Origin of the sequence: Maribacter spongiicola, from assembly GCF_052119685.1 — a bacterium.
GTDB classification, from domain to species: Bacteria; Bacteroidota; Bacteroidia; order Flavobacteriales; family Flavobacteriaceae; genus Maribacter; species Maribacter spongiicola_A.
Map to the genome: position 1 here is coordinate 288,358 of NZ_JBGQOO010000001.1, position 57,671 is coordinate 346,028.

At 36.2% G+C, this 57,671-nt stretch carries 45 protein-coding genes (2 of these 45 only partly in view); 20 read left to right on the forward strand and 25 right to left on the reverse strand.

Annotated elements, in window-relative coordinates:
• Positions 1–747, reverse strand: the beginning of a protein-coding gene (locus ACEN2N_RS01155; RefSeq protein ID WP_441822616.1) for a T9SS type B sorting domain-containing protein. Its footprint begins 1,056 nt before the window's first position; the window shows 747 of its 1,803 coding nt (coding positions 1–747); its start codon is at positions 745–747; the stop codon falls past the left edge of the window.
• Positions 748–881: 134 nt separating this feature from the next.
• Here ACEN2N_RS01155 and folE point away from each other — a divergent pair, with 134 nt between their 5' ends.
• Both folE and cysS read left to right on the forward strand, forming a co-directional pair.
• Entirely contained in the window at positions 882–1,562 is a 681-nt protein-coding gene (gene folE / locus ACEN2N_RS01160) for a GTP cyclohydrolase I FolE (protein WP_441822617.1), read from the forward strand.
• 14 nt (positions 1,563–1,576) lie between these two features.
• Positions 1,577–3,055: a cysteine--tRNA ligase gene (gene cysS, locus ACEN2N_RS01165; protein ID WP_441822618.1), complete on the forward strand. Its 1,479-nt coding sequence runs from the start codon at positions 1,577–1,579 to the stop codon at positions 3,053–3,055.
• Between the two features lie 2 nt (positions 3,056–3,057).
• Here cysS and ACEN2N_RS01170 read toward each other — a convergent pair whose 3' ends face one another.
• On the reverse strand, positions 3,058–3,981 hold the full coding sequence (locus ACEN2N_RS01170) for an AraC family transcriptional regulator (RefSeq protein WP_441822619.1): 924 nt from the start codon (positions 3,979–3,981) through the stop codon (positions 3,058–3,060).
• 193 nt (positions 3,982–4,174) lie between these two features.
• Between ACEN2N_RS01170 and exaC the strand changes: the two genes are divergently transcribed.
• The 7 genes from exaC (at position 4,175) to ACEN2N_RS01205 (ending at position 10,024) form a co-directional block, all read left to right on the forward strand.
• Positions 4,175–5,698, forward strand: coding sequence for an acetaldehyde dehydrogenase ExaC (gene exaC, locus ACEN2N_RS01175; protein WP_441822620.1), 1,524 nt, complete (start codon positions 4,175–4,177; stop codon positions 5,696–5,698).
• Positions 5,699–5,712: 14 nt separating this feature from the next.
• A complete protein-coding gene (locus ACEN2N_RS01180) occupies positions 5,713–6,087 on the forward strand; it encodes a DUF779 domain-containing protein (protein WP_441822621.1) in 375 nt (124 codons plus the stop codon).
• Between the two features lie 115 nt (positions 6,088–6,202).
• The gene (gene yidD / locus ACEN2N_RS01185) at positions 6,203–6,424 is read left to right on the forward strand and encodes a membrane protein insertion efficiency factor YidD (protein WP_299799031.1); all 222 of its coding nucleotides are present in this window, start codon (positions 6,203–6,205) and stop codon (positions 6,422–6,424) included.
• A gap of 363 nt (positions 6,425–6,787) precedes the next feature.
• Positions 6,788–7,750 (forward strand): prolipoprotein diacylglyceryl transferase, encoded by a 963-nt coding sequence (gene lgt, locus ACEN2N_RS01190; RefSeq protein WP_441822622.1) that lies wholly within the window; start codon positions 6,788–6,790, stop codon positions 7,748–7,750.
• Positions 7,751–7,752: 2 nt separating this feature from the next.
• A complete protein-coding gene (locus ACEN2N_RS01195) occupies positions 7,753–8,244 on the forward strand; it encodes a DUF192 domain-containing protein (protein WP_441822623.1) in 492 nt (163 codons plus the stop codon).
• Between the two features lie 32 nt (positions 8,245–8,276).
• Positions 8,277–8,801, forward strand: coding sequence for a GNAT family N-acetyltransferase (locus tag ACEN2N_RS01200; RefSeq protein ID WP_441822624.1), 525 nt, complete (start codon positions 8,277–8,279; stop codon positions 8,799–8,801).
• Complete coding sequence (locus tag ACEN2N_RS01205; protein WP_441822625.1) at positions 8,798–10,024, forward strand: ATP-binding cassette domain-containing protein; 1,227 nt, start codon at positions 8,798–8,800, stop codon at positions 10,022–10,024. The genes ACEN2N_RS01200 and ACEN2N_RS01205 overlap by 4 nt, the downstream gene beginning before the upstream one ends.
• Before the next feature lie 72 nt (positions 10,025–10,096).
• Here the strand turns inward: ACEN2N_RS01205 and secDF are convergent, their stop codons facing one another.
• From secDF to ACEN2N_RS01220, 3 genes are all read right to left on the reverse strand, one after another.
• Positions 10,097–13,075, reverse strand: a complete 2,979-nt coding sequence (secDF, locus tag ACEN2N_RS01210) for a protein translocase subunit SecDF (protein ID WP_441822626.1) — start codon at positions 13,073–13,075, stop codon at positions 10,097–10,099.
• 109 nt (positions 13,076–13,184) lie between these two features.
• Positions 13,185–13,802, reverse strand: a complete 618-nt coding sequence (locus ACEN2N_RS01215) for a hypothetical protein (RefSeq protein ID WP_441822627.1) — start codon at positions 13,800–13,802, stop codon at positions 13,185–13,187.
• 137 nt (positions 13,803–13,939) lie between these two features.
• Complete coding sequence (locus tag ACEN2N_RS01220) at positions 13,940–14,866, reverse strand: malate dehydrogenase (protein ID WP_441822628.1); 927 nt, start codon at positions 14,864–14,866, stop codon at positions 13,940–13,942.
• Positions 14,867–15,156: 290 nt separating this feature from the next.
• Here ACEN2N_RS01220 and ACEN2N_RS01225 point away from each other — a divergent pair, with 290 nt between their 5' ends.
• Entirely contained in the window at positions 15,157–15,534 is a 378-nt protein-coding gene (locus tag ACEN2N_RS01225; RefSeq protein WP_423998243.1) for a hypothetical protein, read from the forward strand.
• A 189-nt stretch (positions 15,535–15,723) separates the two neighbouring features.
• Here ACEN2N_RS01225 and ACEN2N_RS01230 read toward each other — a convergent pair whose 3' ends face one another.
• Both ACEN2N_RS01230 and gyrB read right to left on the reverse strand, forming a co-directional pair.
• Positions 15,724–16,740, reverse strand: coding sequence for a DUF6588 family protein (locus ACEN2N_RS01230; RefSeq protein WP_441822629.1), 1,017 nt, complete (start codon positions 16,738–16,740; stop codon positions 15,724–15,726).
• A 71-nt stretch (positions 16,741–16,811) separates the two neighbouring features.
• Positions 16,812–18,752: a DNA topoisomerase (ATP-hydrolyzing) subunit B gene (gene gyrB, locus ACEN2N_RS01235; RefSeq protein WP_441822630.1), complete on the reverse strand. Its 1,941-nt coding sequence runs from the start codon at positions 18,750–18,752 to the stop codon at positions 16,812–16,814.
• Between the two features lie 417 nt (positions 18,753–19,169).
• On the opposite strand from gyrB, the gene ACEN2N_RS01240 reads away from it, so the two are divergent.
• A complete protein-coding gene (locus ACEN2N_RS01240) occupies positions 19,170–19,355 on the forward strand; it encodes a CsbD family protein (RefSeq protein ID WP_299796683.1) in 186 nt (61 codons plus the stop codon).
• 79 nt (positions 19,356–19,434) lie between these two features.
• Here ACEN2N_RS01240 and asnB read toward each other — a convergent pair whose 3' ends face one another.
• Positions 19,435–21,108, reverse strand: a complete 1,674-nt coding sequence (gene asnB / locus ACEN2N_RS01245; RefSeq protein ID WP_441822631.1) for an asparagine synthase B — start codon at positions 21,106–21,108, stop codon at positions 19,435–19,437.
• A gap of 245 nt (positions 21,109–21,353) precedes the next feature.
• On the opposite strand from asnB, the gene ACEN2N_RS01250 reads away from it, so the two are divergent.
• Entirely contained in the window at positions 21,354–21,893 is a 540-nt protein-coding gene (locus tag ACEN2N_RS01250) for a DUF2911 domain-containing protein (RefSeq protein ID WP_441822632.1), read from the forward strand.
• 66 nt (positions 21,894–21,959) lie between these two features.
• Here ACEN2N_RS01250 and ACEN2N_RS01255 read toward each other — a convergent pair whose 3' ends face one another.
• The 4 genes from ACEN2N_RS01255 to ACEN2N_RS01270 all read right to left on the reverse strand — a co-directional run bounded on the left by ACEN2N_RS01255 (position 21,960) and on the right by ACEN2N_RS01270 (position 26,849).
• The gene (locus tag ACEN2N_RS01255) at positions 21,960–23,585 is read right to left on the reverse strand and encodes an amidohydrolase (RefSeq protein WP_441822633.1); all 1,626 of its coding nucleotides are present in this window, start codon (positions 23,583–23,585) and stop codon (positions 21,960–21,962) included.
• A gap of 100 nt (positions 23,586–23,685) precedes the next feature.
• Positions 23,686–24,114 carry a hypothetical protein gene (locus ACEN2N_RS01260; RefSeq protein ID WP_441822634.1) on the reverse strand — a complete coding sequence of 143 codons (429 nt, stop codon included), beginning with the start codon at positions 24,112–24,114 and terminating at the stop codon, positions 23,686–23,688.
• A gap of 81 nt (positions 24,115–24,195) precedes the next feature.
• Positions 24,196–26,010: a DUF885 domain-containing protein gene (locus ACEN2N_RS01265; protein WP_441822635.1), complete on the reverse strand. Its 1,815-nt coding sequence runs from the start codon at positions 26,008–26,010 to the stop codon at positions 24,196–24,198.
• Between the two features lie 77 nt (positions 26,011–26,087).
• The gene (locus ACEN2N_RS01270; protein ID WP_441822636.1) at positions 26,088–26,849 is read right to left on the reverse strand and encodes an NYN domain-containing protein; all 762 of its coding nucleotides are present in this window, start codon (positions 26,847–26,849) and stop codon (positions 26,088–26,090) included.
• Positions 26,850–27,159: 310 nt separating this feature from the next.
• On the opposite strand from ACEN2N_RS01270, the gene ACEN2N_RS01275 reads away from it, so the two are divergent.
• A complete protein-coding gene (locus ACEN2N_RS01275) occupies positions 27,160–27,942 on the forward strand; it encodes an NIPSNAP family protein (protein WP_441822637.1) in 783 nt (260 codons plus the stop codon).
• Here ACEN2N_RS01275 and ACEN2N_RS01280 read toward each other — a convergent pair.
• From ACEN2N_RS01280 to ACEN2N_RS01295, 4 genes are all read right to left on the reverse strand, one after another.
• Positions 27,939–29,045 (reverse strand): OmpA family protein, encoded by a 1,107-nt coding sequence (locus tag ACEN2N_RS01280; RefSeq protein ID WP_441822638.1) that lies wholly within the window; start codon positions 29,043–29,045, stop codon positions 27,939–27,941. The genes ACEN2N_RS01275 and ACEN2N_RS01280 overlap by 4 nt on opposite strands.
• 130 nt (positions 29,046–29,175) lie before the next feature.
• Positions 29,176–31,188 carry a hypothetical protein gene (locus tag ACEN2N_RS01285; RefSeq protein ID WP_441822639.1) on the reverse strand — a complete coding sequence of 671 codons (2,013 nt, stop codon included), beginning with the start codon at positions 31,186–31,188 and terminating at the stop codon, positions 29,176–29,178.
• 147 nt (positions 31,189–31,335) lie between these two features.
• Entirely contained in the window at positions 31,336–33,087 is a 1,752-nt protein-coding gene (locus tag ACEN2N_RS01290) for a TonB-dependent receptor (protein ID WP_441822640.1), read from the reverse strand.
• Positions 33,088–33,118: 31 nt separating this feature from the next.
• Positions 33,119–36,136, reverse strand: a complete 3,018-nt coding sequence (locus ACEN2N_RS01295) for a tetratricopeptide repeat protein (protein ID WP_441822641.1) — start codon at positions 36,134–36,136, stop codon at positions 33,119–33,121.
• Positions 36,137–36,291: 155 nt separating this feature from the next.
• Here ACEN2N_RS01295 and ACEN2N_RS01300 point away from each other — a divergent pair, with 155 nt between their 5' ends.
• The 4 genes from ACEN2N_RS01300 to ACEN2N_RS01315 all read left to right on the forward strand — a co-directional run bounded on the left by ACEN2N_RS01300 (position 36,292) and on the right by ACEN2N_RS01315 (position 41,094).
• Entirely contained in the window at positions 36,292–36,975 is a 684-nt protein-coding gene (locus tag ACEN2N_RS01300; protein ID WP_441822642.1) for a cell division ATP-binding protein FtsE, read from the forward strand.
• A gap of 11 nt (positions 36,976–36,986) precedes the next feature.
• Positions 36,987–37,463, forward strand: coding sequence for an SRPBCC family protein (locus ACEN2N_RS01305; RefSeq protein ID WP_441822643.1), 477 nt, complete (start codon positions 36,987–36,989; stop codon positions 37,461–37,463).
• Between the two features lie 54 nt (positions 37,464–37,517).
• The gene (locus ACEN2N_RS01310) at positions 37,518–38,330 is read left to right on the forward strand and encodes an amidohydrolase family protein (RefSeq protein WP_441822644.1); all 813 of its coding nucleotides are present in this window, start codon (positions 37,518–37,520) and stop codon (positions 38,328–38,330) included.
• A 133-nt stretch (positions 38,331–38,463) separates the two neighbouring features.
• Entirely contained in the window at positions 38,464–41,094 is a 2,631-nt protein-coding gene (locus ACEN2N_RS01315) for an MGH1-like glycoside hydrolase domain-containing protein (protein ID WP_441822645.1), read from the forward strand.
• Positions 41,095–41,096: 2 nt separating this feature from the next.
• On the opposite strand, the gene nhaD is transcribed toward ACEN2N_RS01315, so the two are convergent.
• From nhaD to ACEN2N_RS01335, 4 genes are read right to left on the reverse strand one after another with little or no spacing between them, the layout of a single operon-like run.
• A complete protein-coding gene (gene nhaD, locus ACEN2N_RS01320) occupies positions 41,097–42,401 on the reverse strand; it encodes a sodium:proton antiporter NhaD (protein ID WP_441822646.1) in 1,305 nt (434 codons plus the stop codon).
• A gap of 9 nt (positions 42,402–42,410) precedes the next feature.
• Positions 42,411–43,478 (reverse strand): mandelate racemase/muconate lactonizing enzyme family protein, encoded by a 1,068-nt coding sequence (locus ACEN2N_RS01325; RefSeq protein ID WP_441822647.1) that lies wholly within the window; start codon positions 43,476–43,478, stop codon positions 42,411–42,413.
• Positions 43,475–44,548, reverse strand: coding sequence for a DUF1611 domain-containing protein (locus ACEN2N_RS01330; protein WP_441822648.1), 1,074 nt, complete (start codon positions 44,546–44,548; stop codon positions 43,475–43,477). The genes ACEN2N_RS01325 and ACEN2N_RS01330 overlap by 4 nt, the downstream gene beginning before the upstream one ends.
• Positions 44,549–44,556: 8 nt before the next feature.
• The gene (locus ACEN2N_RS01335) at positions 44,557–45,618 is read right to left on the reverse strand and encodes a pyridoxal-phosphate dependent enzyme (RefSeq protein ID WP_441822649.1); all 1,062 of its coding nucleotides are present in this window, start codon (positions 45,616–45,618) and stop codon (positions 44,557–44,559) included.
• Between the two features lie 265 nt (positions 45,619–45,883).
• Here ACEN2N_RS01335 and ACEN2N_RS01340 point away from each other — a divergent pair, with 265 nt between their 5' ends.
• Entirely contained in the window at positions 45,884–46,789 is a 906-nt protein-coding gene (locus tag ACEN2N_RS01340) for a serine hydrolase (protein WP_441822650.1), read from the forward strand.
• A gap of 25 nt (positions 46,790–46,814) precedes the next feature.
• Positions 46,815–49,637 carry an Npt1/Npt2 family nucleotide transporter gene (locus tag ACEN2N_RS01345; RefSeq protein ID WP_441822651.1) on the forward strand — a complete coding sequence of 941 codons (2,823 nt, stop codon included), beginning with the start codon at positions 46,815–46,817 and terminating at the stop codon, positions 49,635–49,637.
• A 70-nt stretch (positions 49,638–49,707) separates the two neighbouring features.
• Here the strand turns inward: ACEN2N_RS01345 and ACEN2N_RS01350 are convergent, their stop codons facing one another.
• The 4 genes from ACEN2N_RS01350 to ACEN2N_RS01365 form a co-directional block, all read right to left on the reverse strand.
• On the reverse strand, positions 49,708–52,335 hold the full coding sequence (locus ACEN2N_RS01350) for an MGH1-like glycoside hydrolase domain-containing protein (protein ID WP_441822652.1): 2,628 nt from the start codon (positions 52,333–52,335) through the stop codon (positions 49,708–49,710).
• A 378-nt stretch (positions 52,336–52,713) separates the two neighbouring features.
• Entirely contained in the window at positions 52,714–53,262 is a 549-nt protein-coding gene (locus ACEN2N_RS01355; protein ID WP_441822653.1) for a GNAT family N-acetyltransferase, read from the reverse strand.
• Between the two features lie 59 nt (positions 53,263–53,321).
• On the reverse strand, positions 53,322–55,592 hold the full coding sequence (locus ACEN2N_RS01360; RefSeq protein WP_441822654.1) for an ATP-binding protein: 2,271 nt from the start codon (positions 55,590–55,592) through the stop codon (positions 53,322–53,324).
• A 253-nt stretch (positions 55,593–55,845) separates the two neighbouring features.
• Positions 55,846–56,988: a histidine decarboxylase gene (locus ACEN2N_RS01365; protein ID WP_441822655.1), complete on the reverse strand. Its 1,143-nt coding sequence runs from the start codon at positions 56,986–56,988 to the stop codon at positions 55,846–55,848.
• Between the two features lie 168 nt (positions 56,989–57,156).
• On the opposite strand from ACEN2N_RS01365, the gene ACEN2N_RS01370 reads away from it, so the two are divergent.
• Positions 57,157–57,609, forward strand: coding sequence for an Lrp/AsnC family transcriptional regulator (locus ACEN2N_RS01370; RefSeq protein ID WP_441822656.1), 453 nt, complete (start codon positions 57,157–57,159; stop codon positions 57,607–57,609).
• A gap of 54 nt (positions 57,610–57,663) precedes the next feature.
• Here the strand turns inward: ACEN2N_RS01370 and ACEN2N_RS01375 are convergent, their stop codons facing one another.
• Positions 57,664–57,671, reverse strand: partial view of a hypothetical protein gene (locus ACEN2N_RS01375; RefSeq protein ID WP_441822657.1) — the final stretch only. 637 nt of this gene lie beyond the right edge of the window; only the last 8 of its 645 coding nucleotides appear in the window; its start codon lies off the right edge, out of view; it ends in the stop codon at positions 57,664–57,666.

A 57,671-nucleotide genomic window follows, 5' to 3' on the forward strand; every position in this document is an offset into this window, starting at 1 on the left:
TAAAACACGATACATACCAGAAACCGCAATAGAAAGTTCTACGTCACTTTCTCCCGGAATAACCTGATAACCTGTACCAGCATCTAAGTACCATTCATAATCTAAAGCATCTACGGTAGTTGCATTTAAAACCACAGTATCGTTATCACATGCTATTATTGGCGGACCTAATAAATTATCTATAATATCACAATCTAGCGCAGAGTTTGGGAACTCCACAAATATATTACCTGAAAATTGAATAGAAAATCCTGTATTGTTGTTACTGAAATTATTAATCATGATAAGATATTCTTCTCCCGGCTCAACATTTAACCAATCATCATACTGTATATTATCTATACCTGTAGGGTCCTCTCCTACTCCAATAAAACTACTATCATCAGAATTATCAAAGTAATTACACCGCACAGGGTCACCTAAAGCACTGCAGTCGTTTGTTTTGTATAAGGCAAAATCCCAATCTTCGTTAGTATCAAATCCGATATTAAAACCTAATTGACCTTTTTCACCAGTCTTAAATTTGTACCAGGCAGAATTGCTCTCAATAGTTCCACTACCCTGTGTAATACAACCAGAAATAGAAGCGCCGTTGAAATCGTCAGTACCATAGCCATTAGTACCACCGTTTACAGGAGTATTATAGCAAATAGGAACCGCATTGGCGCAATCTGCCGACACCTGTGCAAAACAGGTGAAGATGCTAAAAAAGCTAAATACTAAAATAGATATACCATACTTGGTCATAAAGGCCTTCTGATTTGGAAAACTAAAATTAACTAGACCTTAACGTTATGGCTAATTTATGTTGTGTAATGCCCGCATTTAGTTATAAAGTGGCACATATTGTATATCTTTGCAGCTTCTAAAAGATAGATAAAATGAAAATTGAGGATACACTGGAAAATCAATTTGATGAATTAGGAAATGATCACATTTCTACATCAGAAGATACTCCTTTACGTTCAGATGCCTTTGATTTGGATGATGCCGAAAAGATTGAACGCATTCGCGAAAACGTACGCGAAATTATGCTAACCTTAGGTTTAGATTTAACCGACGATAGCCTAAAAGGCACTCCGAACCGAGTTGCTAAAATGTATGTAAACGAAATATTCGGTGGCTTGAGCCCTGCAAGAAAACCTAAGGCTTCTACTTTTGACAATAAGTACAAGTATGGTGAAATGTTGGTTGAAAAGAATATTACTCTTTACTCCACTTGCGAACATCATTTACTACCCATTGTAGGTCGCGCACATGTTGCCTATATTTCTAATGGTACCGTTGTTGGTCTTTCTAAGATGAACCGTATTGTTGATTATTACGCTAAACGTCCGCAAGTTCAAGAGCGCTTAAATATTCAAATAGTAAGAGAATTACAAAAAGCTTTAGGTACTGAAGATGTTGCTTGTGTTATTGATGCAAAACACCTTTGTGTAAATTCTAGAGGAATTCGCGATATTGAAAGCAGCACAGTAACAGCTGAATATGGCGGTAAATTTAAAGAAGAATTGGTACGCCGCGAATTCTTAAATTATCTTAATCTAGATACCCATTTTTAATAGCATATAGCTTCATGCAATTGTACGAAAATCAGGAAATTAAAGTATACAATTCCTTATCAGGAAAAAAAGAAGTTTTCAAACCCATAAATGAAGGCCACATAGGCATGTATGTTTGTGGACCAACAGTCTATAGCAATGTACACTTAGGAAACTGTAGAACTTTCATGTCTTTTGATATGATTTTCAGATACTTTAGACACCTAGGTTACAAAGTACGTTATGTTCGTAATATTACTGATGCAGGTCATTTAGTCGATGATGCAGAAGATGGCGAAGATAAAATTGCAAAAAAAGCAAGATTAGAAAAGTTAGAACCGATGGAAGTCGTTCAGCGATACACTGTTGACTTTCATAATATATTAGAGAAATTTAATTTTCTACCTCCTAGTATCGAGCCGACTGCTACAGGACATATTATAGAACAAATTGAAATTATTAAGGATATTCTTGAAAAAGGATTTGCCTATGAAACCAATGGCTCTGTTTATTTCGATGTCGCTAAGTTCAACGAAGAGCATGAGTATGGTAAATTAAGTGGTCGTAAGCTTGAAGACATGATTGCTAACACCCGTGATCTTGCTGCTCAAGACGACAAGCACAATCCACAAGATTTTGCTCTTTGGAAAAAAGCTGAACCACAACATATTATGAGATGGCCTTCGCCATGGGGCGACGGATTCCCAGGGTGGCATTTAGAATGTACTGCCATGAGTACAAAATACTTAGGTGAAACATTCGACATTCACGGAGGCGGAATGGATTTAAAATTCCCGCACCACGAATGTGAAATTGCACAGGCAGAAGCTTGTAATGGCAAAAGCCCGGTAAACTACTGGCTACATGCCAATATGTTGACCTTGAACGGAAGAAAAATGGCTAAATCTACCGGAAATAGTATTTTACCTGGTGAGATATTTTCTGGTGAAAACGAGATTCTGAGCAAGCCCTTTTCCCCTTCAATGGTGCGTTTCTTTATGATGCAGGCACATTATACCAGCATTTTAGACATGAGTAATGATGCTCTATTAGCATCTGAAAAAGGTTTTAACAAATTGATGGAAGCTATCAATTCATTAAAATCTTTAGAAACTGGGAAAACGACCGATTTTGATGTTGCAACTTGGAAAGCATCATGCTACGCAGCCATGAACGATGATTTTAATTCGCCCATCTTAATTGCGAAGCTATTTGATGCCGTTAAGCACATCAACCTTATTAAAGAAGGTACTGAATCTATTACCGAAGAAGATAAACTTGAATTAGAAAACACCATACACAGCTTTGTCTTTGATGTTTTAGGTTTGGAAAACAAAAGTAGTTCTATTGCCGATACCGAAAAATTAGGTGGTGTAGTTGAGTTATTAATCGAATTACGTAAATCAGCAAGGGAAAATAAAGATTTTGCCACATCTGATCAAATACGTGACCAATTGGCAGCATTAGGTATTCAATTAAAAGACGGCAAAGAAGGTACCACTTACAGCCTTTAAGTTTAATCTAAAAATCTAGATTTTTGAATTTTAGACTGGTATTCGCCAGGAGCTATTTGTTGCCTTGTTTTAAAAACTCTATTAAAGTAAGATCTACTTTCAAATCCGCAATCGAGATATACATCTTTAATACTTCGCTTAGGATCTTGCAGTAAACCAACAGCTAATTTTATACGCTCATTATTTATAAACTCAACAGGGGAGATACCCAACTCTAGTTTAAAAGTTCTATAAAAATGTGACGGACTCATACAGGCTATTTTACTAAGTGCGTCTACAGTTAATGCCTTATGCACATTATCTCTAATGTAACGTATAACTTCTGTCAGCCTACTTTCTTTTTTAATGGATAAAGTAGCGTTACTGTAAATTTTTCGTTCGTTTGTCTGTAGAATTCTAATAATCAGTTCACGTAACATATTATCTACAAATAAATCTTTAGAAGGGTGCTCTTCAGAAAACAAGAATAAAAGTCGTTGTATAATTTGATATATACCCCTGTCATTTACAAAATGAAAATTGTAGTCCATTAATCCCCATGCATCCTTATTACTTTTAGGCATGTTTTCATTCATGAATTGCAATACTTTATTTATTTTATCCTCAGAGATAGCCATTGCCAAACATCTAGTTGGGTTCTTTGCCATTGCTTCAGGGAAATCTATACACATACCTTCATTTGCCGGTAAAACCAAAGACTCACCTGGTAAAAAATCAAATGATTCATAATCACGTAAATGCATAATCTTCTTTCCTTGAATCATACTGGCCAAAACTGGTTGTTCAAATTTTAAAAGAACACTAGCTGCTTGTTCATGCGTTTCAAAAACATGCATGGCCGCATTATTCATTGTATAAGAGGTTTGGTTTTCAACCATGGTCTCTAAACGTCTCCCTTTTAAGAAATTATCAGCTAAATGAATCACAATGTTTTTAATTTTATATTATGGAATTTACAAAAAATTATACTTAAAAAAATCATAATATCATTAAATGATAGAATAGTTCACACTATTCGTAGAATGCGTCAGGCATAATCAAAAACTGATCGGTACATTTAGAATATCATATTGACTACTTCAATATGCCTTCTTCTAATATTAACTTAAATCAGATACTATGAGCACAACAGCAACTGTAGAAAAAGACGTACTTCAAAAACCCAAATTTAAAAACCAATATGAAAATTTTATTGGTGGAAAATGGGTTGCACCAAGCAAAGGAGAATATTTTGACAACATCTCACCAGTAGATGGTAAATCATTTACCAAAATACCTCGATCGACAGCAGAAGATATAGATATGGCAATTGATGCCGCTTGGGTGGCCGCAAAATCTTGGAACGCCTCTTCTGCAACGGAAAGAAGTAATATGCTTTTAAAAATCGCCGATAAAATAGAGCAAAATTTAGAAGTATTGGCAAGAGCTGAAACATGGGATAATGGTAAAGCAATTCGCGAAACCAGAGCTGCAGATTTACCTTTGGCCATAGATCACTTTAGATATTTTGCGGGAGTCATAAGAGCGGAAGAAGGTTCGGTCAGCGAATTAGATTCTAATACAGTTGCCTTAAATATAACAGAACCCTTAGGTGTCGTTGGTCAAATTATACCATGGAATTTCCCCTTATTAATGGCTACTTGGAAATTGGCACCAGCATTGGCAGCCGGTAACTGCGTAGTTCTTAAACCAGCAGAACAAACCCCTGTAGCAATTTTAATATTAATGGAAATCATTGAAGGTATTTTACCAGATGGTGTTCTAAACGTGGTTAACGGTTTTGGTGCAGAAGCAGGCAAACCATTGGCATCTAGCCCAAGAATTGACAAAATTGCATTTACGGGTGAAACTACCACCGGGCAATTAATTATGCAGTATGCATCTAAAAATATTACTCCCGTTACATTAGAACTTGGCGGTAAATCTCCGAATGTATTCTTTGAAAGCATTATGGATGCCGATGATGATTTCTTCGACAAGTGTTTAGAGGGTGCGAATATGTTTGCATTAAACCAAGGCGAAGTTTGTACTTGTCCGTCACGTATGTTAGTTCAAGAAAGTATTTATGACATGTTTATAGAAAGAGTAATCGAACGTACCAAGGCAATTAAGATGGGGCATCCTTTAGACCCTAACACTATGATGGGAGCTCAAGCTTCTAACGACCAATTTGAAAAAATTCTTAACTATATACAAATAGGTAAAGAAGAAGGTTGTGAAGTACTAACTGGTGGCGAGCAAGCATATAACGAAGGTTTAGAAGGTGGCTACTATGTTCAGCCTACGATTTTAAAAGGACATAATAAGATGCGTGTTTTTCAAGAGGAGATTTTTGGTCCCGTGCTTTGTGTTACAACTTTCAAAGATGAAGCAGAAGCGATAGAAATTGCTAATGACACTTTGTATGGACTAGGTGCTGGCGTGTGGACACGTGATACACACCAAGCATATCAAATTTCTAGAGCTATAAAAGCAGGTAGAGTTTGGGTAAACTGTTATCATTTATACCCTGCACACGCTCCTTTCGGCGGATACAAAAAATCAGGGATCGGTAGAGAAAATCACAAAATGATGTTGGCTCACTATCGTCAAACCAAAAACATGCTAATCTCTTACGATAAGAAAAAAATGGGATTCTTTTAAACAACAAAATTTATATGAAAACTAAACGAGTATTAGTAACCGAAAAAGCAACTGCTGTAATCTCAGAGCTCAAAAAGAAGCATGGCGAACTTATGTTTCACCAAAGTGGTGGTTGCTGCGATGGCTCTGCGCCAATGTGCTTTGAGAAAGGTGAATTAATGCTCGATGATAACGATGTATGCCTAGGCAGAATTGAGGGTTGTGACTTTCATATGTCGCGAGATCAATTTGAATATTGGAAACACACTCAACTCACCATTGATGTTACGCCAGGTATAGGTTCAAGTTTTTCATTAGAAATACCCATGGGTATTCGATTCTTGATCAAATCTAGATTGTATTCTGAAGAAGAAGCTGAACATTTAGAACCGATAAGAATTGGTGCTTAGAAATAATGATAATTAGATACAAGTCCTGATGATTTTCATCAGGACTTCTTCTATTAACTAAGTTGACACATTTGTAGTAAATTTGTAATCTCAATTTATATCTGTGAACATCTCAATAAAAAAAATACTTATTGCCCCTTTTGTATTTCTAGTCCGTTTTTACCAAGTGGCAATATCCCCATATACTCCCGCTACATGTAGATACTCACCAACGTGTTCTCAGTACACTTTGGAAGCATTAAAAAAGCACGGTTTATTTAAAGGTGGATGGATGGCGACCAAACGTATTTTCAGCTGCAACCCCTGGGGTGGAAAAGGGTATGACCCCGTTCCCTAAGTAAGTTTCAAATACGATATTTCAAGTTCAAGTTCAAAATTCAAATTCAAAAATCAAGTTCAAGTTCAAGTTCAAGTTCAAAGTTCAAGTCAAAACACAAATACGAAGATGTCTTGAATAAAAATTTATGATATAGTAACTCAAGACCCTTGTTATTTTAAACTACACATTTCTTTTCCCATTCATTTTTTTATTCTCTCATTTCTATTCTCTTTTTTCTATTCTTTTTTTTCTATTTTTTTTTCTATTCTCTAATTTCTATTCTCTCAACTCTCTCTTTTAACTAAATGCAAAACCGATTTTCCAATTCTAAAGCCTAGGGAGATTTCTATTTTATTATCTTAGCCTTTCAAAATTCAACACATGCATTTCTTAGGAATTACTTGGAATCCGAACGAGACACTTTTCAACATCGGATTCATACAAATAAAGTACTACAATCTTCTTTGGATTACCGCCTTTGCTTTAGGTTGGTTTATAATGAAAAAGATATTCCTCAACGAGAAAAAATCTGTCGAGCAATTAGACTCCCTTTTTATATACACAGTTTTAAGCACCATGTTAGGTGCCAGATTAGGTCATGTTTTCTTTTATGATTGGGCTTACTACTCTAACCATCTTGTAGAAATCTTAATTCCTGTTCGCGAAAGTGATTCAGGTAGTTTATTATTCGGATTGATAGATGGATATGAATTTACCGGTTTCACAGGCTTAGCTAGTCACGGTGCCACAATCGGTATTATTATCGGCACGTATTTGTACACCAGAAAATACCCTGAATTTAAAATGCTTTGGATATTTGATCGAATGGTAATACCTGTCGCCATCGGATGTTTTTGTGTACGTTTAGGTAACTTTTTTAATTCTGAAATTAACGGTAAAATCGTAGATGAAAATTTCATATTCGCTACTAAATTCATTCGCGATTCAGACGACTTACATCCATCAAAAGCATTAGGCATTACACAAGAAAAAACTTTAAATGCCGCATATGCCGCGATTGAGAACAATCCGCAATTTTCTCAGTATTTAGCTGAAATTCCATACCGTCACCCGGCACAATTATACGAAGGTGTAGGCTATATTTTAATATTTGTTCTACTGTACTTCCTATACTGGAAAACTGACAAAAAGAACAAACCAGGGTATTTATTCGGACTGTTTTTTGTGTTACTATGGACTGTTCGTTTCTTAGTGGAATTCGTTAAGAAAAGCCAAGGCGGATTCGAAGAATCTTTAGGGCTACTATCAACCGGCCAATGGTTGAGTATACCTTTTATATTAGTCGGATTCTATTTCATGTTCAGAAAAACTAAAACTGCATAAAATTGAAGACTATACATAAAAATTCGATTATTTTAATAGTTGTAGCACTGCTAATTTTTTCTTGCAAAGAAGAGTCTAAAAAAACTATAGCTACGCAAAGTATAGATTTCACTCATGAAGGAGACTTGTCTGTCTTTTTAAATTCAACTGATACGGTAAAAACCAAGTTCAATATTGAGTTTGCAGAAACTGATTACGAGACCCAAACCGGACTTATGTACCGAAAGGGAATGGATAATAATCAAGGGATGCTATTCATTTTTCCTGATGAGAGAATGCATTCTTTTTACATGAAGAATACAGAATTTCCATTAGATATTATTTACATAAAAGAAGATTTAAAGATTGCTAGTTTTCAAGAAAATGCACAACCACTAAATGAATCTGGGCTTTCTTCATTGGTACCCATTAAATATGTTTTAGAAGTTAATGGAGGTTTATCACAAGAATTGGGGCTATCTATTGGCGACAGCATTAGCTTTAGCAGAAAATAGATTACCTGCTTTTTATATTTTATAGCAACCTAATGCCAGAAAACGTATTATTTAACGAAGAATCTGAACGATTGCTTTTTAAAAAAGTACAACCATCAGATTTTGAGAGCTGGCTATCTTTTCATGAAGAACCTTTAAGCAGCCAATTCTGGTCAGGATTACCATCAGACCCAAAAGAAGCCTGCCAACAACAATTCGATAGCATATTCGAGCGCTATAATGACAACTTGGGGGGCATGAATGCATTGTACTTAAAAGGCACTAATACTTTAGTGGGTCTCTGCGGTCTATTAGTTCAAGAAGTAGATGGTAAAAAAGAATTAGAAATAGGGTATTCTATACTCCCAAAATACTGGCGACAAGGTTTTGCGTTTGAAGCAGCCCAAAAATGTAAACAAGTAGCTTTTGCAAAAGAATGGGCAACCAGTTTAATATCCATCATACAAGTTGACAATATTCCTTCGCAAAAAACAGCTTTAAAAAATGGTATGTTTTTAGATTTCACAACCACTTACCACAACAACGAAGTTCATATTTTTAGAATAAATGCATCATGAATCATTGGGTAATTTATTTAGATAACAATTCTGATAAAAAAGGCTTCTTAAAAGATTTTCAAAAAGGACAAATTCCCAATGAACTTCATGAATTCGAAAATAAAGTCGGAAAATTATTCTCTACATTCACCCTAGAAAAACTAATTGATGAAGAGGATAAACATGATATAAAAATAATCAGTTCAAAAAACCAAGCACTAGAAACCATGTCTAGTGGAGAGCAAAAAAGAGCCCTACTACATTACTTACTGAACGAAAAGCCCGATTATATTATTCTAGATAATCCTTTTGATCATTTAGATATCGCCTTTCAAGAAGAATTAAAAACGATGTTTAAAGATTACTCTAAACACATTTCATTTATTCAGTTAGCAAGTCGCAAGTCAGACACGTTATCGTTCATAAATTGTTATGGCAGGTTGAATAAGAATATGTTCACCATCGTCGAGAATACATCTTCAAATTATAATAACATAACTAGTACTTTCAATGCAGTAAGTATTCCGCAATCCATCACAACATACTCAAATATTGAATCTCCACTAATCGATTTTAAAAACGTTAGCATATCCTACGGAAGTAAAAAAATATTAAATGCTATTAATTGGACAGTAAAGAAGGGAGATTTCTGGCAATTATCGGGCACCAACGGAAGCGGTAAATCAACTATGCTTTCGATGATATTCGGAGACAACCCTAAAGCATACGGTCAAGAAATTTATCTATTCGGGAATAAAAAAGGAAGTAGCGAGAGCGTTTGGGATATTAAACAGAAAATAGGCTACTATGCCCCTGCAATGACGCTTAAGTTCAATGGCAGACATTCTATAGAGCATATGCTCATTTCTGGTTTAAATGATTCCGTAGGGCTTTATACCATCCCGACAGAGTTACAAAAGAGAATCATTAAACAATGGCTACTCTTATTAGATCTGTATCCTATTAAAAATACATATTTCAATACCCTTTCAACAGGTCAACAACGATTGGTAATGACAGCCCGTGCCATGGTCAAAAGACCACCTATTTTAATTTTAGACGAGCCTACTACAGGTATGGACGATGATTCTGCCGCGCTTTTGGTTTCGTTAGTAAATAAGTTTGCTAAAGAAACTGATACCGCTATAATATTTGTTTCGCATAGAAAAGAAAAAGGTCTAAAACCCGAACGGACTTTAGACCTTATACCCAGTGCAAATGGTTCGTCGGGAATTATTAAATAATCGCAAACCTTTTTAAAACAAAAAAGCCGTTCATTTCTGAACGGCTTTCTCTATTTGAGTTAGTTGTATTATCTACTCTTCTTTAACTACCTCACCAGAAGTAATTTTCTTGCTCAATGCATCGAACATTACAGGAGTTGCAATAAATACAGATGAATATGTACCCACAACAACACCTACGATCATTGCGAACATGAATCCTCTTAACGACTCTCCACCAAATATGAAAATAGCCAATAATACTACCAAGGTAGTTAGTGAAGTATTCAATGTTCTACTTAGTGTACTGTTTATAGCATAGTTGATGTTAGAACCGCCTTTCCAGCCGCGTTCTGTCAAAGTCTCACGAATACGGTCAAACACAACCACGGTATCATTCAACGAGTACCCAATAACGGTTAGTATCGCAGCAATAAATGCTTGATCAATTTCCATGCTAAATGGCATTAGTTTACCAAATATTGAGAATACCCCAAGTACAATCAATACATCATGGAATACTGCAGTTACAGCACCCAATGAGAATTGCCATCTTCTAAACCTTAATAAGATATAAAGGAAAACTACAAGCAATGAACCTAAAATTGCCAAAAAAGCATTTTTCTGAATATCATCTGCAATTGTTGGTCCCACCTTTACAGATGCTAAAATACCAACTGCTTCTTCATCTACACCACCTAATACAAAAGCTTCTTTACTAAAACCATCTGGCAAGTACTTTTGAAGTGAGGTATACAATTTATCTTGAATTTCAGTATCTACTTCGATACCTTCTACATCTACTTTATAAGGAGTTGTAATTTTTACTTGGTTAGACTCACCATATGTTTTCACATTTGTTCCACTACCAAATATAGTATTCAATTCTGATGTAATTTCGGAAGGATTAACAGGATGCTCGAAACGTACGGTATACGAACGCCCACCAATAAAATCTACACCTTTTTGCAATCCTGGTCCCGCTAACAATGAGAATAAACCTACTGCTATTAAAATTCCAGATATTACATAAGCTATCTTTCTTTTCTTTAAGAAATCAACATTGATTCCCTTGAAAAGATTTTTCGTAATCGCTGTAGAGAAATCTAAGCTTCTACCTTTCCCTCCAATATACCAGTCAATTAACAAACGAGTGATGAATATTGCAGTAAATAAAGATGTAATAATACCTATAAGTAAAGTAGTTGCGAAACCTTTAATTGGTCCTGAACCAAATATGAATAAGATAATTGCAGTTAAACCAGTAGTAATGTTAGCATCTAAAATAGAAGACAATGCATTACCAAAACCGTCAGCTACAGCTTGGCTTTTCCCTTTACCTTTTGCCAACTCCTCTTTAATACGCTCAAAAATCAGTACGTTGGCATCAACCGACATACCTAATGTTAAAACGATACCAGCAATACCAGGTAAAGTTAACACCGCATTTAAACTAGTTAAGACTCCGAATATCAATAAGATGTTCAACATTAATGCAATATCAGCAAATACCCCTGCTTTACCATAATAACTAACCATCCATAAAAGAACAATTACAAAAGCAATTAAGAATGACATAAAACCACTATCAATAGCTTCTTGACCTAATGATGGACCAACAATTTCTGATGCAATGATTTCTGCAGAAGCAGGAAGTTTACCAGCTCTAAGCACGTTAGAAATATCTTTTGTTTCATTTACTGTAAAATCACCCGTAATTTCTGAACGACCACCAGATATAGGACCTGAAGAAACACCAGGAGCAGTATACACCTTATTATCTAAAACAATCGCAATACCAGTCTGGTTTGTATAAGCATCACCAGTTAATTTTTCCCATTCTTTAGCACCTTTAGTATTCATGGTCATAGAAACAGCAGGCTTGCTGAACTGATCGAAATCGGCTCTTGCATCACTTACTACATCACCACTAATTCTAGGCGTACCATCGCGGTTAGATTTTAAAGCATATAAATCGATAACTTCAGTTTCTTCGGCCGATGGTCTTTCCCATACAAACTTGGTAAACTGAATATCAGCAGGCAATAACCTTCTAATTTCTGGCATTCTTAAATAAGCACCAATTGTAGCCGTATCTTTAATAGCTGCACGAAACATTGCGTTGCTACCTGGGTTAGCAGGAATCAACAATTCGTATAGCGGATTTACTTGTGTAGCTAAATCTAAAGAATCAGCAGAAACATCAGATAATAAAGAATCTAACTCAGTCTCTGCTTTAATTTGTTCTGGTTGCTTAACCTCAACAATCGTTTTTAATTTCTCATTTGCTTGAATAAGGAAGGTACTAAAGCTTGTATTGCTCTGCTTGTACGTTTCCCAAAATTCTAATTGAGCAGTACTTGATAATAAGTCTTGTGCACGAGCGATATCTCTAGCACCTGGTAATTCAACTAAAATACGACCTGAATTACCTACTCTTTGTATGTTAGGTTGTGTAACACCAAAACCATCGATACGTTCTCTTAATACCTCAAAAGCAGAAACAATAGACTCATCTATTTTTCTATTGATAATAGGCTTAACCTCATCATCAGACATTTGAAAGTTAATTTCATCACTAAGACCTTTATTAGCGAAGATATCTGGTGAAGCTAATTTAGTCTCCCCTTTTATCTTATCGAAAGCTTCAAAGAACAAATCGATATACGTATCATCACTATTCTTAGAAGCAGCATCTGCATCAGCTAAAGCCTTGTTGAAAACTGGGCTTTTGGTGTTATTCGCTAATCCTTTCAGGATATCCTTAATAGAGATTTGCAATGTAACGTTGATACCACCTTCAAGGTCAAGACCTTTGTTCAGTTCTTTCTTTTTAGCTTCATTGTAATCGGTAAAGCCAAAAATTGGATTGCTCCCAATAGAATCAAGATAGCTTGCTGCCACCAATTCTCTTTTTGCTACATAACCTTCTTCTGATTCAGATATACGGCTCGTAGCGAAAGTATTCGCTTCTTTCTCTACTTTACTAGTAATGAAAGTATAGGATAGCTGGTAAATACTAACTAACCCAAATAATAAAGCAAAAAGCTTTATAAGTCCCTTGTTTTGCATTTGTAATAATTTAATTTATGTTGATTATTATTTTGAATATTTTAAAAATCTAAGGCAAATAACGTCTACGTGTAGTAGATACGTTGCTTAGAAATATTTTTGAATGGAATTAGCTATTCCCATATACATAAGGGCCAGCCCTTACTTCTGGTATTGTTCGTGAAGTATTATCTATTGCTATTGCAATAGTTTTATTAATCTTATAAGCGGTAACCACAATCGCATCTTGCTCAAAAAGTATGTTTTCACTAAACGGCAAAACTACCGGATGAGAAAACGTTTTAGCATCATGTTGTTGAGGTACAACGAGCGTTGCATTTATTGTAACACCATTTTCAGCTTGCTGATGAAGGTCTAATACGACTAAATTATATTTTTCTGGTAATTGTTCTTTTGGATAATCTGAAGGAAGTTCTTCTTCATTCGCTAATGATAGCTGGTTTTCTTGAGAAAGAAACATCTTAACACTATCAGCATCAACATCACTATAATAACGAATGCTTAATTGCCTACCATCATTTTCAATAATTTGAACAGCATCAACACCTAAGACTTCTAGTTTCTTGGTAATAACCGCCAAAATTTCATCATGAGCAGTTTCTGAAGCTAATTCTACATCTGCAAATTGTAATAAAATTTGTTGATTAGAAGCTTTCTTTTGCTCTTGACATAGCCCCAATAAGGCTAGAATAATAAATAAAGTACTTACGCACCATTTTGCATTCATGCGGCAAATATAAAAAGAAAGATTATTCTAGGTGGTATAATTTTTACAATATATGATTCTGATGCCTACCTTATTATAATAAGAAAGCCTTTATAGTTCAACTATAAAGGCTTCTCTTATATTTATGCGTGTATGAACTACAGCTCTAAAAGTCCGTTTGTTTTAGAAACACCTTCGGCACTTTCTTTCATTTTAGCTTTTTCGGCATCACTTAAAGGAATATCAATAATCTTTTCGATACCATTTTTCCCTAAAATTACCGGTACACCTATACAGATATCTTTTAATCCGTATTCACCATCTAACATCGTTGAGCATGGAAACATTTTCTTTTGATCACAAGCAATTGCCTGAACCATAGAAGAAACTGCTGCACCTGGTGCGTACCAAGCACTAGTACCTAATAATTTGGTTAAAGTTGCACCACCTACTTTAGTATCATCTGCCACTTGTTGTAATCTATCTTCAGACAAGAATTCTGAAACACGAATACTGTTTCTAGTTGCGTGAGATGTTAATGGTACCATACCAGTATCACTATGTCCACCGATTACCATACCATCGATATCAGAAATAGGAGCTTCCATAGCTTCTGCTAAACGGTACTTAAAACGGGCGCTATCTAAAGCACCGCCCATACCAATAATTCTATTTTTAGGAATACCAGTAGTTTTGTGTACCAAATACGTCATCGTATCCATTGGGTTACTTACTACTATAATGATAACATTTGGTGAATGCTTTAAAAGGTTGCTTGATACCGTTTTTACGATACCTGCATTAATACCAATTAATTCTTCTCTAGTCATACCTGGTTTTCTTGGAATACCAGAAGTAATTACAGCAATATGGCTATCGGCAGTTTTGGCATAGTCATTTGTACTACCCGAGATTTTAGTATCAAACCCCATCAATGATGCAGTCTGCATCAGATCCATAGCCTTACCTTCAGCATAACCTTCTTTAATATCTAAAATAACCACTTCTGATGCAAAATCTTTAATGGCAATGTACTCTGCACAACTAGCACCTACTGCACCAGCACCTACAACTGTAACTTTCATTTATTCTTATTTTATGAATTATTATATATAAAATGGAACACCCACCTTATGTGTATTGAATTTTCAATCCAAAAATAGGTATTTATTGACAAATTATGCTATTGAAGTATTGATTTAATTACTTTGAAAAAGCCTTAAAAACGTCGATGAAATGCAGACATTGTTAAAAAAAATTGCGCTTTAACGAAGATATCGTGAATTAGTTACCATACATCGAATTAAAGTAATAACCCATTATTAGTCACGTTAAATATTGTGGATCCCAAATCCAAAATTAAATTAACCTACTTATGACTAAGAAGTTCCTCTCTTTGTTGGCGATATGCGCCATAGTGTTTCTTGCAAACTGTTCTAGAATAGAACAGAATACCGACCCCATTATTGGGATATGGTCTCAATCTAATACTATTACAACAGAAAATTCTGCTAAACAAACCGTACGTAAAGAATGGATTTTCAATGACGTGTTCTTAGGAAGATACCATGAAATTGACGGCAATACCATTACCTTAAAAACAGATTTCAACTGGTCCAAGCAAGACGATATTTATACTGTAGAGTATAAAGGTCTTGAAGGCAAGCCCAACAATGTAATTACCATTAAAGCTACTGAAGATGGATTCTATCTTCTAAAGAAAGATGGTGAAACATTGGCAATAAGGGAATAAACGATTTTAACAGGGCCATGGGAAAAAGGCTGTCCGGAGGGATCTGGGCAGTCTTTTTTATACCCATTGTCGTTCCCTAATAACAATTGAAAAGATTTTTATTACAGTTACCTACGCTTATTTAAAGCACAAAAAAGTCCGATTGAATCTTAACTGATCAATCGGACTTTATCTTATTAAAAGATATTCTTATCTAAACCCAAAGTTAATACCCACTGTAGCGGTATTAAACTCTCCTAAATTGTATTCAGCATTCAATCTAAAGAAACCTAACTTAAGTTTGGTACCTATGGTTCCTGTCACTCCGCTTACCTTTTTGGTAATAGAGAAAGGATCTTCATATGTCTCAGAAGCAAAAGGACCACCAGTTACTCTGTACGTACCTAATACATCTGTAACCGATTTACCGGTAATATAATTAACACCTCCATAAAAATTAATGATTGGCAATTTTGTAGATACTACGGCACCAAATGCCCAACTACTAATTTCTGCCTCTATTCTTTGATTTTCTCCTTCTATTAAATTTGCTTCAGTTAAATCGTAATCACCGTTAATATTGGTATACCCTATTACAGCAGAAATAGCCACAGGTAAAATTTTATCTGCAGGTAATAATTTGGTGAAATCGTGTTGTATACCAACACCGAACAAACCGATTGACGCATCTTCGTAAGCTATTTTTGGCAGAAATCTTGCCTTTACCTCTGTACCCTTAAACAAACCTACACTTGCCTGCACATATCCTGAAGGAACAAAATCGACACCTTCACCAGATAGTCCAGATGGCAATTCAAAAGTCTCACGTACCGTTACTCCCAAAACCTCGCCTTCTACAAACACTTCTGTACCAGAAATATCGCCTAAAGCAGTTGAAACCGCTCTCGCCACACCGGGGTTATCGACAAAATCTAAATTTTGATAATCATTAGGATCCAAGATAAAAGTCTTCTTATCCTCTTTGTTCTTAAATCCTGTAATATTACCAATAATCGAAATTTCAAATCCGCCTAGAGGTTTTGCATCTGCGGTATTATACCAGCCAGTAGACATGCTATAAACTACACTTTCAGAAAGCGGAGCCATATAATCTGTTGTAAATGTTTCTGCATCTTCAACACCTGCCGAAAGCACATTATTAAAATCTGCTTGAGCAGAAGCAGTCAAGCACGTACCAACAAAAATGGTAGTCAATAGATTTTTCATATTTCTAATTTTACCTAAAACTAAAAAACCTGCGCTGTAGGCGCAGGTTTTTGTTGTGTAAACTGTATTTTTTATGTGTCAATGTTCGCATAAACAGCATTTTTCTCAATAAATTCTCTTCTAGGCGGTACTTCATCGCCCATAAGCATTGAGAAAACACGATCTGTTTCGGTCGCATTATCTATTTGTATTAGACGAAGTGTTCTAAACTCAGGGTTCATGGTTGTATCCCACAATTGCTCAGCGTTCATTTCACCAAGACCTTTGTATCGTTGAATACTTACACCACCACTGTAGCTATCTGCAATTTCGTCACGCTCTTTATCACTCCAAGCATATTGTTTTTTTTGTCCTTTTTTAACTAAGTATAAAGGCGGGGTAGCTATATAAATATGTCCGCTTTCTACCAACTCCCTCATGTAACGGAAGAAGAAGGTTAAAATTAAAGTTTCAATATGACTACCATCGACATCGGCATCACACATGATGACCACCTTATGATATCTTAATTTAGAAAGGTTCAATGCCTTACTATCTTCTTCGGTACCAATGGTAACCCCCAAAGCAGTATACATATTTTTAATTTCCTCGTTTTCAAAAACCTTGTGTTGCATGGCTTTTTCAACGTTCAAAATTTTACCTCTTAAAGGCAGAATAGCTTGGAAGTTACGATCACGACCCATTTTGGCAGTACCACCAGCCGAATCTCCCTCGACAAGAAATATTTCACATTTTTCAGGATCTTGCTCTGAACAATCTGATAGTTTACCAGGTAAACCACCACCGCTCATTACATTCTTACGCTGCACCATTTCACGCGCTTTAGAAGCTGCATGTCTAGCCTGTGCTGCAAGAATAACTTTTTGAACGATAATTTTAGCATCGTCTGGGTGCTCTTCAAGATAATTCGTTAACATTTCTGAAACTGCCTGACTAACAGCTGCTGAAACCTCGCGGTTACCTAATTTTGTTTTTGTCTGACCTTCGAACTGAGGTTCTGATACTTTTACAGAAATGATCGCCGTTAAACCTTCACGAAAATCATCACCTTGAATTTCGAATTTCAGTTTATCTAACATACCTGAAGCATCTGCATATTTCTTCAACGTAGAAGTCAAACCTCTTCTAAATCCAGATAAATGCGTACCACCTTCGTGTGTATTAATATTGTTTACGTAAGAATGAAGATTCTCGGTATAACTCGTGTTATAAATCATTGCTACTTCAACAGGGATGTCATTCTTTTCCCCTTCCATTGCTATGACATCTTTAATCAAAGACTCACGGTTACTATCTAAAAACTTAACAAACTCTTTAAGACCTTCGTTAGAGAAGAAAGTCTCACTAACGTATTCTCCTTTTTCATCTTTCTGACGTTTGTCTGTGATGCTAATAGTAACACCTTTGTTCAAAAATGAAAGCTCACGCATTCTATTTGCCAAAGTTTCGTAACTATATTCTATTGTTTGTTGAAATATGGTATCATCAGGATGAAAAGTTACCTCAGTACCTCTTTCAGTGGTTTCTCCAATACGTTTAACAGGATATAGTGCCTTACCTCTAGAATATTCTTGCTGCCAGATAACCCCGTCTTTGAATACCTTTGCAGATAAATGATCCGAAAGTGCGTTAACACAAGAAACACCTACACCGTGAAGACCTCCAGAAACTTTATAAGAATCTTTATCGAACTTACCACCCGCACCAATTTTGGTCATTACAACCTGTAATGCAGATACACCTTCTTTTTTGTGAAGATCAACAGGAATACCCCTACCATTATCTCTAGTAGTTACGGAATTATCTTCGTTTATTATTACGCTTATGGTGTCGCAATGCCCACCCATAGCCTCATCAATAGAGTTATCGACTACTTCATATACCAAATGGTGCAAACCACGGACCCCAACATCACCTATATACATGGATGGACGCATACGTACGTGCTCCATACCCTCTAAGGCCTGAATACTATCTGCCGAATAATTTTTCTTATTTGCTTCTTCGCTCATAAAATTAAGGTTGTTTTACTTCAAATTTTGCAATCTTACAAATATACGCAATACCCCATGAAATATAGACTTTCTAGCAATTGCATAGCGTAAGTTATCAACAATGATTGTGGAAAATTACCAGATTTAGCTAAATATGCAGAACAGGCATAACTATTGATACCGCATTTTGTTTAAGGTCAAATTCAATTACTCCTTTTTGTTTATAATACTTGCCGCAATTAAATTCAAAAAATCATCTAGCTATACACAGAACCTCTCAAAAACAGACTGTTTATTAGAACATTCTTAACATTTGCATGGTAGAATTAACTGCATTAAAATCAATGTGTGCGCTATCGATGTATTCTAGCTTTTATTAAGATTTCATTTACATATGACCTTTAACTTAGCTATATAATCTTAAAACAATATATCATGAATGAAGATCAATTTAAAGGGAAATGGAATATAGCAAAAGGGAAGCTTAAACAACAATATGCAGACCTTACCGATGACGACCTAACATACGCTGAAGGTAAATCTGATGAGTTATTAGGTAGAATTCAAGAAAAGACCGGAGAGTCGAAAGAGAAATTAAAGAAAATGATAAACGATCTATAGTTTATCTAAAATTAAAAAAAGTAACCCCGTCTATAAAATAGACGGGGTTTTACAATAGATAAAATGACTAATTCAAACCCTATTGTTTAACGTATGCTTCACTGTGTACATTAGCAATTGCTCTACCAGAAGGGTCATTCATATTTCTAAATGCTTCATCCCATTCTAAAGCTATAGCTGTACTACAAGCTACACTTGCTTCTTGCGGTACGCTCAATGCTGCAGCATCACTAGGAAAATGCCCTTCAAATATTGTTCTATAATAATACTCTTCTTTGTTTAATGGTGTGTTGATAGGAAAGCGGAACGCCGCATTCTTTATTTGCTCGTCGGTAATCTCGTTGTTTACCAATTCTTTTAGGGTATCGATCCAACTGTACCCAACACCGTCACTAAATTGTTCTTTTTGTCTCCAAGCTACACTTTCAGGAATCATATCTTCAAACGCCTTACGAACTACCCATTTCTCCATACGCTCGCCATTGATCATTTTATCTTTAGGATTGATGCACATAGCAACATCCATAAATTCTTTATCTAAAAATGGTACACGTCCTTCAATTCCCCAAGCAGCCAAACTTTTATTCGCTCTTAAACAATCGTACATATGTAACTTATTTAATTTACGTACCGTCTCTTCATGAAACTCTTGTGCATTTGGGGCTTTATGAAAATACAAATAACCTCCGAACAGTTCATCAGCCCCTTCACCAGACAATACCATTTTAATACCCATCGATTTAATAACCCTTGCCATTAAATACATAGGCGTAGAAGAACGGATAGTGGTAATATCATAGGTTTCTATGTTATAAATAACATCTTTAATAGCATCTAAACCTTCTTGTATAGTAAATTTGATTTCGTGGTGTATGGTACCTATATGATCAGCAACTTTTTTAGCCGCTGCCAAATCTGGTGATCCCTCTAACCCGACAGAGAAACTATGTAGTTGTGGGTACCAAGCATCGGTAGTATCGCCACTTTCAATTCTTTTTTGAGCGTATTTTTTAGCAATAGCAGAAGTTACTGAAGAATCTAAACCACCTGATAATAATACCCCATAAGGCACATCAGACATTAACTGTCTGTGAACTGCAGCTTCTAATGCTACTTTAATTTCTTGTATGCTGGTAGCGTTATCTTTAACCGCATCATACTCCATCCAATCTCTAGAATACCATTTTTTGAATTCTCCATCAGAACTATGTAAATAATGACCTGGAGGAAATAATTCTATTTTAGTACACGTACCTTCTAAAGCTTTCAATTCTGATGCCACATAGAACGTTCCGTTTTTATCCCACCCTATGTATAATGGAATAATACCCATATGATCACGTGCTATAAAATATTCATCTTTTTCAGCATCATAAATAGTGAAACCGAAAATACCGTTCATCTCATCTAAGAAATCAACTCCTTTTTCTTGGTACAAAGCTAATATTACTTCACAGTCAGACTCCGTCTTAAAATCGTATCTACCTTCAAACTGCTTACGTAATTCTCTATGATTATATATTTCCCCATTGGCCGCTAATATAAGCTTACCATTCGGACTCAATAATGGTTGTTTACCAGAAGCTGGATCTACAATAGCCAAACGCTCATGCGCCAATATGGCTTTATCATCTGCATAGATACCACTCCAATCTGGACCTCTATGCCTTATTTTCTTCGACATCTCTAAAAGTTGAGGTCTAAGTACCTCAGTACTTTCCTTAACATCAAATGCACATACTATTCCACACATAATCTAATTATTATATCAATTCGAATACAAATATCATTTTATTGTTTCAATTAACAAACACATATGTACATTATACTTACAAATTATAATCATAAAATATATTTTAGGTTCTATTTGACATATATAGCATCTAATTCATGTTTAAAACGTGATGAAATGTAACAATCAAAAATTTAACTACTTTTTATTAATAGTACTGTAAGGAACTGCTTAGTTTTATGACCTAGAAAACCAAAACAATGATTATGAAAAAAGTATTTACACTTGCAACACTAATGTTCACCTTAGTTTTAACGACTTCGGTATCGGCTCAAGACTTTTCTGGAATCGACAAAAGCCCTATGGATATGGCTGCTTACCCTACAGATTATAAAGTATCTGAAAAGGCAGTTCGTATTATTTACGGAAGACCACAATTAAAAGGTCGTTCTATGGAAGAATTAGCTCCAACAGGAAAAGTATGGAGAACTGGTGCTAACGAAGCTCCTGAAATTACATTTTACAAAGATGTTATGTTCGGAGGTAAAGCTGTTAAAGCCGGAACGTATTCTTTATTCACCATACCTGGTGCTGATGAGTGGACAGTTATCTTAAACAAAAAATTGAACCAATGGGGTTCTTATTTCTATGATGAAGCTTCTGATGTTGCTCGCGTGACGGTACCTAATGGAACTGATGCTGCGTCTCTTGAAGAATTTTCAATCGCCTTCAAAGATCTTAACGGTGGTGCTCAACTAGTAATGGGTTGGGACAAAACAAGAGTTGCAGTTCCAATTACTATGTAATTCGAAACACAACACATTAAAAAAGCCTCGGTCAATGACCGAGGCTTTTTTTTTACCTTCTTTTTTTTATCGAACTACGCCGTTTACAAAAGTCTGCTCTGCACGGATCGTCGGTATTTCTTCTACTGGTACTGTCATCATATCTTTATCATAAATGACAAAATCTGCGACCTTACCTGCTTCTATACTTCCTTTTTCGTTTTCTTCAAAATTGGAATACGCTGCCCAAATGGTCATTCCTTTTAAGGTTTCTTCTCTAGACAAAGCCTCTTCCATTTGAAAACCTCCTTTTGGATATCCGCTTGTATCTTGTCTAGCTACTGCTGCATAGAATGTCAAGAACGGACTCACATCTTCCACCGGAAAATCGGTACCTAGTGCTATTGTCCCTGCTTTCTTCAATAATGTTTTGTAGGCATAAGCCCCTTTTACTCTATCCCCTAAACGATCTTCTGCCCAATACATATCGCTTGTTGCGTGTGTAGGTTGTACTGAAGGAATAATACCATCTTCAAAATAATCGAAATCACCCTCGGTCAATACTTGGGCATGTTCAATTTTCCAACGTCTATCAGATTTACCTTGTAGCACATTTTTATAAGCTCTTAATACGGCAATATTAGCGGAGTCGCCAATAGCATGTGTATTCATTTGATATTCTGAATTCGCCAGTTTTTTAGCCAAAGCTTCGATATCTGCAACGGGAGTAATCATCGCCCCGAAATGCCCTGGCAGGTCACTATATTCTTCTTTTAAAGCTGCTCCTCTAGAACCTAATGCTCCGTCGCCATATACTTTTACCGATCGCACATTCAATCGATCTGTTTTTATAGGGCCCTTATTTATAAAGTAATCTACATCTTCTTTATTGTTGCTCACCATGGCGTAAATTCTAATAGATAATTCACCTGCCTGCTGTAAGCTATCGATAAGCTCAATGGTACTTCTATCTAATCCCGCATCATTTACAGTTGTTAGTCCGTGGTTCAGGCTAATTCTTTCTGCATCTTTTAACGCCCTAATTTTATCTTCTAGAGACGGCGCTGGCATAATACTATCTATAAGTGACATTGGGTTATCTACTAAAATACCTGTAATACCAGAATAGCCATTTTCCCATTTTTTTACAATTTCGCCACCTTCAATTTTGGTACTCCAATCGATACCAGCCATATCTAATGCTTTTTGATTGACCAAATAAGCATGACCATCTACACGTTCTAATGCAACTGGTATATCAGGAAAAATAGTATCTAATTGTGCTTTTGTCGGAAATTCTTTTAATTCCCAATCATTCTGATCCCAACCTCTACCTCTAAGAAAAGACTTTGGGTTAGCTGCATGAAAAGCTTGAACGCGTTCCAATACTTCATCAAAACTTTTAGTACCGACTAAATCTACCAACTGCTGGGTAAGTCCTAATCCGTAAAAATGGCAATGGGCATCTATTAAACCTGGTGTAATTGCTCTACCATCGGCATCGATTATTTGGTCTGATGTATAAACATCACGAATTTCTTCTGTTGTACCTACGGCAATAAATTTACCGTCTTGCACAGCAAAAGCCTGAGCTTCAGAAAAAGCATCATCTACGGTATAGACTTTAGCATTTACGATTACCAGGTCGACTTTCTCCTTCATGAGTTCGCAACCAGACAATAATACGAGTAGAATTGGAAGTAGTTTTTTCAAAACAAAATATAGTTAGTTAGTAAAATCATCAACCAAGGCTATAAGCGCCTCTTTGAATAATTACTGAAAACTAAGTATTTTTTCGGAAAGATTTAAATCTTTATTCAACAGGTTTTTGGCGAACACCCAAAATGTCACTGGTACCAATGGCAGAATAAGTTTCTCCCATAATTTTATCTTCTTCGACCATTAGCACAAAAGAAACGCGCTTTAAACCTTCAAAATTCACATTAAAATTAATACCCTTATCACTTGCTACCACATCTTGACCAGTAAGTATACCGGTACTTAATTTAACGGCTACTTCATAAAAATCTTTATTCTTGGTAATAAAAAATACACCTTTTTCATAAGGCGCATCTACATTAGACATACGATAATTCCATACTCCTAAAACAGCGTCGTTAACTACTGTTTGTTCTATAAGTTGTTGACTAGTTGTTTCTGTAACATCTAATTTTACGGAAGAAAAGGAACAAAAAGCTAAAATCAATAGCGCTCCTTGAAGTATTAAATGCGTGAATTTCATTAATGGTGGTGTTTAACTATCTATCTTTAACGCCGATATTATTTTAATATTTTAAATAATTGTCAGGTTTTTACTACATTACTATTTTTGTTTAGCAATCCAATTATTTATTTTCTCTTCCAACAATACCAAAGGTAAACTACCTGAGTCTAAAACTTGACTATGAAATTTTCTAATATCAAATTTGTCTCCCAAGGCTTTTTCAGCCTTCGTTCTTAGCTCTCGAATCTTCAATTGACCTATTTTATAAGATAAAGCTTGCCCTGGGGTAGCCATATATCTTTCTATTTCAGCGATTATACTCTCCTCAGATTCTGCTTCATTATCTAAAGAGTATTGAATTGCTTTTTCTCTGCTCCATCCTTTTGCATGAATACCTGTATCGACTACCAATCGAATTGCTCTATGCATCTCCATACTCAGCATACCAAAATACTGATATGGGTCTGTATAAATGCCCAATTCCTTTCCTAAAGATTCTGCATATAACGCCCATCCTTCTACAAAAACACCCATACTCTCAGGGTGTAAAAACTCCGGAAGCTCATTATTCTCTTGCTGTAGACTTAATTGAAAGTGATGACCAGGTATAGCTTCGTGCAAAAACAACGCTTCATCATGCACCATGTTATAACTTTTTACATCGGGAATCGGAACATAGAAAATACCCGCTCTTGATCCGTCTTTTGAACCTGGCACATATTCTGCACTTGCCGATGCCTCTCTAAATGCTTCTGTTCTTCGCACATTAAAACCAGCTTTTGGTGTTACCGCGAACAAAGAATCTATACGCAAAGCAATACGGTCGTTAATAGTATTAAAACTTTCAATAACTTCTTCTGGTTTTGAAAAAGGCATCAGTTCTTTTTTATTACGAAGCGAATTAAAGAATGATTTTAAGTCTCCCTTAAACCCAATTTCATTTTTGACGGTTTCCATTTCTTTAGAAATACGAGCTACCTCAGACAACCCTAATGAATGAATTTCATCAGCAGTCATGTTTGTGGTCGTATGCAATCTTATTAAATATTGATAGGTTTCTTTTCCGTTGGGCAGGTCTAATAGTCCGTCTGTATCTCTGCAAGCAGGTAAATACACTTCGGTTAAAAACTGATTTAATTCTACATATTTAGGGGTCAGTTTTTCTTGAATGAAATCTTCATAATTACTTTTTAAAATATCCATATCAACATCAGACAGTCCGTCAGGGAAATTCATTATTGGCTGATAGAACAGGTTTTCTTCAATCGGAACATCAATAAACGATTGTACCTGAGGTAGCATTTTTAAGGTCAGCACTTTTGGTAGTACCGCACCTTTATCCATACCTATTTTCATCTTCTTAATAGACGTATCTAAAAACACCAAATAATCTTCTAACCTACTTAACCAATTATTATAATCTTCAATACTCTTAAACGGCTGCACACTTGTACCACCAGCCAACTGGGCAATATATAAATGCAACGATTGTATTTGAAAAAGTGGCATTAACTCAAAGTTCGGCAAATCGTAGATTGGGGAAGCAACCGTTACTATCGGGTTCATAACACCTTCTAACTTCACCGTACAATCCCACTGCATAACGCGCATGCTCATATAATCTGCAGCACTCAAATTATCAACATTATACTGCCCTAACTCCTCTAAAAAATAGGTGTATCGATCTTTTAAATGTAAAATGTAATCATCAGAAATGTAATTGGCTATCGTATCATTATAGGTCGAAAATCCGGCTTTAGTAGCCTCTATGGGGTTGATGCTTTTCTTAAACTCGTAAAACTCGGTAAAAACCTCAGCAATAGGTTTCGTTATGGCAATCTGTTCTTGTTTAGGAGATTCTTTACAAGAAGAAAAAACGGCAACGAATAATAGAAGCCAAAGTGTACGAATCATAGTATTAGAATTTATATTGAAAAATACAAATTCTAATACTATTACAAGAGGTTTATCTACGGAATTCTAAAAACCGCTTATTTTTTGGATTTGGAACTCCCCTTCTCTTTAATTTTAACGTAAATCAACTTTTTACGACCCTTAGAATCTTCTCTTCTTTCAATCTCAAAATGCGGAATGGAATTGATAAGCGGCGTCAATTTTTGGAAACCATAGTTACGCGAATCGAAGTTTGGTTGTTTCTTCTGTAATAAACTACCCACATCACCTAAAAATGCCCAACCATCATCATCGGCAACATCATCTATAGTAGTAGCAATAAAACGCAATGCTTTAGGTGTAATCTTATCAACAGTATTTTTTTCTTCGGGAGTTTTATCTGCAGCATCAGAAGATTCTTCTTCTGTTCTACTTTTTAGAATTTCTATATAAATAAATTTATCACAAGCTACTATAAAGGGATTCGGAGTTTTACGCTCACCAATACCAAATACCTGCATGCCTGCCTCTCTTAATCGAGTAGCTAAACGCGTAAAATCACTATCACTACTAACAATACAGAATCCGTTTACCTTACCGGTATACAGAATATCCATAGCATCGATAATCATGGCAGAATCGGTAGCATTTTTACCTTGGGTATACCCATATTGCTGAATAGGTGTGATCGCATTTTCAAGCAAAACATTTTTCCATTTCCCTAATCTTGGGTTGGTCCAATCGCCATAAATACGTTTAATGGTTGGATTACCGTATTTAGCAATTTCCTCCATCATTTCTTTTACATAGGCTGACGGTATATTATCGCCATCTATCAATACTGCTAAATTTAAATCCATTTTGTAGTGTTTTATGTAAAGGTAATTTGATTTCTACTTGAATAGTAATATGTTACCAATAAAGTTAAAAATGATTTTTTTACTGTCGATTATCAGCTTTTATAAAACTAATGAACAAAAACATGGACTAAATAAACGATGTTCGAATGCAATAAAAAAATTAAATTTTCAATATAAATAGTCGGTAAAAAATATAAATTCATGTTTTTTTAGACTGTGTTTTCTCCAGAAATTTTTCGAGTAAAAAAGTAAAGTATAGCATCCACTCATTTTATCATTAACTTGTTGATTGAAAAAAAAACCAGAACACATGAAAAATAGTTTCCCTCTACCGTTGCTACTACTATTATTAGCAGTTATTACTTCTTTTTCTAGTTATGCGCAAGAAAAAGAATACTACGAACTAAAAACCTACACCGTAAAAAATGACACCCAAGAAAAAATGGTCGATGACTATTTGAAGGATGCCTACATGCCTGCTTTAAAAAGAATGGGTATTAAAAATATTGGCGTGTTTAAGATGAGACCAAACAAATTTAAAGTCAGCGATAAAATATATGTATTGATCCCATTTAAATCTTTGGCGGAGTTTGAAAAATTAGAAGCCCTGTTAGCGGTTGACAAAGCACACCTTACTTCGGGTGCAGATTATATAAATGCTACGCATGACAAAAAACCATTTGAAAGAATCAGTTCTGTACTGTTGCGTGCTTTCCCAGATATGCCTAAAATGAAACCTAGTGAAGTTGAAGGTTCAAGAGCCGATCGAGTATATGAATTACGTAGTTACGAAGGACCAACGGAAGCTATGTACCGTAGAAAGGTAGCTATGTTCAATGAAGGTGGAGAAGTAGAACTATTTGAAAGTTTAGGATTCAATGCCGTATTCTATGCCGATGTTATCTCTGGTGATAAAATGCCCAATTTAATGTACATGACCACTTTTACGACTATGGAAAAACGTGATGCACTTTGGAAAGATTTCGTTGATTCTGATAAATGGAAAGAAATTTCTGTGATGGATAAATACCTTAATACGGTTAGCCATGCAGATATCGATTTGCTGTACCCTACCGAATATTCTGATTACTAATCGGCTTTACTTAAAATAAATTCTACACGCCGGTTGAGAAATCTACCGGCTTCTGTTTCGTTTGTTGAAATCGGTTTTGAACTACCAAAGCCTTTAGTGGTGATTCTAGTTTTTTTTATTCCGTTTTCAACTAAATAGGCAACCACTTCTGAAGCTCGCCGTACAGACAAGCGACTATTAAAAGAATCTGACCCAATACTATCCGTATGCCCGAAAATATGAATATCAGTATCTGAATTCGTTTTTAAATAAGAAAGTAGCGACTCCATTTCTTGCTGGTGGTCGCCTCTTATTTTAGACTTGTTAGAATTGAAATAGACATCTTTAAATATGTGCACACTATCTAATTTGTATTCTTTTAGCGCTGTAACCTCTGAGTTTTGATATTTTGATTTCACATTCGATACTGAAACCATATCCAAATAATAGTAAGAACCTTTGGTAATTTTTCTTTTTGTTTGATATTTCTGTGTCCGTTTGTTGTTTTTAAAATTACCGATGATCATATAATTTTCTGTACCAGTGGCTTCAAACTCTGTGGTCAGTTTTACCCATTTGATTTCATCTGAATAATATTTCGAATAGGATATTTCTAGTTCTTCAGATATTTGGCCTTTCATCTTAGAGAAATGCAAGCCAGATAACACCTTGGTAGTTTCTACGGCAACCGGAAACTCAGCAAACCGGATGCCAAATTCTTTTACAGCGAAATCTGACCGTTCTGCCAAACTCACATAGAATGAAACAGCGTACCGCTCTCCTTTTTGCAATGTTTTACTCAGTCTTGCTTGAATATATTCTCGATAATCGTTGGGTGCATACATGTAGAAACCAACATACCCGACCCCGAAGTCTGCAGGTTGCTTCCCATTAAAATTCTCTGGTGTACCCATGGCGATACTACAACCGTTGAAATAATCGGTAGAACCCAGTGTAGGCATGTTCCAATCAATTACATCATTTTCAAGATTACCAAGTTTTTCGGGGCAATCAATAAATTTTTCAAAGCTAGGGTTACGTACCAAATTTTGACCGATTCCAAAATAAGGCATACTGAGTATCATTATTATTAAAGTTCCAAAATGTGGTATTTTAGTAGACATGTGCTTTATACAGAATCTCTAAAGTACAGAAATCTTATAAAATTATATTACTGACCTAAATGCAAAAATCCCTCCTCAATACTGAGAAAGGATTTTTGTCACCAAACAATCTAACCTAAACTTAATTTTTTTAGTTGTTATATAAGTATAGTGAAGCAGCAGACATTAGATCATTACTAATTGCTGGTGCCACGTTACCGTTCGTATTCAATGCATCTGAAAAAGCTAGAACTTTACCATTACCAATTTCTGCAATAAATACTGTTTTTGTTTTGTGGTCATATGCAACATCTATAGGGTTACCCATTTCAGTCAATGAACCTGCAACTCTTGTTTGATCAGAAAGTGAAAGAGTTCCGCCGTTATCCAAAGCAGCCAATTTACCGGCAAAATCTTGAGTCACTTGAAAGCCGCCATCTGTATTTGCATCTGCAGCATCACCTATATCGGTCATTACCAATACGTCATCAGCCTCGCTATAATCGATACCATGAGTTCTTACAATACCATCAACTGTAATTCTTTTAGTTGGTGTAATTGCACCATCCGCAGAAAAGGCAGTTAAGAAATTATCATACACAGCCAAATCACTTGTAGAGTCTACAACAGCTAATAAGGTGTTGCCCATAAAAGTGATTCCCCATGTATTAAAGCCAGCATCAAAAGTATTTAACAAACTAAAGCTAGAACCATTGTATTCATATACGTAAAACTTATTTTCTGTATTACTTGAAACTACCACCTTGTTACCAAAAACAGCAATCTCTCGAGGGCTAGCCAATTCGGCACCACCAGCAAAATCAGCAACAATATTCGCTAAATCTGTAACAGCAGTAAAACTACCGTAATACTCCAATGCCATACCTGATCGAGAAGCTTGTATTAAGGCATCGTTCATTGCATTATAGTAAATACCCTCTGTTGCGTCTGAGGCTGTAGCTATGGTTTTCGTCAAAACTCCCGTACCATTATATACACTAACATTACCATTGGCAGTGCTTGTTACATAAAGTCTAGTTGCTCTTGCATCGCTAGAATCGCCTATAATACCATCAGTTTCATCACTACTAAATTGAATAGATGAGGCCATTGCTAAATCTTTATTGAAAGACGGAGTTAAGTTTCCACCAGAACCGATAGAAGTAAATCCTAATACTTTTCCGTTTCCTATTTCAGAAACATACACGGCATTGGTTTCAGAATCATAAGCAACATCAATAGGGTTACCCATTAGGGTAGAAGAACCTGCAACTCTAACTTGCATACCGATCGGTAATAATTCGCCGTCTGACAACGAATCAAATTTAGAAGAGAAATCAGAAATAATATGAAAACCACCATCGGTATTTGCATCTGCGGCATCACCGATATCGGTCAATACCATAACATCATCAGCACCATCATAAGTAATACCATGTGTTCTTACAATACCTTCAATAGTTACTCTTTTTGATGGTCTTAAAATGCCGTTTAGAGCTTTAGAAAGAAAATCATAATACACCGCTAAATCTCCTGTTGTATCAACTACAGCATATAAATCATCGCCTTTAAAAGTAATACCCCAAACCGGGAAAGGAACCTCAACTGTGCTAGTAAGTGTAAATCCGCTTCCTGTGTTTTCATACACGAAGAATTTGTTCGCACCATTATCGGCGACAACAAAAGAACTGCCGTTAACCGCTAATTCTCTCGGACTCTCTAAATCTGCAGAACCTTTAAAGGCTGCTAAAACTTCAGCACCATTAACCACAGTACTTACATTAGAGAAAGCTTCTATTTGTAGCGCACTTCTAGAAGCTTGGTAAACTACATCAGCGGTGGCATCATAATATATACCTTCAGCAGCGGTAGTCGATGTCATCAATGTAACTAAAGAATCGCCGGTTATACTGTATCTTGAAATACTTCCGTTTTCGTTATTGGTTACAAATAGATCTGTTCGACGACCTAAAACCGTCATACCTTCTCCGCATGGCTCGCACATAGATCCACCACAGTCAATGCCGGTCTCGTCACCATTCATCTCTCCGTCATCACAAGCGGCTACTGGCGTACCATCTACCATGACATCGTCGTCGTCACTACATGAAGCTGCAAATAATGCGCTTGCTAAAATTGCTAAATAAATTATAGATTTTTTCATATGATATTATTGATTTTATTAGTTGAATCAAGAATACCTACGAAGTAATTTAAAGAGGGTTTGGTTTTAAATGTAAAAAAATAAAAAAACGCCCAAGAATCAGTAAATACCGACCCTTAGGCGTTCAAATATTTTATTAATTGTTTTCTAGAAATCGAACTTATACGTTGCGCCCCCCAAAACTTGAATACCTTGCACTTGAAAATTTGCCCAACGTTGGTAATCGTTATTAGAAAGGTTAGCTCCCTTTATAAAGAAAGACCATTGATCTGTGTAGCGATACCCGATATGCGCATTGGCATCGAAAAATCCGTCTAACGTAATGATAGTAGCAGGAATTCCATTACCCGGAACCGCTTGAACACCCGTTGGCAAGAAATCTTCACGCTCACCAACATAAAATAGGTTAACACCTGCATACCACTTTTCACCTATTTGGTAATCCATAAACAGTGATCCTTTTAAATTTGGCAAGTTCCACGCTGGGTTACCGGTTTCGGTACTATAATCATAAATTTCAGCATTTACACCTAATGTAAAATTTCTATTTACATCAATATTCAGCTCACCAAAAACACCCAAGGTCTTGATGTCATCGTAAAATACTTGAAACGAATTTCCTAAGAAATACCCGTTAGAATCGCTTCGCGAATCATTTACCGAATTCAATATAAATAGTGGTTTTCTATTCTCTGCAGCGTACGAACCTTTTAAATTATAGCTCAAATTTGGTAATAACTGACCTTTAAAACCTACATAGGCATTGTATTGACTATCGGTCGGCACTATATTCAATGTCGGTGACACAAACGGATTCGCCTCTACATAATCGTAATATGAATTTTGTTTCAACTCCCCTGTTACTCCTCCATAGGCAATTACAGATTCATCTAATAATCTATAAGATGCCGTTACTGCTGGGTAGATATAAAAATTACTTTCGCTATTCTCTATATCCATACTGTACACTAAATTTACGCCTAGGTTCAATGAAAGATCATCACGAAGCATTTTTAAAGACGGATTAATACCCGCTTGTAATTGACTATAATTAATTGGCGCAGTATTTACCGAGGCATTACCCCAATCATTGGTAAAACTACCACCTACATAATCAGCTTTCACTTTAATATTCAAAGCTTCTTCATTCACAGGAAACTCAAATCCGGAGTTGAAAATAATTCTATTCTCACCAGAACTTAATGCATCAAAGAATCTTCGGTATTTTAAATCGGCTCTTTTAAAGTAAGCGTCTTCTATGTTAATATGACCACCAACTTCGCCCATGTAGTAATTTTGGCGTTCGTTTATTCCGCTTAATTCCGTTTCGCTAAACCTACCTGGTTCTATTCCGTACCAATTATACAATTGATGTTGTAGTCCAATTGCAGCTCCCCAATCTAAATCTCGATCACGTTTCGCGTAAGACGCATCTAATTTGGTATCATAAAAGGTATCGTTTAGTTCTACACCATTGATGCCACCACGAGAAGATAAATGGTTAAAACCAATATCAAAATTCTCATCTCTATTAATAGTTCTACTGGTATAAAATTCACCTAACACATTACCATAAGATCCAGCGCCTAAAGAGGCATACGAATTATACAATACTGGTGGTGGCAGCCTTTCTACCTTAGATGCCGTGCCTTTGTTCGGTGTAAATGTAGATGCCACAGGTACCGAAAAAATACTATAGTTAATAGGTTTCTTCTGTAAAACGATAGAATCGTTCATATTCGGAACCGACTTAATTTTAAATGCATCGGAAACAGTTGGCGTGTATGCTTTAGTAACCGTTACGGTTTCTGTACCCAAATCTTTTTCCTCTTCTTGAGCAAAAACAACCTGAAAGCCAAGTGTTAAAAATATAAGCGCAAATATATGTTTGTTGTACATAGGTGTTCTTTTTCTGGTGTACGTGAATTTTTTAATTAGGGTCAACCGATGAGTTACTTTTCGCCTCTTTCGATTTTATAATAGCAAGCTCTGCTCTAGCCTCTGCAACAATTTCTGGGTATTGACTAAAATTGGTAATTACACTTTCTAGTATGTATGTAGCTTGGTAAGCATCATTTAAAGCATAATAATTTTTAGCCATCAATACTAAACCTTTACCGCCCCATTCTTTGTAAGCCGCATAATCTTTAGCCAATTTTTGCACAGCAATATTAGAGTTCTCGTAAGACCCCTCTTTATGCTCAAAATAGGCGTTATAGTATAATGCTTCTGGAGCCGTTGCGCCCGATGCTATTTGTAACACCTGTGCATATGCTGATTTTGCTTTAGCCTCATCATTAGTTGCAATGGCCGACCTAGCGATCATAATATGCGCATCGCTCTTAATTCTGTTATCAATATTTGAAGTTGCCAATACCTTATCGGCGTATTCTATAGTCTTCGGATAATTCTTTTCTCCGTAATACCCTTTCATTAAGTTAGAGCGCGCAAAAGTTCTGTTCTGTTGAATGTTCGCCTGACTCTCTAATTTCAACAAATATGGTAAAGCGATGCCGTAATCATCTTTAGAGATATACACCTCACAAACACGCGTTAATGCTTGTTCTGCATATTCGCTAGTGCTTCTATCGGCAACATATTTATAATATGGCAATGCAGATTCTTTTTCCCCTTTTCCGAAGTACAATTGTGCTAAACTAAAATTAGCATCGACCGCATGTAACCCAGTCGGGAATTGTTGAATGTAATTTTTGTATCCTTTTATAGCGGCATCAACATCACCTTCTAAATTCTGCTTTTGCGCAGCATCGAAAGTGACATTGTCCAATTCGGCATCGGTAACCTCAACAAAATCGAGCGTTCGAACCCATTCTGCATATTCGTTTACCTTACCCATATCTACATAGACCAATTTTGCCGTAGCAACCGCTTGTATCGCTTCTTGCGTTTTTGGAAAATCGCGAACAACCGTTTTAAACTTAGCCAAAGCAGCTTCGTTTCTAGCGGCATTATAATTTACCAATCCCTGTCTCATTAATGCCTGTGGCACCAATGAACTACCTCTGTATTCACTGATCAAACGATCATAAGCTTCCAGACCTTTATTCTCTTGCCCTTGCGAAACATAGGTATTGCCTAATTCGAATAAAGCATCATCTTTAAAACTTGATCTTGGGTATTGGTTTACAAATTCCTCTAAATTTTCTATTTTGCTCGCACCTCTATCCACATAACCATAGCTCATTGCTTTTTGGTAGAAAGCATAATCTTTCTCTGGTCCTGTTAATGACAATGCTTTATTATACGTCTCTATAGCAGGCCAGTATTTACTGGTTGCGTAATAGCTATCGCCTAACCTTATTAAACCATCATGTAATTTCTCAACTTCTGCATTGCCATTGGCAGTAAATGCGTTGAAAAAGGTAATGGCATTGTTATAATCTTTCTGTTTAAAATATCCGTATGCCAAGTTATAATCAATATCTGCATACATTTCTGTATTTTTTGCCGAGGTATTACTCTTAAATGCGGTATACCCATTTACTGCCTCGACAAAACGATTAGATAGGTAATCAGATTCCGCTTTCCAATAATTGGCTCTTGCTTTAAACAGCATATCTTCTGCACTGCCCAACGATTTGCCAAAATTCTCTGAAGCGGCATTATAATCACCCTCCATAAAAAGCTCAATACCTCTATAATAGGCTACTTTTTGATACACCGATTTACTTGCGTAATTTTTATTCTCTTCAAGCAACTTCATGGCACCGGCGAAGTTCTTTGACGTTATGTATGAATCTACCAGCAAGGTCTGCATCTCATCTTGATGCTCATCTTTCGGGTAGGTCTTTAAGTAATTCGTAATTACCTGCGGAACAGGTTCATAGGCATTACCGACTTCATAACTTAAACGCGCATAATTCAAAAATGCATCTTTCTGTATTTCGGCGCTATAGTCCATTTGAGAAGCATTACGGAAAGCGTTTAAAGCTTCCTGCTTTTTATCAAGCTTCAAATAACATTCTGCCAAATGATAATATGCATTTTGTGAAACGCTGTTGGTACCCCCAATAATTTTATTGAATTGGGCAATGGCATTGGCATAATCGCCACCTTTATAATAGGCATATCCTAAGTAATAATAATCTGTATTACTCCATTTGCCACCTTTACCGTTGTATTCTGTTAAATAAGGAATCGCATTTTGATATTGCTTCAAGTTAAAATAACTCTCCCCTATAATTTTGTTCAATTCAGAAACCTCTTTACGATCCGCTTTAGGCAGTTGTTTTTTCGCCAAGGCAATCGCCTCATCGAATTTGCCTAACTTAAAATTCATGTCTGCTTGATAGTAGCTCAATTTCTCTTCTAACAGATCTTGATCTGTAATCTGATCAAAACGTTGGTTTGCCGTTTCATAATCATCTTCTTGATATGAAATATACCCCAAGTAGTATTTTGCCTGAGATCCGTAAACCTGCGAATTCGTTACTTTTTCAAGGTACTTTTCTGCTTCTTTTGTTTTACGTGATGAGAATAAAGAGTAGCCATAATTGAAGTTAAACTTATCCATCTCGCCACGAGAAAGCGAATTCTGATCTACCATATCGTACCATTTTAATGCATACGGATATTTACCTGTTTGAAAGTAATATTCTGCCACATCGGCAAATGCTGAATTTCGTTTGGTAGAAGTTGGGTGTTTTTCCACAAAATCTTCCATCAAACGGTCTGCACCCATTTGGTTTAGGCGTACTGCCGCATTTGCAGCGTAGTAAGCACTATTGGCAGCGGTCTCCTCATCTTTTGTAGATACTTTGACCTTCTCAAAAATGGTCTGTGCCGCTTGGTATTGTTCGTTGTTGTAAAGCGCGAGCGCGTCTTGAAATGCTTTCTGTTCGTGGGTATAGATCTTAGACTCTTGGGCACTGGTCAAAGCGACCAAACCGAATACCAATGGAATAAAAGCGGTGATTTGTTTAAGCATAGTGTTCTGTAACTATTTAGAATTACCGTTATCACATGTGATAACGGCAAAAATTGTACCTAAGTATGTATAATACTCATACAAAAGAAAAGATTTTGAAAAAGGGTTCTTTAATATCAAATGGAACTTATTACTTTTATATCAACATTTGCGTTATGGAAGAGATTGTTTTAGAACTTAAGGATGCCTCTATTTTTCAAAAAGAGAGCTTGGTGCTGAGTGAAGTGAGTTTAAAAATTGCAAAAGGCGAATTTGTTTACCTTATTGGCAAGACCGGAAGCGGCAAAAGTAGCTTCATGAAAACCCTGTATGGTGATCTACCCTTGCAAAAAGGTGAAGGTCATGTTGGTGAATTCAATCTTAAGACTTTAAAGGAAAGCGAAATTCCGTTTTTACGTAGAAAATTAGGAATCGTTTTTCAAGATTTTAAACTACTACCAGACCGAAATATCAACCAGAATATGTTTTTTGTACTGAAAGCTACTGGCTGGACGGATAAGGCAAAAATGGATACCCAAGTTTCTAATGTACTTGAAAAAGTAGGCATGAAAACCAAGGGGTTTAAATTTCCACATGAACTTTCTGGCGGAGAACAGCAACGTATTGCCATTGCCCGTGCCTTATTAAATGATCCAGAATTGATTATTGCCGATGAGCCTACCGGAAACCTTGACCCACAAACTAGTGTAGAGGTCATGAAGGTATTGCAAGAAATCAATAAAGCTGGCAGAACCATATTGATGGCAACACATGATTACGCATTGATATTGAAATTCCCATCTAAAACTATTAAGTGCGATGCCAATAAGGTATTTGAGGTGGTGCAAAGGGCGGTTTAGCAATACAGTTTATGCCAAAGATTGAAATTAGAACAGAGATAAATGCAAAAAAAGAAATTGTCTTTGACTTATCGCGGAGTATAGACCTTCATAAAATTTCTACAAAACATACAAACGAAGAAGCTATAGCAGGAGTTACCAGCGGACTAATTGGTTTAAATGAATCGGTAAGTTGGCGCGCTAAGCATTTTGGAATTTACCAAATTCTTACTTCTAAAATAACCGAATTTGATTACCCTGTTTTCTTTTCTGATGAAATGGTAAATGGCGCTTTCAAAAAATTTAGGCATGAACACCATTTTAAAAACACTATTAATGGAACATTAATGATTGACTATTTTGATTACCAATCACCGTTGGGGTTTTTAGGGAAATTGGCAAATTCATTATTCCTAAAAAAGTACATGACAAACTTGCTAGAGAAACGAAATTCCACAATTAAAGAATTTGCTGAATCTGATAAGTGGAAACAAATAATTCAAGAATAAATAGTATACTCATATACCTAGAGTTACTCTTAAATTAGCATAAATACTCATTACATGATCATAGACGTACATACACACATCAACAACTATCACGAAGATAGAGTAGTGTCATTAAACGAAAGTTTAGATAAGCTTTCTGATAATATGGCAGCAAATAATATTGATTATTCTCTGGTGCTTACCTCGTACAAAGTCAATGAACACAGACCTAGCACCAAACAAGTGGTAGAGGCTGTAAAAGGATACGACAATTTAGGTGTAGTATCGGGCATTAGCTATTTACATTACAACCATAGAGATGTAATAGAGATTAGCGATTACCTTGACAAAGGATTCATTAAAGGCTTAAAATTCTATCCTGGTTACGAGCCATTTTATCCGAATGATATTCGATTTAAACTAATGTATGAAATGGCAATTGAGTATGATGTGCCTGTAATGTTTCATTCTGGCGACACCTATGCCCCTACCGGAAAAATAAAATACTCCCACCCTATTCATATCGATGATTTGGCGGTTGATTATCCAGAGTTAAAAATCGTTATTTGCCATGTGGGTAACCCGTGGATCAAAGATTGTATGGAGGTCGTTTACAAAAACAAAAACGTTTACGCAGATATATCAGGATTGGTTTTAGGTGATTTCTCCGATAAGTTTGAACGCTACATGAAAAAGGAAATAGAAGAAATGATTACCTATGCTGGTGACCCACGATATCTTCTTTATGGAACGGACTGGCCTATTTCTAACATGAAATCGTACTTGAAATTCATGGGCCAATTAGACTTAACTGACGAAAAGAAAGAATTGATTCTCTGGAAAAATGCCGCTGAACTTTTTAAGATTGATGTGAGTAAGTTAAAATAGCTGTTGGCTTTACATTGCTTTTGGTTTTTGGCTTTTGACTTTTGGCTAAATAAAAAGTAAATTTCAACTAAGATATTTTATTATAATATTATCACAGCGGTTAGCGCATAACGTACCTCCAAAAAACCCTTCCATGAAAAACCCTGAAAAAGACCGTTTGGCCCAACAACATACCAAAGAAAAAGACTGGTTAAAATGGGGTCCCTATTTAAGTGAACGCCAATGGGGTACGGTACGTGAAGATTATAGTGCAGTTGGCGATGCTTGGAACTATTTTCCGCATGACCATGCCAGAAGTCGTACTTTTCGTTGGGGCGAAGATGGTATAGCAGGTATTAGTGATCGCTATTGCAACATGTGTTTTAGTATCGGTTTATGGAACGGAAAAGATCCTATATTAAAAGAGCGCCTTTTTGGCTTAACAGGTCCGCAGGGTAATCATGGTGAAGATGTAAAAGAGTTGTATTACTATTTAGAGAATACGCCCTCGCACTCGTACATGAAGTATTTGTACAAGTATTCTCAGAAAGAATATCCGTACAATCAACTGATTAATGAAAATCAAAAACGGAATCGAAAAGAGCTAGAATTCGAGATATTGGATACCGGTATTTTTGATGATAACACCTACTTCGATGTTAGCACAGAATATGCAAAAGCTGACGAAACCGATATTCTTATTCAGATTACCATTACTAACAGAAATTCAAAACCGGCTCCCATAACTTTATTGCCGCAATTAGTAATTCGTAATCATTGGACATTTAAAAAAATGTCTAGAAAACCGGTAATGGGCACCGTTAAAAAGGGCAAAGACACTTCTGTATTCATTGATCACCCGTATGTTGGCAAGTATAATTTCTATTTTCAGCCAACAGAAAAGTTATTATTCACCGAAAACGAAACCAACAGAGAGAAGGTTTATAAAGATAGGAATGAACATCCATTTAAGAAAGATTTGTTCCACACTGCCGTATGCAATAATGATTTCGAATTAGCAACAAAAAATAATTCAGGTACCAAATTTGCCCCGCTCTATCAAGTCATTTTAGATGGTGGCGAATCAAAAACCTTTCAGCTTCGCCTAACCGAAGAAACCATTGATACACCTTTTGCAGACTTCGATTCCATATTCAAAAAGAGACGAAAAGAATGTGATATCTTTTATGACAATATCGCCCCAAAAGCGACAGAAGACCGGAAGGCAATTTTAAAACAAGCATTTGCAGGTTTACTTTGGACGAAGCAATACTATAACTACGAAGTTGAAAAATGGCTAGAAGGTGACTATAAAACCACTCCGCCGCCAAAAGAAAGATTAGATGGCCGTAATAGCCATTGGAAAACCTTACGCAATCACGATATACTTTCGATGCCAGATGCATGGGAATATCCTTGGTATGCTGCATGGGATTCTGCTTTTCATTGTGCATCGTTCGCTTCTATCGACCCAGAGTTTGCGAAAGACCAGTTACTATTGTTTACCAAAGAATGGTACATGTCGCCTAATGGGCAAATACCAGCTTATGAATGGAATTTTAGTGATGTGAATCCGCCAGTACAGGCATGGGCGACACTAAAAATTTATGGTACCGATAAATCTATTACCGGCGTACCAGATATTAAGTTCTTAAAAAGAATGTTCAACAAACTATCGCTCAACTTTAACTGGTGGGTAAATCGTTTAGACAGAAATGACAATAATGTTTTTCAAGGCGGATTTTTAGGACTAGATAATATTGGAGTTTTTGATCGCAGCCATGGCGTGCCGGGTGGTGGTATATTAGATCAAGTAGATGGTACCGCTTGGATGGCCATGTACAGCTTGAATATGCTTGAAATCAGCTTACGTATTGCCGAACATGACGATTCTTATGAAGATATGGCGACCAAGTATTTCGGTCATTTTGTATTCATTGCAGAAGCTTTGAACAAAATGGATACCGATAAAGCCAATACTTGGGACGACGCCGAAGGTTTCTTCTATGATCGTTTAATTTTACCTAACGGGCAATCGACCACAATAAAAGTGAGATCTATAGCCGGCATGTTATCATTGGCGGCCGTACTTACTATTAAGAAAAGTGTACTAGACAAATTCCCGAAATTCAAGGCAAGTGTTCTTTGGTTTAAAAAATACCGTGCAGAGACACTTAAATATGAGGTTATTCAGCAGTATGAAGAAAATGGTGATCTTTTATTGTCTTTGGTTCCAAAAGACAGAATGCAAAAATTGGTTGCCGCACTTTTAGATGAAAAAGAATTTTTGAGCGACTATGGTATCAGATCTTTATCCAAGGTGCACGAGAAAGCATATCAAATTCATATCGCTGGAGTAGATTATTCTATCGATTACGAACCTGCAGAATCTACCGTATCGCTCTTTGGAGGTAATTCTAACTGGCGCGGACCTATTTGGATGCCCATGAACTACCTATTTATTCAAGCATTACGTGAATACCAATGGTATGATGGCAATGATTTTCTTTTTGAATACCCAACGGGAAGCACAAAACTGCTAAATCTAAAACAAGTTAGCGATGAATTAAGCAAGCGTCTTATAAAAATGTTCGAGAAAGATGCCAATGGCAACCGTGCAATCAACAAGAACTACGAGAAATACTACCAAGATCCTAATTTTAAGGATTTGATTTTATTCTACGAGTATTTTCATGGAGAAAACGGTCGTGGTTTAGGTGCAGCCCATCAAACAGGTTGGACGGCCTTAGTCGCCAACCTAATTGAACAGCTAGACGAAAAATAGTTCTAATTCACTATCATAAAAGTTAAGATACCGGCAATGTAGCCAATAAACGCCAGCAGCGATATATTCTTTAGGTACCACATAAAATCAATTTTAAGGATGCCCATTATGGCGACACCAGCTGCTGATCCAATGATAAGAATACTACCGCCCGTACCAGCACAAAAAGCTAGTAGTTCCCAGAAATCTGAATCTGGCGGATATGTTTCTAGACTATACATACCCATAGTACCTGCAACCAATGGCACGTTATCTACAATAGAAGACAAAATCCCTATGATGGAGTTAACCGCATAGATACTATCAAAATTAGCATCTAACAATCGAGAAATATCGGCTAAATGCCCGGCGGACTGTAGTGCCCCAACCGCCACTAATATTCCTAAAAAAAATAGAATACTTGGTGTGTCTATTCTTCTTAATACATTAGAAATTGCTAAGGTTTTCTTTTCTTCGATAGTCTTGTTTCTGTGTAAAATTTCGGTGGTTATCCAAACTAAGCTCAACCCTAACAGAACACCCATAAATGGTGGCAAATGGGTTATAGTTTTAAATATTGGTACGAATAATAGCGCACCAATACCTATAGAAAACACAAGGTTTTTATCAAAATTACTGACCTCAAATCCGTGAGAATACACATCATCAATTTCTGTAGATTTAGCGATATCGCCTTTAAATCGAAATGACATAATTGTCAAAGGCACTAACAAACACACCAAACTTGGCAAGAATATTTCTTTAATAATATGCATGGCGGTTACCTGACCACCGATCCAAAGCATAATGGTGGTTACGTCGCCAATAGGTGACCAAGCACCACCTGCGTTGGCGGCAATAATTAAAAGTCCCGCGAACATCCACAAATCTCTTTTTTCATGTATGAGCTTACGAAGTAAGGCAGACATTACAATTGCCGTTGTAAGGTTATCTAATGCAGCAGATAGAAAGAAGGTCAATAGACACAAAATCCACAATAACTTTACACGATTGGTGGTCTTGATCCTATCTGTAATTACAGAAAACCCTTCATGGGCATCGATAATTTCGACAATGGTCATAGCCCCTAATAAGAAAAATAAAATTTCTGCAATTTCGCCTAAATTCTCTCGTAGACTTTCGGTTACAAAATGTATAGATTCATTACCTGGCATATCGGCAATAAACACATCTCGACCCAGAATATAAACAACCCAACACAAGGTACCCGTTAGTAAAGCCGTGGCGGCCTTATCAATTTTGACGGTGTGTTCTAATGCAATAAAAAAATATCCAACAACAAAAACAGCGAGTAGCGTTAAATACATGGCAATTAATTAAAAGTTAGCATCAGAAAAACCTAAACCGTATTCTTCGGTAGGGTATAAAATTCCTTTTTCCAATCTAAATATAGAATGATAAGGATCATCAATAATATCTAAATGTCCGTCTAAATCCGCATACACGATATTCGGTCTAGATAGGGCAAAATGTAAACCTGCAGCAATACCCAATCCGCATTCATCTATACAACCTACCATAGCATCTAATTTAGCCGCTTTTGCTACAGAATTAATATGCATACCTACCCAAATACCACCAACTTTCTGCAACTTAATATTCACCATATCTACACGCTCGTTCTGTGCTAAGCGAAAAGCATCGGTCAATGTTTTTAAGCTCTCATCTGCCATTACGGGTATGCTTACCAAATCGGTTACTTCGCCCAATCGTTCTTCTGCTTCTACTTTCGTAGGTTGCTCAAATATTTCGATACCTATAGCAGCTGTAGCTTTTACAAAATCTACAGATTCTTTAACAGAGTAGCCTTGGTTACCATCGAAACGTAATTCTATATTAGGATACTTTTCATGAATCATTCTCATTTTGGCGATATCCTCTTCAAGATTAGAACCGCCTTTTATTTTCAAGATGGTAAAACCTTGTTTTACATATTCACTGGCATACGACAAGGTATCATCAATACCCATAATACCAATAGTAATACTCGTAGCAATGTGGTCACGAAAACCGCCTAAAAACTTGTACAAAGGCACCTCAGCTTTTTTAGCCATAATATCGAATAAAGCTAAATCAACCATCGCCAATGCCGACGACCGTCTACCCAACAATTCTTTTAACTCCAACAACAACAAGGCGTATGTAAACGGATCTTTACCCAACAAATAGGGAATAATTATATTTTTTATTGCTTGAGTAACATCACCTGGCGATTCATTGGTAACCACAGGATCAGGTGCTGCACAACCATAACCCACAATTCTGGTATCGGTTTCAACCTTTAAAATAAAATTACTGGTACGGTCAATCGTTTCGTAAGCAATAGTATAGGGGTCTGATAGTTTAAGATCTAAACGCTCAAAAGAAATATTGGTTATTCTCATTTAATTTTCTCCATTAGAAGTGAGATCAAATCATCTGCCCCGTATTCTAACACATCAAAAGCGGGTAGTTTAGTTTCTAAGGTAATAGCCTTACAAACATCAAGTATTTCACTTTTATCCATGTCTTCATGATTTATGGTAATCGCAATCACTTCTTTACCGGAAATAACCTGAATCGCATTAATTTGCTCTGCTAAAGAGTGCATTTTATACCCAGGGAATCCGTCGTACTCTACTCTTTTTGGTGCATGTTGTAAAATTACATAGTCTGGTCTACCGGCTGCAAGAATTTCAAATCCACCAGGGTAAGCAGGGTTCATTAAACTCCCTTGACCTTCAATAACAATAACATCTGGGTCTTCATTAGTATAGGCACTTACCACGGCATGTTCGATTTCACCTGAAACGAAATCGTTAATGCAGCTATCCATTACCATGCTGTATTTAGCACCTTGCATCCACCCTGTTTGTCCGGTTCCAATCATTTCTGCTTTTTTACCCGCATTACGAAATGCATGTACCAAAATCCAAGCAGTAGTCCGTTTACCTAAGGCAGAATCCGTTCCTAAAACCGCTAATTTTAAGCAGTCAACTTTTTCAATATCACCTGTAAAAAAGTGCAATTGATCACGATCGGGCGTCTTTCTAATATCTCTGATCTTAACATTCTTCTCTTTGGCCAAAGCCACAAGTTCAGGATCATTGGTCAAGAAATCATGCAAACCACTATCAACGTTCCAACCCTGTTGTAAAGCTGCTTTAATGGTCGCTTTCGCTACTTTTGGCAATCTACCACCATCTGGCGCAAGACCGATTACCAAGTAGGTTGGCAAATTTTGACTCGCAGTCAAGGCAACAATGGCAGACGCTAAATCTTTATAAACAGGAATACCGTTCGGCTTACCATCTAACACATCACCGGCATCTCTGCCCGCATATTTTTCATCTAAAACACCTACTACTTCGTAACGCTCTGTAAAGCGAACCAGCCCATGGGCTGTTTTACCATTCGGAGTATTAAATGCTCCCTCACAATATACTAGTGCCTTACCGTCAATAACTTTTTTCATCTATTTATTTAATTTTTTGCAGTGAGCACGGCCACGAAGCGGTCAGGCTCAAAATTCATTTTTTCGTCTAATTGTAGAAGTCCGATTAAACCCGCTGTCGATGCCGGTAAAATTCGAAATCCTTCCTTTTTATATAAAAGAGAAGTCATCTCTTTCAATTTTTTATCACTGATATTAAAAGCTTCACCTTCCGATTCTTGCAAAGCATATAATGCCTCTTCCCCATCGAAACTATGCCAATTAATTAGAGGTTCATTGTACTTCGTTTCCTTAATTGCTGCCGGATTCAAATCCTTACAATGATCTAATCCTAATAAAAAAGACTCCACGATCGGGTTCTTGTGAGATGATGATGCGGCAATCATTTTAGGTATACGAGAAGTTTTTCCTCTTTTATACAGATTTACGAATCCGCGATAAATACCGGCAAACAATGTTCCGTTAGAAACAGGTACCGCACAGTACTTTGGCGCATCGCCTAAATCTTCGAAAATTTCTTGAGCTATTTGAGCATAGGCCGATATTTGTAACGGAGTGTTGGCTCCACCAGGATTGGCATCGTACCAACCATGTTCTGCTGCCAATCTCGAACTCTCGGTCACCACATCTTCATAACTACCAGGAATACGAATAATCTCTGCACCCAAGCTTTCCATTTCAACCACACGATCGGTATGGTAACTTTCTGGAATATATATTTTACAATCAATACCCGCCAGATCAGATGCCAGAGCCATTGCCACACCGTAATTACCACATGTAGCTAAACTGACAACAGAAAATTCGCGACGCAGGGCATCGTAAAGTTGTGCAAAGGCAATTCGATCTTTTTGTGTGCCGGTTGGGTTGTCCCCTTCATATTTAAGATATAGTTGACGCAAATTAAACTCACGTTCTAAAGTTTTGGCGCGGTGTAAACCCGTATCTCCTACTTCTAAACTTATAATATCTTCGAAACACTCTAAGCGATCTACTAAAGATTTACTTGTATCTTTAACCATATCGCTAAGTTTACGTGCCTCTGCAGACACTTTATTCTCAGCAGTTTTTACGCCGTCTTTAAGATTCATAAGCTAGGTTATATTCCATTTTTTAAGGTACAGTAATTAAATTAATAATCCTTTTATAGTTTCGTAAACATTATACTAAAAAAAGGCACGCATAGGTAGTATATAATATGAAAATATTTAAAAAATTAACATAGAATTTTACGCTATATATGACGACAAGGCGTATTTGTTAGGTTATTTAAATAGTTACAAATAGCAAAAATTAACATTTTACTAATCTGTGCATAACCTAATTTTGACTACATTTTTAAACACCCAAAAATCAATGAGATCAACCCATGTCTTTTTTCTTTTTTCTATCCTATTTTGCGTAAACCTATTTGCACAAAATGAACTGCCTATTCGCATAGATAATGCAAAGATCAAACCTTTGCAAAAATTGTTAGACAGTTCGTTGCAAACCAGTTTACGAGATGAACTGGCATCGCACCCAGCATGGAACGACCTTATTATACAAAAGAAAATGGCGGTAGGTCTTGTTGACCTCAGCAACCCAGAGCAATTTCGTTTCGCCCGTGTAAATGGCAATCATATGATGTATGCCGCCAGTTTACCTAAAATAGCTATTCTTTTAGCAGCTATGGACGCTATTGAGAAAGGTGAATTAAAAGAAACCGCAGAAGTTAAAAAAGATATGCGCCTAATGATCAGTAAATCTGACAATGCCGCATCTACCAGAATGATCGACCGTGTAGGCTATGAAAAGCTTGAATCGGTAATGACAGATCCCAAATATGCCTTTTATGACGAGCAAAAAGGAGGCGGACTCTGGGTTGGTAAACGTTACGGCGGTGGTGGTAACACCAATCGTGAGCCACTAAAAAATCTAAGTCACGCTGCAACGGTTACACAAGTTTGTAGGTATTATTATTTATTGGCGAACGGTAAGCTAGTGAACCAAAAACGTTCTAAACAAATGTTGGATATTATGGAAGACCCAGAGTTGCACCATAAATTCGTAAATACGTTAGATAAGATTGCACCAAACGCCAGATTGTTCAGAAAATCAGGTTCTTGGCGCACCTACCACTCCGATTCTATATTGGTTTGGGGCGAGGACAGTAACAGAAGATATATTTTGGTTGCCTTGATCGATGATGCCAATGGTGAACAAATTATTAGAGATTTAGTGAAACCAATTGAAAAGGTGCTAAAAAAGCCTGTACTTTAGGTCTTGGAATACAGATTTCCATTTCTTGATGGTAGAAAGACTCATTAAAAAAATATTCGATGTACGTGAAGGCGAGTTCAAAGTTTCTCTTTGGATGCTCGCCTACATTTTTTTGGTCATTGCCGTTCTGCTTATTATTAAGCCCACGGTCAATGCCCTATTTCTTTCAGAATTAGGTATCGAACAATTACCATTTGCCTTTTTATTGGTAGCAATTACCGCAATTGCCACTTCTTATTTCTATTCAAAAGCGGTTGCAAAATTTCAGCTCAAAAAAGTAATCGAGGTTACTATTATAAGTTCTATAATTATTTTAATAGGCTTGGGCATACTGCTTTCCTTGGATGTCGTGAGTGGCGTGCTGTTGTACTTCTTTTATATCTGGGTGGCTATTTATGCCGTATTATCTGCATCGCAATTTTGGGTGTTGGCAAACTTGGTCTTTAATATTAGAGAAGCAAAACGATTGTTCGGCTTTATTGGATCAGGTGCCATTATCGGAGGTATTTTCGGCGGATACCTCACCTCTATTTTAGCACCACTAATTGGTAATGAAAATTTAATGTTCGTTGCCGCAATGCTCTTATTCTTCTGTATACCATTACTTAGAAAAATTTGGAATATACGAGTACTAAAAAATGGTAGCGTAAAAAAACATAAGTCGGCGACCAATATTTCAGAACCGCCCATAAAACTCATTTTAAAATCTAAGCACCTAACCTATATCGCGAGTATTGTTGCGGTGAGTGTGGTCGTTGCCAAATTAGTAGATTATCTATTTAGTGATTTTGCATCATCGGCCATAACCGATGCCGATGACCTTACTGCCTTTTTTGCTTTTTGGTTTTCGACATTTAACTTGTTATCACTGGTTATACAACTATTCTTTACCCATAGAATTGTGGGTATTTGGGGCGTTGGTTTTTCACTTCTTCTATTACCCATTGGTATTTTTGGCGGAAGCATTTTGTTTTTATTACTACCCGAACTTTCAGCAGTAGTGGTTATTAAGGCAATGGATGGAATACTAAAACAATCTATACATAAAAGTGCGTCGGAATTATTGACCCTACCGCTACCTTTCGATCTTAAAAACAGGACAAAATCGTTCATCGACGTTGTTGTAGATAGTTTAGCCACAGGTGTTGCCGGATGCCTTTTAATATTCGTAGTACGTGGTCTAGACCTACCGTCATTCTACATTGGTATTTTAATTATCGCCTTGGTATGTCTTTGGTTATACTTTATTTACAAAGTTAGAATTGAGTACTACAAAACCTTTAGAACCAATTTAGAGGTATTGACAGATAGTGGCAAGAAGACCAAAAAAATTACGCATTCTAAAGTATCTGTCGTTACGGGTATGCGTACCGTATTTAAAAGCGGTACCGAAGAGCAAATACTATTCATGCTTGATAAATTGATGGAAATTAATGACAAACGCTTTGCAGATGATGTGGAACTATTGTTAGAACACCCGAGCAATAAAGTAAAATTATCGGCCATACAGAACTTATACTTTTTAAACTCTAAAAGTATGACTGCCGAGGTCTCTGAACTATTAAAGATCGAAGATCGAGAATTGACCATTGCAACATTGGCTTATGTATTAAGTTTCGCGCATAAAGACAAATCGTATGTATTCGATGCTTATTTAGAACATTCAAATAAGCGAATTGCCATGGCAGCATTGTACTGCTTGGCGAGAGCCGCAAAAAATAATTATTCTTTAAAACAACGTTACGCGTTACTAGACCGCATTTCTGCGGCGCTAAAGAATATTGAAACCAACGAGAAAGACCTATCCTACGTAGAAGCGGTTATCGAAATATTAGGTGTGGCGAATATGCCCATTTTCTATAACAAACTTGTTGCCTTTTTAAACCATGATAATGAAGAAGTGGTCGTGACAACGATAAAGGCAATCGGCACCGCAACAGACCCTGCCATGGCGCAACATATCATTCCGTTTTTGGGGCAAAAAAATTACAGACCTACTGTTCTAGAAGGGTTTAAACTATACGGGCAACAGATTTTACCCGTGCTTCGCAAAAATGTACAGGAACGATTGCAACCTTTATCTGTACTGCGATTTATACCTGCTGCCATGCAATCTTTTCATTCTAAAGATGCTGTGCATCATTTATTGGCCATATTGACAGACAATGACCTTACGGTTCGCTTAGAAGTTGTTCGGGCACTGAGCGCCATACGGGCAACGCATCCGCAGTTAAAATTCAATCGCTATAAAGTGGTGTCGGTGATTTTTGATGAATGTAAATTGCATCATCAGACCTTGTCATCAATGCATACCCAAATTATTATATCGTACCGAAATAGAAACAAATCGAAGAAAGAAATCGGCGATGCAGAACGAGATGCAAGAACCAGTTTGTTAGAATTATTGGAACGCCGTTTAGATTCGGGACTAGAACGTATTTTTAAACTGTTAGGGTTACGCTACCAGCAAAAAGATGTAGCTATTGCGTACGAAGGTTTATTGAGCGAGAAACAAGAAGCGCAGCATAATGCCATCGAATTTTTAGACAATCTATTGACGGGAGAATTAAAGCGTAAACTGTTACCAATTATTGAAGAGTCTGCATTAGATATTTCATCTGAAGAAGAACTTCAAAAAATCAAACACAAAATACCGACAGAACTAGAATGCTTTAAACTGCTATTACAAAGTAACGACCTTAAAATTAAACTTGCGGTCTTATACCTAATAACGCAACAAAAAGAACCCCGATATTTAAGTATTGTCGAAAGCCTTCTTAATGATGAAGATCCTAAAATTAGGAGTTTTGCTTTAGAAGCACAACAAGCTATATCTGCTGAAGTATAAAGCAAAAAAAAACTCAAACGAGGTAGATAAAATACCTTATTTGAGTTTAGAATATAATAAAGAATATTGGTTAACTATTCTGCTCCAATTCCATAATAAGATTTGCGACTAAAGCTGTCCAACCCGTTTGGTGTGATGCTCCAAGACCTTTACCGCTATCCCCGTCAAAGAATTCATAAAAGAAATGCTCCTTTTTAAAATGCTCATTCTTTGTAAATACTTTTTGGTCGTCATCTGAATGGTACACAAATTTACCATCGGCATCAGGTTCGAACAATTTAATCAATCGTTTAGAAATCTCATTTGCGATCTCGTTCAAGTTCATTTTTTTACCTGATCCTGTCGGAAACTCGTAAACATATTCCTTACCATAATACGAATAATATTTACGTAGCGACTGTACGATCATATAATTCAAAGGCAACCAAATTGGTCCGCGCCAGTTAGAATTTCCCCCGAACATATTAGAACGGCTCTCGCCAGATTCGTACTGAATTTGGTGATGCCCGTTATGCAGAAATACGTAGGGGTGCTCTTCATGATATTTTGAAAGTGATCGAATACCATAATCGGACAAGAATTCTTTTTCATCTAATAGACGAAACAACAATTTCTCTAATCGAAACCCACGCATAATGGAAAATAGGTAATTACCTTCTGAATTAAATTCTTCAATATTTGAAATTAAAGACGCCAAATCTGGTCGTGTACGTACAATTTCTGCTGCTCGAGTTTTAAAATTCTTAAGTTCATCGAATAAGTCTTTATGAATAATCTCCACTGCGAACATGGGTATAATACCAACCAACGACCTCACTTTTAATCGGTCGGTTTTGCCGTTCGACATTTCGACTACATCGTAGTAGAAATTATCTTCATCGTCCCACAGCGAAATATCTTTTTGGCCAATATGGTGCATTGCCCAGGCAATATTCAAGAAATGTCTAAAAAACTTGGCAACACTATCCTCATAATTAGGGTTAATGGTTGCCATTTCTAATGACATACGTAACATATTCAAGGTAAACATTGCCATCCAACTGGTAGCATCTGCTTGTTGCATACGGGTAATACCTTCGGGCATATGGTTACGATCAAAAACTCCGATATTATCTAACCCTAAAAATCCGCCTTCAAAAAGGTTCGTTCCGCTTTTATCCTTTTGGTTTACCCACCAGGTAAAGTTCACCAGTAATTTCTGATAGGCTTTTTCAAGAAAATTAAAATCTCCCTTGCCGTTGCGTTTTTTGTCTTTTTCATAAACTGTCCACACTGCCCAAGAATGCACAGGTGGGTTTACATCACTAAAATTCCATTCGTAGGCCGGTATTTGTCCGTTAGGGTGCATATAACTTTCCTTAAGCACCAGCAGTAATTGCTCTTTGGCGAAATAAGGATCAATTTCTACAAATGATGCCATATGAAAAGCAAGGTCCCATGCAGCATACCAAGGGTATTCCCATTTATCGGGCATTGAGATAACATGACGATTGGTCAAATGCTCCCAATTAGTGTTTCTAGAATCTTTTCTGTAGGGCTTTGCTTCACCCGGGCCGCCAAACAGCCATTTATAGACATCGTAGTAATAGAACTGCTTCGTCCACAGTAAACCAGAAAAGGCTTTTTTAGCGATTTCTTGCTGTTGAACCGGAAGTTCTTTTTTCAATATATTACCATAAAACTCCTCACACTCTTGAATTCTTTTTTCAAAAATAGCATCGAAATTACCCCAAGGGTCGGCAAGTTTTCTTTTACTAAGTCGGACTTTTATTGTTTTTTCTTCTCCAGATTTTAGGCGGAGTTTGTGCCACACGGCAAATTTTGATCCTTTTTTATCAGGATTCACGGAAGGCTGCCCATCGATTACGTGATCATTGATACCATCTTTTACATAATCGACCTCATTAGGCACACCGTAAATACGTTGGTTGTTCGTTTCGTTTTCACAAAAAAGTTGATCACCATTTTCATGATAAAAATAGTAACGCCCATTTCGTGTGCTACGAGATTGCACCGAATTATCTGAAATAGATTTCATCTCAGGACGTTCGAACCTCTTATTATGTTTCCAGAAATTACGAAACCATAAATGCGGAAGTACGTGAATATTCGCAGCTCTCGGTCCTCTATTTATAACTGTCACTTTCATTAAAATATCACCAACATCTTCTTTGGCATATTCAATAAAGCAGTCGAAATACGTATTGTTTGCAAACGCCTTGGTATCTAAAATTTCATATTCAGACTCCTCACGATTTCTACTTTTATTCTTTTTTACCAGCTCGGCATACGGAAACTTCTTCTGCGGATACTTATATAAATATTTGGCGTACGAATGCGTAGGCGTTGATACCTGATGAAAATAAAGTTCTTTTACATCTTCACCATGGTTACCTTCATCATTTGTTAACCCAAACAGGCGTTCTTTTAAAATAGAATCTTTTCCGTTCCAGAAAGCAGGTGCTAGACATAGAATTTCTCTAGAATCGCAGAACCCGCCAATACCTTCTTCTCCCCATCTATAGGCATTACTACGTGCTTTGTCATGACCAACAAAACTCCATGCATGACCTTCGGGACTATAATCTTCTCTTACCGTACCCCATTGGCGCTCTGCCAAATAAGGACCCCATCTTTTCCAGTTTTTATAATTATCCTCAACGGCTAATCTTTTTTCCTCAGCATTTTTATGGACCATAAAGTCTTTTTCAATTATAACTATCTTCTTTTTCAACTTCTATTACAAATAACTACTAAACAAGCATTTTAAAAGCTGTGTAAATTTAATATCCAAATTTGGACATAACGTTAAAAATACCATTTGTAATAGTATAAGATTGATTAACGCACCTAGCAAGTGATTAGTATTACCTAATTGGCACTAATAAGATGAAAATGTTGTTAACTTGTTAAATTTAATACTGTTATACTATGAACCTCATAAACTAAAGTATTCACCTTTTGCTAAGATTTATAACAGATTGTTAGAAATATTTGCTTTTAAACATTTATATATCGCCCTTACCGCCCCTATTCGTTCTCTTATTAGTTAGAAAAAATAATAATACCCAGGAGTTTAACCACGCACATCTGTTTCAAGAATGGCGTATTCAAAACTATCTGACCATCCGGATTGCAGGGGGAGAATTTTCCGCTTACGACCTTCTTTTATCATCCCTACTTTTTCCATCACTTTTGCAGAACCTATGTTGTCTACAGCACAACCTGCTTCTATTCGATGTAGTTTAAGCACATCGAATCCGTAGTTCAAAACAGCTTTTAAAGCTTCTGTTGCATAGCCTTTGTTCCAATAATCAATATCTAGCTTATACCAAACCTCTGCTCTGTTGTATTTTTTGGGACCAAGTCTTAATCCGAATAAACCTATAAATACATTATTTGTTTTATGCTGAATGGCAAAGGTATAATTTCTGATTTCAGGTGCATTATTGGCTTCGATCCAAGGGGTTATCACCTCATGAGTTTCTTGTAAATTTTCAGGTATGCCAAGAGTATTAAATTCATCTGTTTCTGGTAAGCAATGCAAGCGATGAATAACTTCTACATCTGTCCCCAAAATCGGCCTTAATGTTAATCGGTCTGTTTGTATTTCGAGTTTGTTCATGGCTGATGTGATAGGTATTAATACTATTAATATACCTTCAAAAATAGGAGTTAAAAATTTTAGTTGACAGGCAAATAAATAATAAAAGTAGAACCTTCGTCTTTCTTGCCAATGGCATGAATATAACCATTATGTTTTTCAACTATCTTTTTACAAATAGAGAGTCCGATGCCTGTACCAGAATATTCGTTTTTTGAATGTAACCTTTGAAACACCTCAAAAATATTACTAGCAAACTCAGGCTCAAACCCAATACCATTATCAATAAATGATATTTTGTAATAGTACTCTGAATTCTTGCTAAAGTTTTCTTCAATTTCTGAATTACGCACTTTTTTAGAGCTAATGATTATTTTGGGAGCTACATCACTTTTGCCATATTTTATAGAATTACTGATCAGGTTCGTACATAATTGCTCTATTTTAAAAGGGATGCCCTGAATAATAGGCAAATTCTCGTATGTAATAGACGTATTCGTTTCTTTAATAAGCTGCGATAGTTCATCTTCGATTTTTAGAATAGTTTCACCCAAAGAAATACTCTCAAATTTTGAATTAATCTTATCTATTCTTGAATACGAAAGTAAATTCTGTATCAATTCTCGCATTCTAAAAGTACCGGATTTAATCTTACCGAAATAATTTTGAATACCTGCGGGCATGCTTTTTTCACCCTCGTCTTCTATTCGAGAAATAAACATTTGAATTTTACGCAAAGGCTCTTGTAAATCGTGACTCGCTACTCTATTAAAAGATTCTAGCTCTTCATTACTATGTTTCAATTTTTCATAACTATCTATAAGTGCCCTATCTTTTTCTACACGGCCGGTAATATCTTGCACAATACCCACCGATACCGGTCTGTTATCTATTTCAACATATTTGCCTTTTAAATCTAAATGTTTAATGCTTTTTTCTTTTGTAAAGACACGGTATGAAAAAACGGTAGATGCCCCTTTCTCTATGTCATTAGCACTTAAAGATTCGAAAATGGCAACATCTTCTGGATGCACAAATTCTTTATAAGAGTTAAAAGTCACCTCAAAACTATCGGGTTCATACCCAAGGATTCTGTAAAAGTTATCAGAAACCGTTGCGGTACCATCATCTAAATACCAAATAAAACTACCAACACCCGCTACATTTTCTGCTTCTTTAAAAATGGTGTTTTGTAGGCTTAGATCTTCGTTCAGTTTTTGAAGCTCTTCTTCTACTTTTTTAATTTTTGTAGTATCCCAAGCGGTATTTGTAATTCCATTAGCTGATTTTACAATGGTATTAAAAATGTATTTTTTTTCACCCTCGAACGTATACACACTTTCATGCTCTTGGATTTCGCCACTTACATAACATTCTTTCATTAAAGCAAAAAGTCCATTCTCCAAAACCATTGGGTACATCTCTAACAAAGAACTGCCAATAATATCATCTTGTTCTGACCCTGTTACTTTCTCTATGGCATTAGAGGTATACCTAAATTGAAAATCGGTTATATTCTTTTGTGTATCTAGAATAGGTTCAAAATGGCTAATAACATTGTTCGAACTTTTGTATACACCTTTTAAAAACTCTTCTGTTTCTTGTAATTTTTTATTCTGAATAAAAACCTGGCTATTTACTTCTTGAATTTCACCTTTCTGCTTGTATATACTTATAAAGCCGATTAAAAAAATGCCCAATGCCGTTAGCGCAACTAATAAAGATGACATGGGCGTTAAGAACGATTGCGAGGTATATTCTTCTTTACGCGAAACCATTAAATAGTTCTCTTCAGCGAGCATTCTATCTTTTATGACCTGAGACTCCGCCACAATTTTCGAAATCCGCTGATGACGCTTATAGCGCAAACCAGTATAATTAATAACAATACTATCTTTTACTTCTAAACTATCAGGCGCTTTAGTGGCATCAGTAAAGGTGGTAGTATCAATTTCAACCTTAATTCTATCATGTAAAAGTTGTAATGCCTTAACACGTTCTTGTTGAGCATCGTTGTCTGTTGTAAGTGTATTCAACCTATCTAATGACTGACCCATTTCTGTTACCACAATGGCGTAAAGATTACTCTCTTCGTCTTGAAAAAGTTTTTTAAGTTGAATGGCTTCTACCTCTAAAAATTTAGATGAAAGCTCTACAATGGTTCGCTGTACTTCTAGTGTGTGAGAAACAAGATCTCCTGTTTTATGAAGTCTATTTACTTGCTTGTAGCCTACACTAACAGTGTACAGTAACAAAGCGATTGCCAAAACCAATAGAACAATATAGGTTTTTGTAGAACCGATAAGGGACTTTAACTTCATCATGGTCTCTCTTGAAAATAAGCTTGTCATTTTTAGTAACAGGTTTAAAGGGGGGTATTACCGATCATTAAAATTTCAATGAATGAATATACCTCATTTTGATATGATCAGATTCAAATTTTCAAATAAATATGAAAATGAATTTGGATAACTATTTCATCTACTGAAATATTACCAACGATCTGCGAGAATAGTGTAGTGAAGAATTCGAAGTTCAATCAAAAGAAAATCCCCATTACGATTGTCATCGTAATGGGGATTTTTTAAATTATAACCTTTGTATTTAATCTTGAAGTGCCAATGCATCTTGTTCTTTTTGAGCACCTTTCTTCTGCTCTTCTACTATGTCTTGAATAAACTCATCTATCTGATCCTTTGTAACATTAGGCATACAAATTACATGCGTAATATCATCGGTCGCTAACTGCCATTTCTTTTTAATGGCATCGGTAACCTTAGGCAGTACAACGGTTATCGCCCCTTCATTCTTCCATGCGTTGATGCCTATTTTCAGAAGCTCTTGCTTACAATACTCGGCAGTTTCTAAACTATGACGGTACCGCTCTTCTAAACCTTTTACGCCCATTTTCTTTATGGCGTACCACAGAAACAGCGGACTATGTCCGTTTCTAGATCCTGTAATGGTAGTGTCTAATGAACCGATATATGAAATACCCCTTGCTATTCGATCTCGTAACGAGCGTTTTGCGATAATAACACCTGAAGGAAACGGAGAACCTATAAATTTATGACCGCTGATAGAAATACTATCTGCTCCATCTTGAAAATCGAACGGAATACGAGGTTCTATAAAAGGACCGTAAGAACCCGCCAAAGCAGCATCGCAATGTATATAGTGATTTTGAATAGCCAATTTCTTTAAAATTCTTTTCACCTTAGAAACATCATCCTTCGCCTCGGTCATCGTAGTACCAAATGTGGTTAGAATAATAGCCGGTTTATCTCTGTTCAATTGCAAGGTATTCTCTAAATCATCATAATCTAGCTCACCATTCTCTTGCGCCCTAATCGTAATACTTGGTAAGTTCAATAAATGAATATTTTTTTTTACACTGTAATGTGTAGATTCTGAAAAATATACCATTGCCTTTGGATGAGATTCTCTTGCCAAATACAAGCCGTACAAGTTACTTTCAGACCCACCATTTGTTACATACCCCCAGAAATCATTGGGATCTGCTCTGTATAATTTTGCAAAGAAATCGACCACTTCACGCTCCATTTCATGTGTTTGAACCTTATACGTATTATCCTCATAAGGATCACCTACGTTATTTATAGGATGCTTTAAAAACTCGTATAATCTGGAATAATCAAAATCTTTTGCAACTGGGTAACCTATAACCCTATCTTTCTCTTGAATTAGCTTGGTTAACAGCTCATCTATCTGTTGTTCATTATTCATATTCGCCTATTTAAGTACACGTATTTTAATACTGTAAAATTACAATTACTGATAATAAATTACTTTATATAAACTAAATACAGAATATTGAACTGATATACTTAATTTAACAGTTTTAAATAACTGTTTAACTCATTATTGATTTAAATAAAAGAAAAATAAACTGGTATGGATACGATTGATGGTAAAATATTGATGCAACTTCAAAAAAATGCAAAGCAAAATACTAAAGAAATTGCGGCTAAAGTAGGGTTGAGCGTTACCCCTACATACGAAAGAATTAGAAAGCTAGAACAGCAAAAAATCATTAAAGCCTATGTTGCCTTACTAGATAGAACGAAAATTGAAAAGAAATTAATCGCCTATTGCCAAGTGACCTTGTCGAAACAACAGAAGAAATTGGCAGACAGTTTTAAAGAGCAGATTTTATTATTACCCGATATTATGGAATGCCATCAAGTATCTGGTAATTTTGATTACTTGTTGAAAATTGCTTTAGATGATATAGCGGAGTTTCATGAATTTATGAATGAAAAACTGTCTATTATTGATGGCATCTCTACCATACACAGCTCGTTTGTATTGAATTCTGTAAAAGATAGCACTGCTTATAATTTGTAACAAAAGGGAAAAATAAAAGCTTAAGAGTTATAATGACTGATTTGTTAACCTCTTTTAGTCTT

Coding starts and splice junctions, on each gene's coding strand:
- cysS (WP_441822618.1), top strand. CDS start 1,577: ATGCAATTGTACGAAAATCAGGAAATTAAAGTATACAATTCCTTATCA.
- ACEN2N_RS01270 (WP_441822636.1), bottom strand. CDS start 26,849: ATGGATTTAAATTTAGCAGTATTGATAGATGGCGATAATATACCGTCA.
- ACEN2N_RS01330 (WP_441822648.1), bottom strand. CDS start 44,548: ATGAAAAAAGTTATTGACGGTAAGGCACTAGTATATTGTGAGGGAGCA.
- ACEN2N_RS01230 (WP_441822629.1), bottom strand. CDS start 16,740: ATGAAAAATCTATTGACTACCATTTTTGTTGGTACGTGCTTGACTGCT.
- ACEN2N_RS01200 (WP_441822624.1), top strand. CDS start 8,277: ATGCCAGAAAACGTATTATTTAACGAAGAATCTGAACGATTGCTTTTT.
- ACEN2N_RS01290 (WP_441822640.1), bottom strand. CDS start 33,087: ATGTACAACAAACATATATTTGCGCTTATATTTTTAACACTTGGCTTT.
- ACEN2N_RS01220 (WP_441822628.1), bottom strand. CDS start 14,866: ATGAAAGTTACAGTTGTAGGTGCTGGTGCAGTAGGTGCTAGTTGTGCA.
- ACEN2N_RS01335 (WP_441822649.1), bottom strand. CDS start 45,618: ATGAATCTTAAAGACGGCGTAAAAACTGCTGAGAATAAAGTGTCTGCA.
- ACEN2N_RS01180 (WP_441822621.1), top strand. CDS start 5,713: ATGAAAACTAAACGAGTATTAGTAACCGAAAAAGCAACTGCTGTAATC.
- ACEN2N_RS01240 (WP_299796683.1), top strand. CDS start 19,170: ATGAATGAAGATCAATTTAAAGGGAAATGGAATATAGCAAAAGGGAAG.
- ACEN2N_RS01250 (WP_441822632.1), top strand. CDS start 21,354: ATGAAAAAAGTATTTACACTTGCAACACTAATGTTCACCTTAGTTTTA.
- nhaD (WP_441822646.1), bottom strand. CDS start 42,401: ATGTATTTAACGCTACTCGCTGTTTTTGTTGTTGGATATTTTTTTATT.
- ACEN2N_RS01360 (WP_441822654.1), bottom strand. CDS start 55,592: ATGACAAGCTTATTTTCAAGAGAGACCATGATGAAGTTAAAGTCCCTT.
- ACEN2N_RS01325 (WP_441822647.1), bottom strand. CDS start 43,478: ATGAGAATAACCAATATTTCTTTTGAGCGTTTAGATCTTAAACTATCA.
- ACEN2N_RS01205 (WP_441822625.1), top strand. CDS start 8,798: ATGAATCATTGGGTAATTTATTTAGATAACAATTCTGATAAAAAAGGC.
- exaC (WP_441822620.1), top strand. CDS start 4,175: ATGAGCACAACAGCAACTGTAGAAAAAGACGTACTTCAAAAACCCAAA.
- gyrB (WP_441822630.1), bottom strand. CDS start 18,752: ATGAGCGAAGAAGCAAATAAGAAAAATTATTCGGCAGATAGTATTCAG.
- asnB (WP_441822631.1), bottom strand. CDS start 21,108: ATGTGTGGAATAGTATGTGCATTTGATGTTAAGGAAAGTACTGAGGTA.
- ACEN2N_RS01260 (WP_441822634.1), bottom strand. CDS start 24,114: ATGAAATTCACGCATTTAATACTTCAAGGAGCGCTATTGATTTTAGCT.
- ACEN2N_RS01285 (WP_441822639.1), bottom strand. CDS start 31,188: ATGAAAAAATCTATAATTTATTTAGCAATTTTAGCAAGCGCATTATTT.
- ACEN2N_RS01275 (WP_441822637.1), top strand. CDS start 27,160: ATGAAAAATAGTTTCCCTCTACCGTTGCTACTACTATTATTAGCAGTT.
- ACEN2N_RS01300 (WP_441822642.1), top strand. CDS start 36,292: ATGGAAGAGATTGTTTTAGAACTTAAGGATGCCTCTATTTTTCAAAAA.
- ACEN2N_RS01355 (WP_441822653.1), bottom strand. CDS start 53,262: ATGAACAAACTCGAAATACAAACAGACCGATTAACATTAAGGCCGATT.
- ACEN2N_RS01295 (WP_441822641.1), bottom strand. CDS start 36,136: ATGCTTAAACAAATCACCGCTTTTATTCCATTGGTATTCGGTTTGGTC.
- ACEN2N_RS01305 (WP_441822643.1), top strand. CDS start 36,987: ATGCCAAAGATTGAAATTAGAACAGAGATAAATGCAAAAAAAGAAATT.
- ACEN2N_RS01340 (WP_441822650.1), top strand. CDS start 45,884: ATGAGATCAACCCATGTCTTTTTTCTTTTTTCTATCCTATTTTGCGTA.
- ACEN2N_RS01315 (WP_441822645.1), top strand. CDS start 38,464: ATGAAAAACCCTGAAAAAGACCGTTTGGCCCAACAACATACCAAAGAA.
- folE (WP_441822617.1), top strand. CDS start 882: ATGAAAATTGAGGATACACTGGAAAATCAATTTGATGAATTAGGAAAT.
- ACEN2N_RS01365 (WP_441822655.1), bottom strand. CDS start 56,988: ATGAATAATGAACAACAGATAGATGAGCTGTTAACCAAGCTAATTCAA.
- secDF (WP_441822626.1), bottom strand. CDS start 13,075: ATGCAAAACAAGGGACTTATAAAGCTTTTTGCTTTATTATTTGGGTTA.
- ACEN2N_RS01280 (WP_441822638.1), bottom strand. CDS start 29,045: ATGTCTACTAAAATACCACATTTTGGAACTTTAATAATAATGATACTC.
- ACEN2N_RS01370 (WP_441822656.1), top strand. CDS start 57,157: ATGGATACGATTGATGGTAAAATATTGATGCAACTTCAAAAAAATGCA.
- ACEN2N_RS01215 (WP_441822627.1), bottom strand. CDS start 13,802: ATGAATGCAAAATGGTGCGTAAGTACTTTATTTATTATTCTAGCCTTA.
- lgt (WP_441822622.1), top strand. CDS start 6,788: ATGCATTTCTTAGGAATTACTTGGAATCCGAACGAGACACTTTTCAAC.
- ACEN2N_RS01310 (WP_441822644.1), top strand. CDS start 37,518: ATGATCATAGACGTACATACACACATCAACAACTATCACGAAGATAGA.
- ACEN2N_RS01265 (WP_441822635.1), bottom strand. CDS start 26,010: ATGATTCGTACACTTTGGCTTCTATTATTCGTTGCCGTTTTTTCTTCT.
- ACEN2N_RS01350 (WP_441822652.1), bottom strand. CDS start 52,335: ATGGTCCATAAAAATGCTGAGGAAAAAAGATTAGCCGTTGAGGATAAT.
- ACEN2N_RS01225 (WP_423998243.1), top strand. CDS start 15,157: ATGACTAAGAAGTTCCTCTCTTTGTTGGCGATATGCGCCATAGTGTTT.